Source organism: Mucilaginibacter kameinonensis, from assembly GCF_003675385.1.
Taxonomy (GTDB): Bacteria; Bacteroidota; Bacteroidia; order Sphingobacteriales; family Sphingobacteriaceae; genus Mucilaginibacter; species Mucilaginibacter kameinonensis.
Window position 1 is genome coordinate 692,058 of sequence record NZ_RCWZ01000004.1, and the last position, 57,671, is coordinate 749,728.

General features: G+C 42.2%; 61 protein-coding genes (2 of these 61 cut by a window edge). 37 read left to right on the forward strand and 24 right to left on the reverse strand.

Annotation, left to right across the window (positions count from 1 at the left end):
- From EAH55_RS21055 to EAH55_RS21070, 4 genes are all read left to right on the forward strand, one after another.
- On the forward strand, positions 1–17 hold the 3' end of the coding sequence (locus EAH55_RS21055; protein ID WP_121811410.1) for an NAD(P)H-binding protein. Its footprint begins 781 nt before the window's first position; only the last 17 of its 798 coding nucleotides appear in the window; its start codon lies off the left edge, out of view; its stop codon occupies positions 15–17.
- A 75-nt stretch (positions 18–92) separates the two neighbouring features.
- On the forward strand, positions 93–1,622 hold the full coding sequence (gene guaA / locus EAH55_RS21060; protein WP_114938881.1) for a glutamine-hydrolyzing GMP synthase: 1,530 nt from the start codon (positions 93–95) through the stop codon (positions 1,620–1,622).
- Complete coding sequence (locus tag EAH55_RS21065) at positions 1,579–2,838, forward strand: ABC transporter substrate-binding protein (RefSeq protein ID WP_162996995.1); 1,260 nt, start codon at positions 1,579–1,581, stop codon at positions 2,836–2,838. The genes guaA and EAH55_RS21065 overlap by 44 nt, the downstream gene beginning before the upstream one ends.
- Positions 2,835–4,007 carry an RsmB/NOP family class I SAM-dependent RNA methyltransferase gene (locus tag EAH55_RS21070; RefSeq protein WP_121811412.1) on the forward strand — a complete coding sequence of 391 codons (1,173 nt, stop codon included), beginning with the start codon at positions 2,835–2,837 and terminating at the stop codon, positions 4,005–4,007. Before EAH55_RS21065 ends, EAH55_RS21070 begins: the two co-directional genes overlap by 4 nt.
- Before the next feature lie 169 nt (positions 4,008–4,176).
- Here EAH55_RS21070 and EAH55_RS21075 read toward each other — a convergent pair whose 3' ends face one another.
- The 4 genes from EAH55_RS21075 to EAH55_RS21090 form a co-directional block, all read right to left on the reverse strand.
- Positions 4,177–4,749: a MarC family protein gene (locus EAH55_RS21075; protein ID WP_090528400.1), complete on the reverse strand. Its 573-nt coding sequence runs from the start codon at positions 4,747–4,749 to the stop codon at positions 4,177–4,179.
- Between the two features lie 12 nt (positions 4,750–4,761).
- Positions 4,762–5,925, reverse strand: a complete 1,164-nt coding sequence (locus EAH55_RS21080) for an MFS transporter (protein ID WP_121811413.1) — start codon at positions 5,923–5,925, stop codon at positions 4,762–4,764.
- A gap of 95 nt (positions 5,926–6,020) precedes the next feature.
- Positions 6,021–7,577, reverse strand: coding sequence for an amino acid permease (locus tag EAH55_RS21085; protein ID WP_121811414.1), 1,557 nt, complete (start codon positions 7,575–7,577; stop codon positions 6,021–6,023).
- Positions 7,578–8,066: 489 nt separating this feature from the next.
- On the reverse strand, positions 8,067–8,426 hold the full coding sequence (locus EAH55_RS21090; protein ID WP_112575985.1) for a hypothetical protein: 360 nt from the start codon (positions 8,424–8,426) through the stop codon (positions 8,067–8,069).
- 150 nt (positions 8,427–8,576) lie between these two features.
- On the opposite strand from EAH55_RS21090, the gene EAH55_RS21095 reads away from it, so the two are divergent.
- The gene (locus tag EAH55_RS21095) at positions 8,577–8,915 is read left to right on the forward strand and encodes a single-stranded DNA-binding protein (protein WP_121811415.1); all 339 of its coding nucleotides are present in this window, start codon (positions 8,577–8,579) and stop codon (positions 8,913–8,915) included.
- A gap of 271 nt (positions 8,916–9,186) precedes the next feature.
- Positions 9,187–9,663: a hypothetical protein gene (locus EAH55_RS21100; protein ID WP_121811416.1), complete on the forward strand. Its 477-nt coding sequence runs from the start codon at positions 9,187–9,189 to the stop codon at positions 9,661–9,663.
- A gap of 21 nt (positions 9,664–9,684) precedes the next feature.
- On the opposite strand, the gene EAH55_RS21105 is transcribed toward EAH55_RS21100, so the two are convergent.
- From EAH55_RS21105 to EAH55_RS21125, 5 genes are all read right to left on the reverse strand, one after another.
- Positions 9,685–10,353, reverse strand: a complete 669-nt coding sequence (locus EAH55_RS21105) for a DUF6624 domain-containing protein (protein WP_121811417.1) — start codon at positions 10,351–10,353, stop codon at positions 9,685–9,687.
- Positions 10,346–11,779 carry a PAS domain S-box protein gene (locus EAH55_RS21110; protein ID WP_121811418.1) on the reverse strand — a complete coding sequence of 478 codons (1,434 nt, stop codon included), beginning with the start codon at positions 11,777–11,779 and terminating at the stop codon, positions 10,346–10,348. Before EAH55_RS21110 ends, EAH55_RS21105 begins: the two co-directional genes overlap by 8 nt.
- Before the next feature lie 65 nt (positions 11,780–11,844).
- Entirely contained in the window at positions 11,845–12,549 is a 705-nt protein-coding gene (locus tag EAH55_RS21115; RefSeq protein ID WP_121811419.1) for an SDR family NAD(P)-dependent oxidoreductase, read from the reverse strand.
- A 118-nt stretch (positions 12,550–12,667) separates the two neighbouring features.
- Positions 12,668–14,449: an aromatic amino acid hydroxylase gene (locus EAH55_RS21120; protein WP_121811420.1), complete on the reverse strand. Its 1,782-nt coding sequence runs from the start codon at positions 14,447–14,449 to the stop codon at positions 12,668–12,670.
- A gap of 102 nt (positions 14,450–14,551) precedes the next feature.
- Positions 14,552–15,511 carry a lysylphosphatidylglycerol synthase transmembrane domain-containing protein gene (locus tag EAH55_RS21125; protein WP_121811421.1) on the reverse strand — a complete coding sequence of 320 codons (960 nt, stop codon included), beginning with the start codon at positions 15,509–15,511 and terminating at the stop codon, positions 14,552–14,554.
- Positions 15,512–15,757: 246 nt separating this feature from the next.
- Between EAH55_RS21125 and EAH55_RS21130 the strand changes: the two genes are divergently transcribed.
- The 3 genes from EAH55_RS21130 to EAH55_RS21145 all read left to right on the forward strand — a co-directional run bounded on the left by EAH55_RS21130 (position 15,758) and on the right by EAH55_RS21145 (position 18,611).
- Positions 15,758–16,627, forward strand: a complete 870-nt coding sequence (locus EAH55_RS21130; RefSeq protein ID WP_121811422.1) for a carbon-nitrogen hydrolase — start codon at positions 15,758–15,760, stop codon at positions 16,625–16,627.
- A gap of 133 nt (positions 16,628–16,760) precedes the next feature.
- A complete protein-coding gene (locus tag EAH55_RS21135) occupies positions 16,761–17,816 on the forward strand; it encodes an agmatine deiminase family protein (protein WP_121811423.1) in 1,056 nt (351 codons plus the stop codon).
- A gap of 387 nt (positions 17,817–18,203) precedes the next feature.
- Positions 18,204–18,611 (forward strand): LiaF transmembrane domain-containing protein, encoded by a 408-nt coding sequence (locus EAH55_RS21145; protein ID WP_112575976.1) that lies wholly within the window; start codon positions 18,204–18,206, stop codon positions 18,609–18,611.
- 79 nt (positions 18,612–18,690) lie between these two features.
- Here the strand turns inward: EAH55_RS21145 and EAH55_RS21150 are convergent, their stop codons facing one another.
- Entirely contained in the window at positions 18,691–19,896 is a 1,206-nt protein-coding gene (locus EAH55_RS21150; RefSeq protein WP_121811425.1) for a hypothetical protein, read from the reverse strand.
- Positions 19,897–20,112: 216 nt separating this feature from the next.
- Here EAH55_RS21150 and EAH55_RS21155 point away from each other — a divergent pair, with 216 nt between their 5' ends.
- From EAH55_RS21155 to EAH55_RS21180, 6 genes are all read left to right on the forward strand, one after another.
- Positions 20,113–20,967 carry a LiaF transmembrane domain-containing protein gene (locus tag EAH55_RS21155; RefSeq protein WP_121811426.1) on the forward strand — a complete coding sequence of 285 codons (855 nt, stop codon included), beginning with the start codon at positions 20,113–20,115 and terminating at the stop codon, positions 20,965–20,967.
- Between the two features lie 33 nt (positions 20,968–21,000).
- Positions 21,001–21,336 carry a DUF4288 domain-containing protein gene (locus tag EAH55_RS21160; RefSeq protein WP_121811427.1) on the forward strand — a complete coding sequence of 112 codons (336 nt, stop codon included), beginning with the start codon at positions 21,001–21,003 and terminating at the stop codon, positions 21,334–21,336.
- A 27-nt stretch (positions 21,337–21,363) separates the two neighbouring features.
- Positions 21,364–22,398, forward strand: a complete 1,035-nt coding sequence (locus tag EAH55_RS21165; RefSeq protein ID WP_223818127.1) for a sensor histidine kinase — start codon at positions 21,364–21,366, stop codon at positions 22,396–22,398.
- Positions 22,395–23,141 carry a LytR/AlgR family response regulator transcription factor gene (locus EAH55_RS21170; protein ID WP_112575973.1) on the forward strand — a complete coding sequence of 249 codons (747 nt, stop codon included), beginning with the start codon at positions 22,395–22,397 and terminating at the stop codon, positions 23,139–23,141. The genes EAH55_RS21165 and EAH55_RS21170 overlap by 4 nt, the downstream gene beginning before the upstream one ends.
- A gap of 199 nt (positions 23,142–23,340) precedes the next feature.
- The gene (locus tag EAH55_RS21175) at positions 23,341–24,039 is read left to right on the forward strand and encodes a L,D-transpeptidase family protein (protein WP_121811428.1); all 699 of its coding nucleotides are present in this window, start codon (positions 23,341–23,343) and stop codon (positions 24,037–24,039) included.
- A gap of 41 nt (positions 24,040–24,080) precedes the next feature.
- Complete coding sequence (locus EAH55_RS21180) at positions 24,081–24,362, forward strand: hypothetical protein (protein ID WP_121811429.1); 282 nt, start codon at positions 24,081–24,083, stop codon at positions 24,360–24,362.
- Positions 24,363–24,366: 4 nt separating this feature from the next.
- Here EAH55_RS21180 and EAH55_RS21185 read toward each other — a convergent pair whose 3' ends face one another.
- Together EAH55_RS21185 and EAH55_RS21190 are read right to left on the reverse strand one after the other, a co-directional pair.
- Positions 24,367–25,257, reverse strand: a complete 891-nt coding sequence (locus tag EAH55_RS21185) for a flavin reductase family protein (RefSeq protein ID WP_121811430.1) — start codon at positions 25,255–25,257, stop codon at positions 24,367–24,369.
- A 121-nt stretch (positions 25,258–25,378) separates the two neighbouring features.
- The gene (locus EAH55_RS21190; protein ID WP_121811431.1) at positions 25,379–26,374 is read right to left on the reverse strand and encodes a fumarylacetoacetate hydrolase family protein; all 996 of its coding nucleotides are present in this window, start codon (positions 26,372–26,374) and stop codon (positions 25,379–25,381) included.
- 594 nt (positions 26,375–26,968) lie between these two features.
- Here EAH55_RS21190 and EAH55_RS21195 point away from each other — a divergent pair.
- The 8 genes from EAH55_RS21195 (at position 26,969) to EAH55_RS21225 (ending at position 34,346) form a co-directional block, all read left to right on the forward strand.
- Positions 26,969–28,126: a homogentisate 1,2-dioxygenase gene (locus tag EAH55_RS21195; RefSeq protein ID WP_114938901.1), complete on the forward strand. Its 1,158-nt coding sequence runs from the start codon at positions 26,969–26,971 to the stop codon at positions 28,124–28,126.
- A 113-nt stretch (positions 28,127–28,239) separates the two neighbouring features.
- Positions 28,240–29,364, forward strand: a complete 1,125-nt coding sequence (gene hppD / locus EAH55_RS21200) for a 4-hydroxyphenylpyruvate dioxygenase (RefSeq protein ID WP_121811432.1) — start codon at positions 28,240–28,242, stop codon at positions 29,362–29,364.
- Between the two features lie 103 nt (positions 29,365–29,467).
- Positions 29,468–30,724, forward strand: coding sequence for a gliding motility protein GldB-related protein (locus EAH55_RS21205; RefSeq protein WP_121811433.1), 1,257 nt, complete (start codon positions 29,468–29,470; stop codon positions 30,722–30,724).
- A 99-nt stretch (positions 30,725–30,823) separates the two neighbouring features.
- Positions 30,824–30,955, forward strand: a complete 132-nt coding sequence (locus EAH55_RS31425) for a hypothetical protein (RefSeq protein WP_262707309.1) — start codon at positions 30,824–30,826, stop codon at positions 30,953–30,955.
- Positions 30,952–31,293 carry a YciI family protein gene (locus EAH55_RS21210; protein ID WP_208644901.1) on the forward strand — a complete coding sequence of 114 codons (342 nt, stop codon included), beginning with the start codon at positions 30,952–30,954 and terminating at the stop codon, positions 31,291–31,293. The genes EAH55_RS31425 and EAH55_RS21210 overlap by 4 nt, the downstream gene beginning before the upstream one ends.
- Positions 31,294–31,950, forward strand: a complete 657-nt coding sequence (locus EAH55_RS21215) for a DNA alkylation repair protein (RefSeq protein WP_121811434.1) — start codon at positions 31,294–31,296, stop codon at positions 31,948–31,950.
- Between the two features lie 453 nt (positions 31,951–32,403).
- Entirely contained in the window at positions 32,404–33,885 is a 1,482-nt protein-coding gene (locus EAH55_RS21220; protein WP_121811435.1) for a PAS domain-containing sensor histidine kinase, read from the forward strand.
- A gap of 17 nt (positions 33,886–33,902) precedes the next feature.
- Entirely contained in the window at positions 33,903–34,346 is a 444-nt protein-coding gene (locus tag EAH55_RS21225; protein ID WP_121811436.1) for a response regulator, read from the forward strand.
- Between the two features lie 16 nt (positions 34,347–34,362).
- Here EAH55_RS21225 and EAH55_RS21230 read toward each other — a convergent pair whose 3' ends face one another.
- The 3 genes from EAH55_RS21230 to EAH55_RS21240 all read right to left on the reverse strand — a co-directional run bounded on the left by EAH55_RS21230 (position 34,363) and on the right by EAH55_RS21240 (position 37,204).
- Positions 34,363–34,728, reverse strand: a complete 366-nt coding sequence (locus EAH55_RS21230) for a hypothetical protein (protein ID WP_162996996.1) — start codon at positions 34,726–34,728, stop codon at positions 34,363–34,365.
- A gap of 129 nt (positions 34,729–34,857) precedes the next feature.
- Positions 34,858–35,838 (reverse strand): type I phosphomannose isomerase catalytic subunit, encoded by a 981-nt coding sequence (locus EAH55_RS21235; protein WP_121811438.1) that lies wholly within the window; start codon positions 35,836–35,838, stop codon positions 34,858–34,860.
- A gap of 136 nt (positions 35,839–35,974) precedes the next feature.
- Positions 35,975–37,204: an NADP-dependent isocitrate dehydrogenase gene (locus EAH55_RS21240; RefSeq protein WP_112575970.1), complete on the reverse strand. Its 1,230-nt coding sequence runs from the start codon at positions 37,202–37,204 to the stop codon at positions 35,975–35,977.
- 210 nt (positions 37,205–37,414) lie between these two features.
- Here EAH55_RS21240 and EAH55_RS21245 point away from each other — a divergent pair, with 210 nt between their 5' ends.
- Both EAH55_RS21245 and EAH55_RS21250 read left to right on the forward strand, forming a co-directional pair.
- Positions 37,415–38,125 (forward strand): hypothetical protein, encoded by a 711-nt coding sequence (locus EAH55_RS21245; RefSeq protein ID WP_121811439.1) that lies wholly within the window; start codon positions 37,415–37,417, stop codon positions 38,123–38,125.
- Positions 38,126–38,212: 87 nt separating this feature from the next.
- Positions 38,213–38,635, forward strand: coding sequence for a hypothetical protein (locus EAH55_RS21250; RefSeq protein WP_121811440.1), 423 nt, complete (start codon positions 38,213–38,215; stop codon positions 38,633–38,635).
- A 76-nt stretch (positions 38,636–38,711) separates the two neighbouring features.
- Here the strand turns inward: EAH55_RS21250 and EAH55_RS21255 are convergent, their stop codons facing one another.
- The 3 genes from EAH55_RS21255 to EAH55_RS21265 all read right to left on the reverse strand — a co-directional run bounded on the left by EAH55_RS21255 (position 38,712) and on the right by EAH55_RS21265 (position 42,711).
- The gene (locus tag EAH55_RS21255; RefSeq protein WP_121811441.1) at positions 38,712–40,499 is read right to left on the reverse strand and encodes a DNA polymerase III subunit gamma/tau; all 1,788 of its coding nucleotides are present in this window, start codon (positions 40,497–40,499) and stop codon (positions 38,712–38,714) included.
- Positions 40,500–40,604: 105 nt separating this feature from the next.
- Entirely contained in the window at positions 40,605–42,056 is a 1,452-nt protein-coding gene (locus tag EAH55_RS21260) for a capsule assembly Wzi family protein (RefSeq protein ID WP_121811442.1), read from the reverse strand.
- Between the two features lie 418 nt (positions 42,057–42,474).
- Complete coding sequence (locus EAH55_RS21265) at positions 42,475–42,711, reverse strand: hypothetical protein (RefSeq protein ID WP_162996997.1); 237 nt, start codon at positions 42,709–42,711, stop codon at positions 42,475–42,477.
- 160 nt (positions 42,712–42,871) lie between these two features.
- Here EAH55_RS21265 and rpsF point away from each other — a divergent pair, with 160 nt between their 5' ends.
- The 4 genes from rpsF (at position 42,872) to mtgA (ending at position 44,963) form a co-directional block, all read left to right on the forward strand.
- A complete protein-coding gene (gene rpsF, locus EAH55_RS21270) occupies positions 42,872–43,240 on the forward strand; it encodes a 30S ribosomal protein S6 (protein ID WP_114938915.1) in 369 nt (122 codons plus the stop codon).
- Entirely contained in the window at positions 43,240–43,503 is a 264-nt protein-coding gene (gene rpsR / locus EAH55_RS21275) for a 30S ribosomal protein S18 (RefSeq protein WP_022833472.1), read from the forward strand. Before rpsF ends, rpsR begins: the two co-directional genes overlap by 1 nt.
- A 15-nt stretch (positions 43,504–43,518) precedes the next feature.
- Positions 43,519–43,962, forward strand: coding sequence for a 50S ribosomal protein L9 (rplI, locus tag EAH55_RS21280; protein ID WP_091218124.1), 444 nt, complete (start codon positions 43,519–43,521; stop codon positions 43,960–43,962).
- A 332-nt stretch (positions 43,963–44,294) separates the two neighbouring features.
- Positions 44,295–44,963 carry a monofunctional biosynthetic peptidoglycan transglycosylase gene (gene mtgA, locus EAH55_RS21285; RefSeq protein WP_394339793.1) on the forward strand — a complete coding sequence of 223 codons (669 nt, stop codon included), beginning with the start codon at positions 44,295–44,297 and terminating at the stop codon, positions 44,961–44,963.
- A gap of 316 nt (positions 44,964–45,279) precedes the next feature.
- On the opposite strand, the gene msrA is transcribed toward mtgA, so the two are convergent.
- Entirely contained in the window at positions 45,280–45,771 is a 492-nt protein-coding gene (gene msrA / locus EAH55_RS21290; protein WP_121811444.1) for a peptide-methionine (S)-S-oxide reductase MsrA, read from the reverse strand.
- A 174-nt stretch (positions 45,772–45,945) separates the two neighbouring features.
- Here msrA and EAH55_RS21295 point away from each other — a divergent pair, with 174 nt between their 5' ends.
- Positions 45,946–47,034, forward strand: coding sequence for an alpha/beta hydrolase (locus tag EAH55_RS21295; RefSeq protein ID WP_121811445.1), 1,089 nt, complete (start codon positions 45,946–45,948; stop codon positions 47,032–47,034).
- 11 nt (positions 47,035–47,045) lie between these two features.
- Here the strand turns inward: EAH55_RS21295 and EAH55_RS21300 are convergent, their stop codons facing one another.
- The 5 genes from EAH55_RS21300 to EAH55_RS21320 form a co-directional block, all read right to left on the reverse strand.
- Positions 47,046–47,657 (reverse strand): YdeI/OmpD-associated family protein, encoded by a 612-nt coding sequence (locus EAH55_RS21300; protein ID WP_121811446.1) that lies wholly within the window; start codon positions 47,655–47,657, stop codon positions 47,046–47,048.
- 384 nt (positions 47,658–48,041) lie between these two features.
- Positions 48,042–49,853, reverse strand: coding sequence for a translational GTPase TypA (typA, locus tag EAH55_RS21305; RefSeq protein ID WP_121811447.1), 1,812 nt, complete (start codon positions 49,851–49,853; stop codon positions 48,042–48,044).
- Positions 49,854–49,946: 93 nt separating this feature from the next.
- Positions 49,947–50,330 carry a type II toxin-antitoxin system VapC family toxin gene (locus tag EAH55_RS21310; protein WP_112575960.1) on the reverse strand — a complete coding sequence of 128 codons (384 nt, stop codon included), beginning with the start codon at positions 50,328–50,330 and terminating at the stop codon, positions 49,947–49,949.
- Positions 50,330–50,545 (reverse strand): type II toxin-antitoxin system VapB family antitoxin, encoded by a 216-nt coding sequence (gene vapB, locus EAH55_RS21315; RefSeq protein WP_112575961.1) that lies wholly within the window; start codon positions 50,543–50,545, stop codon positions 50,330–50,332. Before vapB ends, EAH55_RS21310 begins: the two co-directional genes overlap by 1 nt.
- A gap of 40 nt (positions 50,546–50,585) precedes the next feature.
- Positions 50,586–51,401, reverse strand: a complete 816-nt coding sequence (locus EAH55_RS21320) for an alpha/beta hydrolase (protein WP_121811448.1) — start codon at positions 51,399–51,401, stop codon at positions 50,586–50,588.
- A gap of 137 nt (positions 51,402–51,538) precedes the next feature.
- On the opposite strand from EAH55_RS21320, the gene EAH55_RS21325 reads away from it, so the two are divergent.
- The 7 genes from EAH55_RS21325 to EAH55_RS21355 all read left to right on the forward strand — a co-directional run.
- Positions 51,539–52,246 carry an esterase family protein gene (locus EAH55_RS21325; RefSeq protein ID WP_112575963.1) on the forward strand — a complete coding sequence of 236 codons (708 nt, stop codon included), beginning with the start codon at positions 51,539–51,541 and terminating at the stop codon, positions 52,244–52,246.
- 115 nt (positions 52,247–52,361) lie between these two features.
- Positions 52,362–53,567, forward strand: a complete 1,206-nt coding sequence (locus EAH55_RS21330; RefSeq protein WP_121811449.1) for an ATP-grasp domain-containing protein — start codon at positions 52,362–52,364, stop codon at positions 53,565–53,567.
- Between the two features lie 177 nt (positions 53,568–53,744).
- A complete protein-coding gene (locus EAH55_RS21335) occupies positions 53,745–54,842 on the forward strand; it encodes a carboxylate-amine ligase (protein WP_121811450.1) in 1,098 nt (365 codons plus the stop codon).
- Positions 54,843–55,021: 179 nt separating this feature from the next.
- Complete coding sequence (locus EAH55_RS21340; RefSeq protein WP_121811451.1) at positions 55,022–55,855, forward strand: type 1 glutamine amidotransferase; 834 nt, start codon at positions 55,022–55,024, stop codon at positions 55,853–55,855.
- Positions 55,856–55,975: 120 nt separating this feature from the next.
- A complete protein-coding gene (locus tag EAH55_RS21345; RefSeq protein ID WP_121811452.1) occupies positions 55,976–57,169 on the forward strand; it encodes a hypothetical protein in 1,194 nt (397 codons plus the stop codon).
- Positions 57,170–57,228: 59 nt separating this feature from the next.
- Positions 57,229–57,390 (forward strand): FeoB-associated Cys-rich membrane protein, encoded by a 162-nt coding sequence (locus tag EAH55_RS21350; protein ID WP_121811453.1) that lies wholly within the window; start codon positions 57,229–57,231, stop codon positions 57,388–57,390.
- Between the two features lie 65 nt (positions 57,391–57,455).
- A protein-coding gene (locus EAH55_RS21355) for a glycosyltransferase (protein ID WP_121811454.1) crosses the window boundary here: on the forward strand, positions 57,456–57,671 show its 5' end (the start). 3,240 nt of this gene lie beyond the right edge of the window; the window shows 216 of its 3,456 coding nt (coding positions 1–216); it begins with the start codon at positions 57,456–57,458; its stop codon lies beyond the right edge, outside the window.

Below are 57,671 nucleotides of genomic sequence, written 5' to 3' on the forward strand. Positions count from 1 at the left end.
AATGCAGCAGTTTATAATCGATCATTTCAATCTCCCATAAAAAATCCGAAATCCGGAATCCCAATTTTCAAATCAAAATCCTATCTTTGCCCATGCAAGAAAAAATCCTCATTCTTGACTTTGGCTCGCAATTCACCCAACTTATAGCGCGCCGTGTCAGGGAGCTCAATATTTATTGTGAGATCCACCCATTCAATCATTATCCCGAAATTGACAGCACTGTAAAAGGTATCATCCTTTCAGGCAGTCCTTATTCTGTAAGGCAGGAAGACGCTCCTCATTTCGATTTTGAAAAATTCCACACCACACGCCCTATTTTAGGTGTTTGCTATGGTGCTCAATACGTTGCCCATTTCCACGGCGGCGAAGTATTGCCATCAAGCACCCGCGAATACGGTCGTGCCAACCTGGAATACATTAAACAGGATAATCCATTGTTTAAAGACGTTCCCGGCGGTTCACAGGTATGGATGTCGCACGGCGATACCATTGCTACCATTGGCGATAACTTTGAGGTAATTGCAAGTACCGATAGCGTTAAAGTTGCCGCTTACCAGGTTACCGGTACCCAAACTTACGGTATCCAGTTTCACCCGGAAGTTACCCACAGTATTGATGGCAAGCAATTGCTGCAAAACTTTTTGGTTGACATTTGCGGTTGCAAACAGGATTGGACACCAGACTCGTTCATCGAAACCACCGTCGCCGCGCTTCGCGAAAAAATTGGCGATGATAAAGTAGTACTTGGTTTGTCAGGCGGTGTTGATTCATCGGTTGCTGCTGTATTACTGCACCATGCCATCGGTAAAAACCTGCACTGTATATTTGTTGATAACGGCCTTTTGCGTAAGGATGAATTTGAGCAGGTGCTTGAATCATACAAACACATGGGCTTAAACATAAAAGGCATCGATGCCAAACAACGTTTTTATGACGCGCTTGCCGGCTTAACCGATCCTGAAAAGAAACGTAAAGCTATCGGTCGTGTATTCATCGAGGTATTTGATGACGCCGCGCACGAAGTACAAGACGTGAAATGGCTTGGTCAGGGTACCATCTATCCGGATGTTATCGAATCGGTATCGGTTAAAGGCCCTTCGGCTACCATCAAATCGCACCATAACGTAGGTGGCTTGCCCGACTTTATGAAACTTAAAGTTGTTGAGCCGCTTAACACTTTGTTTAAAGATGAAGTAAGGAAAGTAGGCAAGGCATTAGGTATCGATCCTAATATTTTAGGTCGCCACCCATTCCCTGGGCCAGGCCTGGCTATCAGGATTTTGGGCGATATCACCCCTGAAAAAGTGGCGATATTACAGGAAGCCGATGCAATTTATATAAACAATTTACGTGCTGCCGGAGTTTACGATAAAGTTTGGCAAGCCGGCTCTATATTTTTACCGGTTCAATCGGTAGGTGTAATGGGCGATGAACGTACTTACGAAAACGTGATTTGCCTCCGTGCCGTTGAATCGGTTGACGGGATGACCGCCGACTGGTGCCATTTACCGTACGACTTGCTGGCTAAGATCAGCAACGAGATCATCAACAACGTAAAAGGAATTAACCGGGTAGTATATGATATCAGTTCAAAACCACCGGCCACCATTGAGTGGGAATAAGTGGTTACCGTTTTTTTGCATAGCATTGCTGCTGGCCGCGTGTTCACCAAAAACGCGGCCGGTAGCAACTACCGTAAAAAAACCGACTGATAACACCGAAAAAAAGCCCGGCAATACCACCGAGAAACCGGCAGAAAAGGCTTCGGAACAAAAAGTGGCAAACATTGCCATGCTCCTGCCCCTGAATTTGGAGCACTTAAATCCGGCTCAAAAATACAGTCCGCTTCAGATAAGCCAGGCAAATATCGCGGTTGAATATTACCAGGGATTTAAACTCGCCCTTGATTCGCTTACCGCTTATGGCAATAATTACAAGCTGCAGATCTTTGACTCAAGAGATGAGGCTATGCAGGCGCATGACCTGGCCTTAAACGCGTTTATCCGCTCGAGCGACTTGATCGTGGGCCCTGTTTTTCCGGATGGTGTAAAGGCATTTTCCGGCGCGTTATCTTATTCAAAAGGGCCAATCTTGTCGCCGTTGTCGCCCGCCAACCCGGCCACCATCAACAGCAAAAACTTAATCACTGCTATCCCCCCGCTTGAATATCATGCATGGGGCGCTGCTGAATATATCAACAGAACAGTTAAGCCTAAAAAGATCTTCATCCTCCGTTCGGGCTTTAACCAGGAAAATGATTACGCTGTCAACTTTAAAAAAGCTATCGACAGTTTAAGCAAAAAAAAGGTAAAGGTTACCAACGTTTATGTTGTGCGCGGGAAATTAAGCAGCCTGCTTCCGCAGCTTTCCAAAACCGAAAAAAATGTGTTTGTGATCCCCGCTACCGATCAGGCTTTTTTAGGCGTAACCCTCCGCTCGTTAGATACCTTGAACAAACACTATCCCGTTATGGTGTTCGGGCACCCGAGCTGGGAGAAGTTCAGCTTCCTGAAACCGCAACTTTTACAACGTTTGAATACGCATATCACCTCTACCGAAAAAATAAATTACAAAGCAGGGGCCACAACAACATTTTTACGTAACTATAGGCGCGCTTATCACGTTGAACCGACCGAATACGCCATTAAGGGTTTTGATGAAGGACTATACTTTGGCAGGCAGCTTTTTGCCGATAAAGGATTGTCATCAATTGAGGGAACCGATTTTACCGGCTTGCATAACAGCTTTCATTTTATAAAGAAGCCGGGGCAGGGTTGGATCAATACCCACGTAAATATATTAATGTACACTAACTTTGAGCTAAAACAGGTAGAATGAAGGCTATAAATCAGCTTAAAACGTTTCAGCGAATTTTGGGTGAATACCCTGCCGATACGCCACTAAGTAAATTTTTACCCGGCTTTTACCGGCAAAACAAACAAATGGGCTCAACCGACAGGCGGGTTGCCAACCGGTTGGTGTATAACTACTTTCGCCTGGGCAGGGCATTGCCCGATGTGCCCGAAGACGAGCGCCTTTTAGTCGCCGAGTTTTTATGCAATACCCAAACTAACTCCTACCTGCAAAACTTTAAGCCCGAATGGGCCGCTTGTATAGGTTTTAGTGACGATGATAAACTGGCCCTCGTAAAAACCTCCTACCCTGATTTTAAACTGGAAGATGTTTTCCCCTGGAGCAGCCAGCTTTCGGAAGGCATTGATAAAGAAGCTTTCCTGAAATCGTTTTTTTACCAGCCCGATCTGTTTATCCGTGTCCGTAACGGTTATGATCATTTGGTGAAAGCTGAGTTAACCAAAGCTCAGGTTGTATTTAAGGATGAAGGTAACGGCTGCTATTCGCTGCCCAATGGCACACGCCTTGAAACCATATTTGCCAAGCAACACTGGTTTGAGGTGCAGGATTATTCATCGCAGCAAACAGGCAACTATTTTAAGCCGCAACGCTGGGATAGCTGGTGGGATGCCTGCGCGGCATCGGGCGGCAAATCCTTATTGCTGCATGAAGACGAACCTAATATCAAACTGGTTGTATCCGATATCCGCGAGTCCATCCTGGCTAATCTTGATGAGCGCTTTCAGCTTGCCGGATTAACCAAATATCAAAAAAAGGCCCTCGATCTTACACAGAATATCGATTCGGTGATGCATGATTACGCTTTCGACGGGATCATCCTCGATGCCCCCTGCAGCGGCTCAGGCACCTGGGGACGTACTCCCGAGATGATAGCCCAGTTTGATAATCATAAAATAGAGTTTTTCCAGAAGCTTCAAAAAAGCATCGCCCAAAACGTAGTAAAATATCTTAAACCCGGTAAGCCCCTTATCTATATCACATGCTCTGCCTTTAAAGGAGAGAATGAAGATGTAGTTGATTACCTGGTAAACGAGCTTGGATTAAAGTTGGAAGAAAAAGCGGTGTTAAAAGGATACGAGCGCAAAGCGGATACCATGTTTGTAGCAAGGTTGAGCCCTTCTCCGATAGTATAAACCACCATGTCATTGCGAGCGAAGCGTGGCAATCTCGTCGCCAATGCATGTTCGCCCTGTAGAGCTACGAGATTGCTTCGTCGTTCCTCCTCGCAATGACATGGTTTTTATTTCAACAAACGCTATCGCTCGGCTCCCGCCGAGCGACAGCGTTTGGATGTACCTTTAACTACAAATGCGTATTACTCCTGAACAGCTTAATCGCTATCGCCAATAGAATAATACCGAATGCCTTGCGTAACACGCTCAATCCTATAGGCCCAAGCAACCTTTCCAGCCATTTTACATTTTTAAGCACCAGGTAAACTACAAGGGTATTCAGCACTATACCTACAAGGATGTTTTGTGTTTGATACTGCGATTTAAGGGAAAGCAGCGTGGTCATGGTTCCTGCGCCGGCTATAAGCGGGAAAGCCAGCGGTACGATAGACGCCGCCTGCGGCAATTCTTCTTTAAAAAAGTCGACACCTAATATCATTTCCATGGCAATGATGAAGATCACCAGTGAGCCAGCGATGGCAAATGACGAAATATCCAGACCTATTACCGCCAGCAGTTCATCTCCTATAAAAAGAAAGGTCACCATAAGCACCAGCACGGCTATACTGGCCTTTTCCGATTCGATGTGACCAACACGTTGCCTCAGCTGAATAATTACCGGTATAGCACCCAAAATATCAATAATAGCAAACAGGATCATCGTAACCGAAATGATCTCCTTAAAAATAAACGGGTGCGGCATGGTGTCTTGAATTTATTCTTTTTTCTTTAACCGGATACTTAGCAGCAAAGCAGCCAAAATATAGCATGAAGATAAGAAGAAAATAGCATGTACCGATAGCAAAGCTGCAAAGCCGGCAGTAACCGGCCCGAGGGTTTGACCAATAGAAGCGTACGATTGGTTGATCCCCAATATTTTGCCTTGTTCTTTATGATCAATATGATCTGCAATTATAGCGTTGAGCATAGGGTTTCGCAAGCCATTGAAAAGGCCATAAATACAAATACCGATGACAAAAGGAATAAAATGATTGGTGAGCCCCGTTACAAACATTGCAGCGAGACAAAGCAGCGTAGAGAGCATCAGAATTGTTGATTTGGACGAGAACCATTTGGTAAACAACGGCACGCAGAGCTGCATGATAATGCCACTTACACCAAACCCCGCATATAAAATACCAATCTGGGTAGGATTGATTTGCAATACATCAACAGTAAAAGTTTGAAAACCGATGATCATGGTAAACTGCGCCATGGTAAGCATAAAACCCGTAAACACCGCCGTACCAATAAGCGGGCGCTTAAGTGTTGTTGCCAGAGCCGTGAACGAGAATTTAGTTTTTTCCGAATCTCGCTTCGTTTTGTCGGGCGGATTAGTTTCCTTTAAAAAGAACAAGCTGCAGAGTGTGCCGATAAGTGATATGCCCGCCGCGAAATAGAAAGGCACCTGCATACCATACCTGTTCAGCAAACCGCCTATGGCCGGCCCTATCACAAAACCAAACCCAAATGCCGAACTTAGTATCCCGAACCTTTTAGCCCGGTTATCCGGCCCGGCCGTGTCCGATACCATAGCTTGCGCTACAGATACGTTGCCACCGGTAAGTCCGTCCAGGATGCGGGCCGCAAAAAGTATGGCCATACTCCGTGCTTCGGCAAAAAGGATGAAGGAGATACAGGTACCCGCCAGGCTGATCACCAGTAAAGGCTTCCTCCCCCATTTATCGGAAAGGGAGCCCAAAACCGGCGTGGCAAAAAACTGGGCTACCGAAAACGAAGCGGTGAGGATCCCCAACGTTTCGCCGGTAACGCCGAAAGTTTTACCGTATGAGTAAAGTATCGGTACAATGATGCCAAACCCCAGGGAGTTGATAACACAAATAAATACTAATACCCACAGGTTTTTATCGCCCTTCATGAAGCGGTTTTATTGGTTTACAATGTAAAATGGAATGTAACAAAAAAGGTTCTGAAAATTCAGAACCTTTTTTGTTTATGATAACATTGTTATAGTTACTCAACAAATTTAGGATTGATAGGGTTATTGGCACCCTCAACCTTGCCGTGGCGTACGTGTGAACGTTTGATGCTATAGCCGAAGTAAATTACAAAGCCAATCAGTAACCAAACAATAAGCCTTGCCCAGTTTTCCCAGCCCTCGCTTGCAATCATACACAAACAAATGATGGCACCCAGCGGGCAAACTATCATGTAAGCAGGGGTTTTGAACGGACGCACAATATCAGGATCAGTTTTCCTTAAAATTAAGATTCCAATGCATACCAGTACAAATGCGAACAATGTACCTATGCTCACCATATCGCCAACATATTTATCAGGGATAAAACCGGCAAATAATGATACGAACACAAAGAATAACCATTGTGATTTATACGGTGTGCGGAACTTAGGGTGCAACTTTGAAAACACTGAAGGAATTAACCCATCTGTACTCATGGTGTAAAACACGCGGGTTTGGCCCATCAGCATCACCAGGATCACTGAAGAGAAACCTGCAAGTATAGATACAGTAACAAATGAAGCCAACCAGCCATAACCAGGCATAGCTGTCTTAATAGCATAACTTACAGAAGCCTCTTTACCCTGGATAAGGAAATCCTTATATGAAACCAAGCCGGTTAACACGTGTGAAAACAAGATATAAAGCACAGTACAAAACACCAATGATATCAAGATACCCTTTGGCATATCTCTCTGTGGGTTTTTAGCTTCCTGCGCAGCGGTTGAAACCGCATCAAAACCGATAAAGGCAAAAAACACAACACTTGCACCACGTAAAACACCGAGCCATCCGTGATTAAATGTATCAGCATAATCAACTACGCCGGCGCTAACTTTGATCTTACCGGCATCGGCAGGAATAGTATAAGGCGTGTGGAAAGCCGGATTAATAAAATGCCAGCCTAAACCTATAATTAACAACACGATCGCAACCTTTACAATCACAATAATGTTGTTTACTACTGCCGATTCGGCTGTGCCACGGATTAATAACAGGGTTAGCAGGAACAGGACCAGGATAGCCGGCAGGTTAATAATACCTCTTGTACCAAATTCGGCGGCATACATACCTGTGGAAGTATTTGAAACCTCCATAAACGAGTGTGACCACGCGTATGGTATATGCACGTTAAAGAAAGTTGTTAAAAACTCATTAAAATACTGCGACCAGCCAATAGCAACCGTAGCGGCGCCAAGGGCATATTCAAGCACTAAGTCCCAACCAATGATCCAGGCAATAAACTCGCCCATGGTAGCATAAGAGTAGGTATAAGCAGATCCTGCAATAGGGATCATACTTGCAAATTCGGCATAGCATAAACCAGCCAGCGCGCAACCTGCGGCTGCTATAAGGAAGGAAATGGTAACCGCAGGTCCGGCGTGTTCACCTGCCGCAGCTGCCGTACGAACAAAAATACCGGCACCTATAATTGCGCCGATACCGAGTGCTATAAGTGAGCCAACGCCTAAGGTTCTCTTAAGCGATTTCTCTGTTTCTGCCGAAGCAGCCATTAGTTGAGCAATCGGTTTCTTAATAAATAATTTCATTTTAAATTAGTAAGATCAGTCAAAAATTAAAAATTTACATTTCCCCAAACGTACTTAAATTTATTGATAACATAAAGAGCCGAATGAAACAACAGTTAAGTATTAATTATCAAAATATTAAACTGTTAAATGCTATTAAATCTATAGAGATTGAGACTATGCATTGATATTTTACCGCTCAGATAGTTGTTTAAACCGGTAACTTAAAGGATAATTACGATTTTCTATTCTCCAAAAACAGATTTGTGGGAGTAATCTTAGATTTTACCGGGCTTACATCCGCGCTTAAATCGGTTTGAGCGATTCAGCAGGTATTTTAGGATTTAAAAATTATTGATTTTTGTCTGAACCCGGATTCTTGGGATTAATGGATTTCCGGGATTCCTGCCGCCCAAACATAGCAGAAGTACTGCAACTGCTAACTATAAACTGCCCACTTAAACTGCTACTGCAAACTGCCACTGCTACTAAAAAAACTGCTAACTGAAATTATTCCCCTTCCCTTTTCACCAGCAACACCTCATCATTATCTAACAGCAGGTAACCGTATTCATAATTAAAAAAATACGTTGATCCGGTTTTGGTTTGGTAGATGCTGGTGATATGGTCAAAATCAAAACCTTTTGCGGTAAGTTTTTTACGGGTTGTTTTGGTTTTGCCTGTTGGGTTCAGTTCTTCCAGTATGCGGCGGTTACGGCGCAGGATATTATTGATATTACGCACCAGGTTATAACTGTTACTATTGAGTTGATTGTTATAATTATTGCGGCACAGATCGTTACAAAACTTTTTGTCGGCACGGCCTTGTAACGGCGTACCGCAATCTAAGCATACTCTTTCCTGGTTCATAGTATAAAGGTAACGATTAATTTATCCGTTTGCAAACGCTTACAAACGGATACTATCGACTATAAACGGTTATTATCCGGCTAATTTTTCCTGTCCTCCCCACCTTTGTATCGTTAACTCAAACAACATTAAACAGTAAATATTAAAACGATGAACTCATTAAGAAACAGTGTACGCCTGGTAGGTAACTTAGGTATGGACCCGGAAGTAAAAGTATTTGACAGCAATAAAAAAATGGTGCGCCTTTCCATCGCCACCAACGAGAGCTATAAGAACGATAAAGGCGAAAAGATAACCGACACCCAATGGCATAACCTCGTTTTCTGGGGACCACAAGCCAGCCTTGCCGAAGACCTGCTTAAAAAAGGCGATGAATTGGCTATTGAAGGTAAACTTACCAACCGCAACTATACCGACAAAGATGGCATTAAACGCTACGTGTCAGAAATAGTAGTGAACGAATTTTTAAAGGTGGGCGCCAAAGGCTGAAGAGCGAAGGGCGAGGTGCCTAAGACTACGGGACATTGGCGGGTAAAACCTGTGAACGCAGTTGGTTTGGTATCTCCAAAAGATGAATAACAACAAATAATAGTTAATTAAAACACTGATGATATAAAATACTGATGATAAATCAATGTAACAGATTGCCGTTTATATTAAATTTTCGAGTCGGTCACTTTTGATTTATCATCACAAATTTTTCAATTACGAATACAATAGAAAAAGTATCTTCGCAATAGTTCTTAAAACACCTGAATACATGTTAAAGCTATATAGAAAAGATGCCGAAATCATAAACTACTGGGAGACCTGGGATAAAGATGATAAAACGGGGTTGATTCATTGGGGAATTGTCGGCGAAGTAGGGCAAAGCGAAGAAATTAAGTCAGGCTTACTATCTAACTTTCACAAAAAAATTCAAACTATCATAAATAAAAAAATAGAAGAAGGCTACAGGCAAATCGATATAGATGATCACTATACTCTTTTAGTCGAATATCTGGTTGAAGGTATGGGAACGGCGGAAGATATTGACAAAAGGACGAGACTTCAAAATAAAATGGATGAGGTTTTAGGATGGACTGGCCTTGGACATTGCGATGGCGGCAGTATCGGTAGTGACACTATGGAAGTTTGTTGCTTAGTGGTAGATTTTAATTTAGCTAAAACGGTAATTGAAAGATCTTTGCAAAACACCGAATTTGCAAACTACACACGGATTTATAACGAAAACTAATAACGGAGGGAATCAGAGTAGCTATTTAACTTCCTGCTCATGAACTATCTTCTCTATCTCCGGCAGTTGCCTTTTATATTCCTCAGCATCCCAGTTTTTAGCGTAATCTTTCATTGGCTGCATGCCCATGACTTTGCGTCGCTCATCCAGATGGTCAACGTCGGCAACAGGATAAATATATGTTTTGCCGGTTTGTTTGTCGGTAAATCCCTGGCTCCCGTAAACTTGCTTTTTGCCGGTCCGCATGTTGATCCTGTCTTCAAGGATAGCCAGGTTGCTTGACAGGATCTCACCGTTTTTCTCTGCTGTCCGGATCATCGGCAGATAGTTTTGCTGTGTTTGCAAATCGGCATGTTGAATTACCAGGAACAGGGCCTGGCTGCCTGTAATGCCCACCTTTTGCGGACCTAACCAACCATATTTTGTTAATATCGTGTTTACCCTGATCAAATTTTGGCTATCCGTATTACGCATAATCTTTTGCAGGCTATCAACAATATTGACTTGCGCATTATCCCTTTTTGCCTGCAGATATTTTATTCTCACCGATTGATCTGATTGGAAAATGGTATCCAAAATAGTCATTAAAGGCTTGTTTAATTTACTGCTGTCAATAGTGAATGAGGTAACCTGGGCATATGAGATATTGCTCAACAATAGAAAAACACTTATGATAAAAAGCCTATGCATCAGCCCCAAAAGCTTTGATAAAGGCCGTTCTTTCCACAATAGAATGGATAACCCCATCAAGTTGTTGTGATGTTGTATCAATGTGTTCGATGATCTCTTTATTGAGCGGATTTTGCAGGTCATCGTTATCAAATAAATTAACCAAACCTAAAATAGTGGCTACCGGCTTACGTAATTCGTGTGAGCTGATATTGGCGATAGTTTGCAGCCGGTTATTCTGTTCACGGATATTGTCTTCCGTTTTTTTGCTTTCTATTAACACCCTGAGGATGTTAACTGTACGCTCTATGATGCTTTGCTCATCATTGCTTGGCTCACGTGTTTCATGATAATAGATGCCAAACACGGCCAAAACTTTTGATCCTTTTGAGCTCATTACCGGGGTAGACCAGCAGGCTTTTAAACCGTAAGGCCTTACCATATGTGCATAATTATCCCAAAGCGGGTTGTTTTCTATGTCGCTTACAATTACCTGTTCCCGATGGTACACCGCCCTGCCACATGAGCCGATATCCGGGCCCACAGGCAGCCCTTCGAGCAAATCGCAATAAGCCTGTGACAAGCGCGGAGCTGCCAGTACATGCATTTTTTCCTGTTGCTCATCAACTTCCAGTACCGAGCATACCATATCCGGAAAAATCCGCTCAATACCCCGCAATAATTCACGCGTAGTTTGCCCAAGTGTATATTGCGCAGTAGCATTTAACTCCAGCACTGCTTTTTCAAGCTCCAAAACCCATTCCTGCATCTTGATCTCCGTGATATCGCGGATAAAAATGGCTAACTGGTTTTTATAAGGATAAACGTTGATGCGTAACCAGCCATTGGATTTGGTATTGAGATATTGCACTTGTATAGATCGTCTCTCGGTTAACGATAACTGGAACTCGTTAGCAACGCGTTCACTCAAGCCCAGGTTTTCTATCTGCATAAAATTAGCCTCTTTCACCTCTTCAACACTTAAGTTGGTCATGGCGTGAAAGGCTGGATTAAACGCAGTAATGTTCCAGAACGAGTCTAATACGGCAAAACCTTCGTTAAGGCCCTGAATGGTATGCTGAACTATATCATTTTCCGGCTGCCCCACCATACCGGCAAGGGTATTACCGCTTGAATAAATGAGGTTATCATCCTCATTTAATATTACCGACCAGATAATGCTGAAATAACACCCGTCTTTGGCCTTTACCCGGCTTTGATAACCTACCAGCTTTTTATGAAGCAGGAGGCTGGCCTGAGATTCGGCCTGGCGTTCCTTATCGGCAGGGTGACAAATAGATGCGATATTTAAACCTGCTAAATCCTGATCGGTATAGTTAAATGTATTTCGAAACGCGTAATTGGTATGAAGGATCACACCATTCATATCCATGACAAAAAAAATGTCTTTCGAATGAGTAAAAAGTGATGTAAACCTGGTGTCCATTAGCTAAAAGCATAACATATTTATAATAACTAAGTTATAAAAATGTTTGCAATATTATTCAATATTCATGGAGTAGTTGCTGCTACAGGTATTATTTTTCCGTTAAAAAATTTACTACCGGTTAATGCGAAGTCGGCAATATATTTTCCCATTTCAAAAGCCATCACCGGCGATTCATACCCTGGAAAGGCCTGTTCCAGCATCTCGGTTTGTGCCGATCCTAAAGCCAAACAGTTTACTTTAACCCCCTGTTCTGTTAGCTCCTGCGCCAAACATTCTGTTAGTGTATGTAAAGCTGATTTACTTGCTGAGTAAGCCGCAAGGCCCGGAAATTTAGCACTCCCCTGGAAACCACCCATACTGCCGATATTAAGGATATGTGCGCCTGCAGGCATTAAAGGCAACAGTGACTGAATCGCCCTTACATGACCAATAAAGTTGCTTTGCAGCATCTCTACAAAGTCCGACTCAAGCAATTGGGCAAATGGCTTATTGATAAGCACCCCGGCGTTGTTGATCAAAATATCAACCCGGTTATCAAAATGTGATGCTATGAAATGCTGCAAGCCTTCGTAATCGTCATGCACAATATCAAATTTCAGGGCAAACAACTGGCAATCGGGATTTAAGCCATGAGCTATTTCCAGCAAACGTTCCAGTTTATCCTGTGAGCGGGCCAAAGCAATTACTTTATGGCTGCCCGATAGTATCAGTTCAATTACGGCTTCAAAGCCCACGCCACTACTGGCGCCGGTTATTATAATGTTCATATGCCCCCTACCCCCTAAAGGGGGAATAATTGTTTGTTATTAATTTTATTTCCAAACGTCATTGCTTCGTACCTCGCAATGACGTTTGATTTAATACCCCTAAGATGGTAAATCAACGCTAAACTACCAATTTTTGCTCAACCGGGTGCTTGATCAGGTAAAAACCATCGCTGATGAGTTTGCCGTATTCAGGCTCGCTACTTCCTTTTTGCTCCAGAAAATGTTTGATCTCGGTGGCTAATACGGGCTCTGCTTTTTCATGATCCAGTATTTCAAGGATCTCGAGGGCGCAAAGCCAGTCGTCATGATGGTCTTTTTGCAATTGCTGCCAAACGTTGCCTAAAAATCCGTAGTCGCCATGGTTAATGCGGCAATCACGCACCTGCTGGTAAAGCCGGTGCAGTTCTTTGGTCTTATGGTCGTGCACAGCATGGTGGGTTTCTGTTTTTGATTTATAAACAATGGTTTCGTAAGCCTCCCTATCGGCCGCGCCGCAAAATACTGAAACAATTTCTTCACCAACAGCCATATCATAAACACCCCATGCCGGATCAAACAATATCGTTCCCTTATTATCAGTAACGGTTACATCGTTAAAAGTGACCAAGCAAATTCTACCATCCACAGAAAGCACATTTTTCACAACGCCACTTACCGTTATGCCACTTTCAAAAAGTAATTCTGTTCTGTTACCATTTACTATGCCGGCTGCTTTTAAATCTTCTTCCGAAAAATTCTCTAAAGCAAGGTCAGGGCTATTCTTCAGTTTACCAACCGGCGAACTGAAACCATCTTTATGATAGTCTTTTCCTTGGCCTTTTAACTGTTTGTTATTAAATGCCAAAGCAGTAGGGCCGGTTGTTTTGATAAAATAAGGTTTCCCACCGGCACTTGTTTTAAAATCGGTAATGGTACCGGAAACCTGCAAGCCCGAGCTGTAAACCGCGGTACAGGTATTTTTGCTCTCTACAGCTTTATTTAAACCGTAAGCCCCACCCTTTCTGAATGACATGGTATCGGCAAACTCTTCCAGTACATTGATCAGGTTCTGAAAATCGGGGGTTACAAAAAGCTGAGGTTGTGGCTTAGTAATATCATATGAATACTTAACAGCATCAATAGTATACCACAACTTTTCAACATTCTTATTCATACAGGTGGAGCTTTCACCGATGGATGAAAGCAAGCCTGCCCCATAGATCTTTGGCTGCTCCAGTGTTCCGATCAGGCCGTACTCTACCGTCCACCAATGTAAACGGCTCAATAAGGCCATTTCCGAAGGCTCGCCTATGTTTTCCTGGCAATAGGTTACAAGCGCTTCGGCCTTGATGATCTCCTGTTCATCGGCATCGGGCATTTCTTTTAATATCGATAAAGCCCTGATAGCTTCGTACAACTCGAAGTCCTGTGCCGAAAACATGGCTTTCGCCCCTATCGATCCAAAATAACTCAGATATTCGTGATAGTCCTTATCGGCAATAATAGGCGCATGTCCTGCCGATTCATGGATAATGTCAGGTGCAGGTGTATATTCGATATGTTTTAACTGACGAATATCTGCCGCGATAACCAACACCCTGTAAGCCTGGTACTCCATAAATGCAGCCGGCGGAATAAAACCATCAACAGTAACCGCTCCCCAGCCAATTTTGCCGAGGGCATCATTCATCTCCTGTAAATTGGGGATATGCTCAATGGTCAATCCCGCTTTCTGCAGGCCGGGTATGTACGGATAGTAAGCTACATCTTTCAGATAGCTATAATTCTGACGCATAACGTAACGCCACACCGCATGGTCAATAGGTGTATAATGCTCGTAGTGCTGGTCGACTATAAATTGTTTTAAATGACCGGGCAATGCCGCAACCTGCGGATTATTAAAATCATTAAAATGGCTCATTGCTAAACTTGACGATTTATAATATAACGCCAAGTTTAGCAGATGCTTGCCATGAAAACAAGTTTCAGTTTATTATTACGAAATTAAATTTTAAACAGAATATTATTCTTCTATTGGGTGATTTTCCATTTTTGGTTCTTCGCCTTTTTTAAGATTGCCATCCAAACGCTTAGGAACAAGCACGTAATACACGCCTAATAAAGCCACAATAATAGAGATGAGATAAAACCCGAAACTCAGGTAAACAGCCATGTCTTCGGCTAAATTAAACTGACGGGCTAAGGTAAGGAACAACGCGTCGCGGATACCACCACCGCCTAAACTAAACGGAATAATTGCCGCTAAGGATGAGAAAAGAAACGACAGTAAATACGGAGCAAATTTACCGTTGAAATCCTGCGCAAGCAGTAAACAAACAATGGTAAGCAATTGCATGCTTTGTACACCTATGGCTTTTAAATGCGCCTGCACAAAGTTGTGGGTATATTCTTTAAAAAACTTACGGGCTACAAAGTAATAGATCACCGAACCAACCGACACTATGCCAAGCGGCCAACCCAGGTGATAAGGAAAACTCGGTATTAATATAACCAAACCCACTACAATGGCACCAATGGCCCAAAAGCCACTAAGCCTGTCAAACAGGATAGCCCAGAATACTTTTTTTGTAGGCAAATGATAGCGTTTGTGCAGCAGGTAAATTTTGTAGCCATCGCCGCCGATACCGCCGGGCAATAGCACGTTATAGCACAAGCCAAGAAAATACAGGCGAAGGTTAAAACGCCAGTCTAACCGTAAACCAATGGATTTAAAATAACTTAATAACCGCCATGATGAAAAAAACATCGAACCGACATAACAGGCTATAGCAGCGGCTAACCAGGCACGGTTAGCATGAATTAAACGAAATTTTATTTTGGCAAAAGGCACTTTACTGAAAACCCAATAAAGCAAACCGCCGGTTACTACTATGATAAGAATTACTTTTATAACGCCCCAAAGCTTACCTTTCCAGGTTTTATGTTCGGCACCTTCGTCAATGATGTCTTCTGTTTGTGTCATTCGGCTGCAAAGCTATGTTATTTTTTTATTTGGATGTACAGGATAGTCAATTAACAATTTTTCTTCATTTTGTTTTCAGAAACATTAAAAGCAGTAAATCAGCTTATTATTTAAGGCATGCTGTAATTTAAAACCGCAATGGCAATCTCATACCATTGTAATTCTACTTTCAACTCAGTGTAATCATAATATTAAAAGGCTGAAATCCTTGTTACAAAGTGTTACTTTTGCGCAAATTTTTTGAAGATGAGTAAAGTAAAAGTTGGTTTAGTACAAATGAGCTGTACTGCTGATAAACAGCAGAACCTGGAAAAGGCGATTGTTAAAGTAAGGGAAGCTGCTGCTAAAGGCGCGCAAATAGTTTGTTTACAGGAACTTTTCACCTCGCTTTATTTTTGCGATGTAGAAGATTATGACAATTTTAAGCTGGCCGAGGCTATTCCTGGCCCATCAACAGACGAGCTTTCAAAAGTTGCTGCCGAGCTTAATGTAGTAATCATTGCTTCATTATTTGAAAAACGTGCTCAGGGCGTTTATCACAACACTACCGCGGTGCTTGATGCCGACGGAAGCTATTTAGGCAAATATCGCAAAATGCATATCCCTGATGATCCGGGCTTTTACGAAAAATTTTACTTCACCCCTGGTGATCTGGGTTACAAAGTATTCAATACTAAATTTGCCCGTGTAGGCGTATTGATTTGCTGGGACCAATGGTATCCTGAAGCAGCGCGTATCACCGCTTTAATGGGTGCCGATATATTATTTTACCCAACCGCTATCGGCTGGGCTACCACACAAGACGAAGCCACAAATACAGAACAATACAATGCATGGCAAACCATCCAGCGTTCGCACGCGGTAGCTAACGGCATACACGTAGTAAGCGTAAACCGTGTAGGCGAAGAAGCCGGCGTAAAATTCTGGGGCGGTTCATTCTTTGCAAATCCATTTGGTGCAATCATCCACCAAACATCACACAATGATGAGGAAGTAGTAGTACAGGAACTTGATCTGGATAAATCTGATTACTACAGAAGCCACTGGCCGTTTTTACGTGACAGAAGGATCGATTCGTATCATCCGATCACCAAGCGCTTGCTTGACGAGGATTAGCCTTTTCTACATGTCATTGCGAGGAGGTACGACGAAGCAATCGCATGCTATACAGGGCCGCTCTGTATAACATGCGATTGCCGCGCTACGCTCGCAATGACATACAGTTTCTTACATTTGCATTAACCAAATTATGAGCCAACAAATATCAACTATACTCACCCCCGCTTCGCAAGGCTTCTCTTTCCCCGCCGAGTGGGCTAAACATACAGCCACCTGGCTTAGCTGGCCTCATAAAGAGGCTTCGTGGCCGGGCAAAATCGATACCATTTACGCGCCTTACATTGAGTTTATCAAAGTAGTTACCCAAGGCGAACTGGTACGTATCAACGTAGCAAACGAAGACATGAAAGCCTCGGTGATTTTCCAGTTGCAAAACGCCGGCGTTGACCTTAATAAAATAGAGATCTTTGAATTCCCGACTAATGATGCCTGGTGCCGCGACCACGGACCGGCTTTTTTGATCAACCCTACTACAAGGCAAAAAGCTATTGTTGACTGGGGCTATAACGCCTGGGGCGGCAAATACCCCCCTTTTGACCTGGATGATGTGATCCCAACCAAAATAGGCAACCACTTTGGCTTACCGGTATTTAACCCGGGCATTGTGATGGAAGGCGGCTCTGTCGACTTTAATGGCAAAGGCACTATTTTAACTACCACTGCCTGCCTGCTTAACAAAAACCGCAACCCGCAGCTTAACCAGCAGCAGATTGAAAGCTACCTGCAAAACTACTACGGGGCAGAACAGATCCTTTGGTTAGGTGATGGTATTATAGGCGATGATACCGACGGTCATATTGACGATATCACCCGCTTTGTAAACGAGGATACCGTAGTTACCGTTGTTGAGGAAGATAAAAACGATGAGAACTATCACATCCTTCAGGAAAACCTTGAAACGCTGAAAACCATGCGCCTGCTTAACGGCAAACAACTAAACATTGTTGAGTTACCGATGCCCGACGCTGTAGTTTATGAAGATACCCGTTTACCGGCCTCATATGCTAATTTTTATATAGCCAACTCGGCGGTGATAGTGCCTACTTACCGTTCAAAAAACGATGATAAAGCACTTGAGATATTAACCCAATGCTTCCCCGACCGTAAGGTTGTAGGCATTGACAGCACCGACATTATCTGGGGCCTTGGCAGTTTCCATTGCCTGAGCCAGCAGGAACCGGAATAAGCCCATTCAGCCCTCCGCTAAAGGGAGGGCTTTTTGATTAAAAACATTGTCATTTCGACAGAGCAGCGATGGGATTGTGCATCGGGGCGAAAGAGAAATCTTATACGTAATGCATAACTGTCACCCACGCCTTAGCCTTAGAGTAGGGCGTATAAGATTTCTCCTCACGCCATCACACTTCCCTCCACCTGTTCGTTCGAAATGACAATGCGATTTTATCAATACGAATCCCATTCTTCGTTTCTTGCTTCTTGACTTCTTGCCGCTCCGCTTCTTTTTCACCGCCTTTATCCCCTGCTTCACCGACATCTCCCCTTACATCGCCAAGTATTGATTGACCCGCCTGCCGCACTGCTGTAGATTTGGGTAACATTAAAACTTAAAGCGATGAACAACGATATAATAAACACCGAAAACAAAAGAAATGGCAAAATCATGTTAGGAATAATATTACTGGCAGCCGGTGGTTTATTTCTGATAGATCAGCTTAACGCCTTCCTTATTCCCGATTGGCTTTTTAGCTGGCCAATGTGGTTCATAGCCTGGGGCGCTTACATGGGTGCCAAACACGACTTCAAGAAACCATCATGGATCTTTATGATACTGTTAGGCGTAATATTCCTGGTAAACGATAACGTTAACGATGCCGACCGCATAACCTGGCCAATTGCATTGATGCTGCTTGGCACCTGGATAGCCATCAGGCCGGCTAAACAAACCGACAGGGATTTCTGGGAAAAGAACGAAAAAGCCAAACAACACTTTGATTTTGAACAACCCAAAACCGAAGCTTAACTCAATCATCCATCATATATAAATCAAAGCCGGGGCATTTTTAAAAAGCCCGGGCTTTTTGTTTTATCTTATTTAGCAATTACAGACTAACATAATACCACGGCATTTTAAACAGGCCTGGTTTTAAATTTACATAAACTGTATCGCCAACCTTAACCTGGTAGTAAAGTGATTTGGAAACTTCTGTTTCCTCACTTTCTTTCTGTCCCCATTTGCTTAAAGTTAAATCGTACGATGTGTGTTTGCCTGTCGATATCCTTTGACTAAGCACCTGCACTTTATATTCTTTTGGGTTACTATAATCAAAATTGCAATTGATTATAACGGGGGCTGTAAAACCATATAATAATACAAATACCGTTGCGCTGAGCCAGGTTGTTTTGTTTGAACGTGCTTTTTCTTTCGAGCTCATTATTATCCCAAAAAAAGCAGCTCCCAATACAACTATCACTGTAAACGCCGGCAAAAGTATATCTGTTAAATGCATCAATTTAAAATCAGCCAGCACCCTCACCAAAAGCGCAAGTGGTGGAAATATCAACGCCATACTTAAAGATGGGTACACGGCCTGTTTCTTATCCTCAGCATTGTTAAGTGTAACTACATCGCGCTTTAAATAAAAAACAACCATTACCACAAGAGGCCATATTGTGGCAATTAAAACAGCATAATCGTAAGGTGCAGGATGTATAAATAGCCAAAAACACAAAGCAATGCCTCCATAATTAAAGTATGAGCAAAACCGCTTTAATTTTTTCAATTCGGCCAATCGCTCTTCACTACTATAGCCGTAGCTCTCGTCATTTTGTATCTCCTCTATACCTTTTTGTTCCTGTTCGGCATCAAGGTCTTTACAATTTGCTGTTAACCATTGCAATATTTCACCATATTCGGCGAAATAGCTGTAGTCACTTAAAACTATCGCTTTATTTGATTTATCAACAGGGCGTATCGTTATCCTTTTACCCTGAACAGTATCATAACCCTTAATATCATTAATTAACAACTCCCTGCTACTGAAATAGCCCGTCCGTTTTATGCTGTTGTTGGAGATAATTATTTTGCTTGCCTTAAATTCGAGATAAAGATAAAGTCCTAACGTTACCAGCCCAATCCCTATTAATACAAGCCACCAGCTTTTATCGGCGATAGAAGTATAAGCGAGATAAGCGCCACCTATTATCATGGCTACTATGGTGATATATAAGAATATTTTCCATCCGGTGCTGAAGCTGTATTCTTTTTCAAACGTAGTGCCCCTTGAAGGGCTAAATTCCTGTTCCATTTTTATATGATAAGTTTAGTGTGGTTATTTATGGATAAAAAACCGTCACAACATACAAATTTTTATTTTTGCCGAATGTTAAAAAATCAAACACAACTTTTTCACCGCCAAAACATCCCTCTTTACCGATTTCTTTAAATACGTCGCCAGTTTTTGATTGACTCAACTATAATGTTACCTTAGTTTTGGATATGATTTCAATTTGCAGATAATACAATGAACAACGATATAGAACATCCAAAAGATCCCAACAAAGGCAAGTCTGTTGCCGGGATCATTTTACTTGCTGTAGGCGGCATATTGCTGCTTCAGCAATTCCGATTTTTTTTCATACCCGATCATCTTTCCCTATGGCCATTGTGGCTTATTTTCTGGGGCGTATATGTAGGTGCCAAGCATAATTATAAAAAGGCTTCATGGGTAATGCTGGTAGCTTTAGGTGTCATATTCCTGATAACCCAAAACATCAACAACTCCGATCGTATAGTAGGCCCTTTGGCTGTAATTGGCTTTGGCATGTGGTTAATATTAAGGCGCAACAAACATTTTGATCCAAACCAGTGGAAAAACGATTTCAAAGGCGAAAAATGGACAAACTGGGATAAAAAAGAGCCCTTTCAATTTGAAAAGACCGAACCTGTTGACTACACTGTAAAAGACGAAGGCGATCCGGTACCTCCCGTTGATCCGTACGCTCAGAAACAGCAGCAGTATAACACCAAATACTCTGGTGATGATTATATAGATACTGTATCTATTTTTGGCGGGGTTAACAAAACTATTCTTTCCAAACAATTCCGCGGAGGCGATATCGTGAACATATTTGGCGGTGCCGAACTTGATTTTACCCAGGCAGATATCAACGGCAGAATCATCATCGACATTACCCAAATCTTTGGCGGCACTAAAATAATTGTGCCATCAAACTGGCAGGTAGTATCTGACCTTGCGGCTGTTTTTGCCAGTGTTGATGATAAACGCATCAGGAGCACCGCAAGCGTAGGCAGCGAAAAGGTGCTGGTACTTAAAGGTGTATCCATTTTTGCGGGAGTAGATATCCGCAGTTATTAATTAAGGCAGCTAATTACGAAAAGCATAAATAACATGAACTGGTACGTAGCAAAATTAGTTTTCAGGGTGATAAGCGGGGATGGCGATCATCAGGCGCAGTTTGATGAGCAATTAAGGCTGATCAGTGCTGACAGTGAACTGGTGGCTTATGAAAAAGCAAACCGCATAGGTCACGCCAACCAGGATAGCTTTAAGAACATTGAAAAGCAAACCGTTAAATGGCAATTTATAGATGTAGCCGAACTTAACCAGCTTGGCGAACTTACCGATGGCACCGAGTTGTACTACAACATACATGAAACGCCCGACGCTGATTTGTACATTGCTTGGGCGCATCATAAATCGGCCTTATTGGGCGTCAGAAACTAAACCTTAAACCACAGAAAGCAACCCGTTTTGGAAGTCCCATCAATACAATCATCAAAACTATACGCGGCATTTGTAATATGCGGTGTAGCGTGGGCTGCATTGCAAACTTACATCATCCATAGTTTTGGTTTTTTATGGTTCACTGCCGCTACCGATGGCCTGCTTAGCGCAATATTCCTTTCATGTGCCTGCTGGCTTATCAATAATAACTTACGCTACTACCAACCAGGTAAAGGCAGCTACATTAACCTGTTTATTTGGTGCGTAGCGCTTGCAGGGATCTGTACAGCCGGCTGCCGTTACATTTTGCCGTTAATTAACAGCGACACGATCTACACCGGTTTCCTGGCCCAGTCGTTGACCATCCGCTTTTTTACCGACTTTTTGGCGATAGGCTGGATGGCGATGATCAGTTTGTTGTGGTTTTCACAATTGGATCAGAAAGAAACCCTAAAGCGTAAAACCGAGGCCGAGCAACTGGCCCGCGAAGCCGAATTATATAATTTGAGGCAGCAGTTACAGCCACACTTTTTGTTTAACAGCTTAAACTCTATTAACGCGCTTATCGGCTTTAAGCCTGATGAGGCCCGCAGGATGATCCACCAGTTATCTGACTTTTTACGCGGAACACTCAAGAAAGACGATCAGTTACAGGTTAGCTTAACTGAAGAGCTTGCGCACCTCAACTTATACCTCGATATAGAAAAAGTACGCTTTGGTCACCGTTTACAAACTGAAATAAGCTGCGACCCAAAATGCGGAACCGCCATATTACCATCCATGTTGTTACAGCCTTTGGTTGAAAATGCCATTAAATTTGGCCTTTATGATACCATAGGCGAAGTCACCGTGAGCATTCGCGGCGAAATTGAGGATGGCTATCTGAATTTAATGGTACAGAACCCCTACGATCCACAAACATCAAAACCAAAAAAAGGTACAGGTTTTGGTTTGCGGGGAGTGCAACGGCGATTATATTTGCTGTATGCCCGCAATGATTTAATGGAAACCCATGCGAGCGATGATCTGTACACTACCATTATAAAAATACCGCAACTATGAAGCGAGCTTTAATTATTGATGATGAACCTTTAGCCCGCATGGTTGTAAGGGAATACCTGCTTGATTTTAAAGACATTGAACTGATACAGGAATGTAACGATGGCTTTGAAGGTCTTAAAGCTATTCAGCAACACCAGCCCGATTTGGTTTTTTTAGATATCCAGATGCCTAAAATTACCGGCTTTGAAATGCTTGAACTGGTTGAGCAGCCCCCTGCCGTAATATTTGCCACCGCCTTTGATGAATACGCCATAAAAGCTTTTGAAGCACACGCGGTTGATTATTTGTTAAAACCTTTCAGTAAAGAACGCTTTAATAAAGCTGTTGAAAAGTTCCTGGCTACTGCTGCTCCAAAACCGGCAGCTAAGCAAACGGAAGAACTGTTGGAAACCGCAGCCACCCAGTCGCCGGCACAGCATGAGCGTATTGTGGTAAAAACCGGCACCAAGGTGAAAATTATCCCTGTTGCCGATGTTGAATACCTGCAAGCTGATGATGATTATGTAAGCGTGATCACCAAAGAAGGTTCATACCTCAAAAACAAAACCATGAGCTTTTTTGAGCAAACGCTTGACCCTAATCATTTTGTCCGCGTACACCGTTCATACATGGTAGCAATCCCGCAAATCACCCGTATCGATCCATACGAAAAAGACGCGCACCTCGCCATCTTGAAATCCGGCGCCAAGATCCCGGTAAGTAAAACAGGATATGTGAAATTGAAGCAGGTGTTGGGGATATAAATAGTATCCCCAACGTCATTGCGAGGCACGAAGCAATCGCATGCTATACAGAGCGGCTCTGTACCGTTCGCGATTGCTTCGTTCCTCGCAATGACGTGTTAAGAATAGCAGGTTTCAACTACAACATAAAAATCTCCGGCCCCACATAATTTCCTCCCGGCAACTCCGTTAACTACAATTATAGTTAATAACCTGACCAATGCCTAAACTGATCACATTGCTGCTATTAATACTATTATTAGCGCTTCACAAAACCGAAATTCCAGATAGTAAACGTGCCAGCGATGTACGTATTAAAGTTTGGCCCAAGCTTCAGAAAGAGCTTAAAGACAAAGGTCTTGCTCCCTATGGTTCAGTATATCTCCGTATTATCAAAGACATTAGCGTGCTTGAAGTATGGGTAAAATCGGCCAATAAATACCAGCTATTTAAAACTTACGATGTATGCACCTACTCCGGTGGACTGGGTACAAAAACCCGCGACGGTGACGGCAAAAGTCCGGAGGGATTATACACAATTGAACCTAAACAGCTTAATCCGGCAAGTAATTATTATTTGGCTATTAATGTTGGATACCCTAACGTGGTTGATAAAGCCAAGGGCTATACCGGAAGTGCCATTATGGTACATGGACATTGTGCTTCGATTGGCTGTTACGCTATGACTGATGCCCGCATAGAAGAAATTTATACCCTGGTTTACGAAGCGTTTACAGCCGGTCAAAAACAAATCCGGGTTGATATTTTTCCTTTCCGGATGGATGATGCTAATCTAAAGCGCTACGCAGCTTACAAACAAGATGCCTTTTGGCGCTCATTGAAACCAGCGTACGAACTATTTGAAAAAAGACAGCTACCGGTTGATTATCACCTTAAGGGGAAGGATTATGCTTATTGATGATTGATTAAGCTATATTTAACGTCCCGCTTAATCAGCCAATGAAAAAATCACTTATTGACGTTGGAGTATTCCTGCTAAACCTTGCAATGCTAATTGGGTTGCAAATTGTATCTCAATTTGTGGTATTCTTTTTATACGGCGAAGGGGTTTCGGCCGATAAACAATACGATAGATGGGCTATAATATTTGCGGCTATCCAAATTCTGGTCATTATTGTGTTATACCTAAATAAAACGCTTTACCGCAGAATAATTCCTGTAATTTTAAGCATCGCGACGGTAATTATTGCTTGCTTATATATGGTTGTTAATAATAGTTGATCGTTTATTCCATCAACAACACCATCAAAGCTTCCTCTACCCTTTCCAATTCCAAAAGCTGTTTGGCTTTCAAATGCAGTTGCAATTCGCGGGTTTGGCTATCGCCGATGGTGGCGTCGAGTACTTCTTTTATCTCCGGGGTAAGCGCGAAGGCTTCAATAGCCTCGTCGGTAGGTATGGTTTCCAGGTTGCCTAATTGCCCAAGATTGTTACCGGTTAATATTCTTGAATTACGGATGGCATAGGGCAAGGCATCAACACCAATGCCTATCCTGATGTTTGGTTTGGCTACTTTAAACAGGTTGTCTTTAGTAACGCGACAATACCAGTCGCCGCCAAGACGGGCCACCAGGTCCATTTTGGCCTGGTCTATCTTTCCGTCCTCGCCTAAAACAGCGTCACTAACGTGGATCAGTTTAATTTCGGCGAGTACAAGGTTACCGGCGCCATGGCTTTGTCCTAATTCAATCACCTCGTTAACTACACATTCCAGTTGCACATATGATTCGGCCACCCGTGGTGGTTTTACCAATTGTGATGGCACCGGTGTTAAACCCGATTTGATAAACTCGTTAACCCCCAGCGGATATTCTACACTTGAAAGCGAGGTTTGCTGTACCATATCATAGTTAACAATATTGATGACACATTCGGGTACTTCCTTTACATTTTCGAGCGTGTGTTTAGTAGTATTGTCCCTCACCCGACGCGATGGCGAAAAAATACATATCGGCGGATTGGTACTGAAAAAATTAAAAAAACTGAAAGGGCTCAGGTTTACATTACCTGCTTCATCAACAGTAGAGGCCAGGCATATCGGTCGTGGCGCTATTACATAATGCAGGTAGCTTTGAAGCTGAACAGGCGAAAGATCGGCTATATTAATGGTGGGCATTACTATGTATCATTATATCATATGTCATTGCGAGGAGGTACGACGAAGCAATCGCACGGAGGCATAGCCGCTCTGTATAGCATGCGGTTGCCGCGCTTCGCAATGACATAATTTTTATTTCTTACTTCTTCAATTTCAATATCGAAAAATCACTATCGGCCTTTTCAATAATATTGCCCAACATGCCTAAGCCGGTGATCTCCATTTCAACCAGGTCGCCGGGTTGCAACCATTGTGGTTCGTAGTCGGCATTATTAAGTACGCCGGTGCCATTTAGTTCAAGGAAGCAACCTGTACCAACTGTGCCCGAACCTATAACATCGCCAGGCAAAACATCGCAGCCATAGGCAGCGCGCTCAATGATTTCGGCGAAGGTCCAGTCCATATCGGCCATATTACCTGCTGATACTTGCTTGCCATTCACCACACATTTCATCTCCAGGTTATAAGCGTTACCCGTATGCCCAGGTTTTGCAGGCACTTTGTATTGCTCCAGTTCATCTGGCGTTACCAACCACGGACCAATAACCGTCGAAAAATCTTTACCCTTTGCCGGGCCAAGGTTCAGCAGCATTTCTTCCATTTGCAGGGTACGGGCGCTCATATCATTCATGATCATATAGCCCGCAATAAAGCTATCTGCCTCGGCAGCCCTAATGTTACGGCCTTTCTTATTCAATACTATAGCTACTTCCAGTTCAAAGTCCAGCTTTTGAAAATGATCGGGCATACACTCAATTTCGCCGGGGCCTTGTATGGCATTATGGTTGGTGAAATAAAAAATAGGATACTGATCAAACTCCGGTATCATATCCAATTTACGGTTGCGCCTTGCTGAGGCTACGTGCTGCCTGAAAGCGTAACCATCCCTGCACGATGTTGGATGAGGTACAGGCGCCATCAGCTCAAAAAACAATTCTTCCTTAGCCTCTATCTTTCCCGAACGAATATCTTCATTAACCCGCGCGGCATGCTCCATCAGTTCGGGCCCTCCCCATAAAAATTCATTCATATTGTCGGGGATCAGCTTATCGCAGGAGTTTAAATTATAGATGTGGCCATTAACAAAAACACCAAGATGTTCGCGGTCTTCAGTTTTATAGGATACTAATTTCATAGAGTAGCTTAATTGGTATAATCAAAGCTAATGATTTTGGTTGATGGTTTATGAGGTGAATGGTTGATTAAGTTGATTGGAGAGTGGTGAGTAGTTGATTAGGTGATTAGTTTCTTACGCGGATATATATTCCGCCGCCGCTCGGCTCCTGCCGAGTGGCCGTTATCCCCAAGCCTCTGGCCTGTATACATCACGCCGGCGGCCAGAGGCCGTGAAATAGTTGCCACTCGGCAGGAGCCGAGCGGCGGCGTTAAAAAATAATAGCAACCACTCACCTAATCAACCCAATCAACCACTCACCATCTTCCAACCAAAACTTGCATCCTAAAAATAATCCTGCTAACTTAGTATCATGTTACGGGTACAAATGCATTTTCTGTTTTCATTGGGGTTAACCTCCATGAGCGATGCCTCATCGTTCAGAGATGCTATGCTCGCTAAGATCGTGCTGGCGCAATACTAATTCCTCCCCCTGTTTTCTTCATTTTTTTTAACCATTATTTATTAAATGGTTATGGCTATGCGTTACAGACTTTTAAGCCGAACACAAATCAGCATTTTATACGTTTTATTGTTAACCAATTAAACCACTCCATGCCTGTATATCATAGTTTAGGATCAATTCCGCCTAAGCGGCATACGCAATTTCGTAAGCCCGACGGTAGTTTATATGCCGAAGAACTGGTGTCAACCGAGGGCTTTTCGAGCCTTTATTCATTAGTATACCATGCTTACCCGCCCACCATTGTAAAAACCCTGGGCGAGCCCTACAGCGTGGAGCCTAAAATAGCGCGCGAAAAGCACCTGAAGCATACCAGCCTGATAGGTTTTAATGTACAGCCCGAAGATGATTACCTGCAAAGCCGCAAGCCGGTACTGGTAAACAGCGATCTGCATATTTCGCTGGCAGCACCGCGCCAAAGCATGACCGACTATTTTTACAAAAACAGCCAGGCCGATGAGGTAGTATTTATTCATGAGGGTACCGGCACCTTAAAAACCGGTTTTGGCAATATCAAGTTTCAGTATGGCGATTACCTGGTGATTCCGCGCGGTACTATTTACCAAATGGAGTTTGACGGTACAGCAAACAGGCTTTTCATTGTAGAAAGTTTCAGCCCTATTCGTCCGCCAAAACGTTACCGAAACCAGTACGGGCAGTTGATGGAACATTCACCTTATTGTGAACGTGATATCAAGCGACCTGCCGATCTGAAAACTTATGATGAGCATGGCGATTTTAAAATTCTGATTAAAAAGCAAGGCCTCATTTATCCTTATATCTATGGCACCCATCCGTTTGATTTTGTAGGCTGGGATGGCTTTCATTATCCATGGGCCTTATCCATTCATGATTTTGAGCCGATAACCGGGAGGTTGCACCAACCACCGCCGGTACATCAAACCTTTGAGGGTAACAACTTTGTGATTTGTTCTTTTGTGCCCCGCAAGTTTGACTATCACCCGCTATCTATCCCTGCACCGTACAACCACAGCAATGTGGATAGCGACGAGGTGTTGTATTATGTTGATGGCGATTTCATGAGCCGCAAAAGCGTGGTAAAAGGACAGATCACCTTGCACCCGGGCGGTATCCCGCACGGGCCGCATCCTGGCTCTGTCGAAAAATCGATAGGTAAGGAATCAACAGACGAACTGGCTGTAATGATAGATCCGTTCAGGCCACTAATGTTAACCGAGGATGCTATCAGGATAGAGGATGAAAATTATTATAAAAGCTGGCAATATTAACCGCTATATCATTACGAGCGAAGCGTGGCAACCGCACGGAAGCATATTCGCCCTGTATAGCATGCGATTGCTTCGTCGTTCCTCCTCGTAATGACATATTTAATTTAATTAAAATGACTACTCAAACTTTAGATAAACAACAAACTACAACCGATTTCCTGCCCCTTAACGGCACGGATTACGTTGAATTTTATGTGGGTAACGCCAAGCAGGCAGCCCATTATTATAAAAGCGCTTTCGGCTTTCAAAACCTGGCTTATGCAGGACCTGAAACCGGCGTACGCGACCGCGCATCATACGTTTTACAACAAGGCAAAATCAGGATTGTGCTTACTACTCCCCTGCACTCCAACCATCCAATTGCCGAGCATATCAAAAAACATGGCGACGGCGTAAAGGTACTGGCCCTTTGGGTTGATGACGCCTATGATGCCTTTGAGCAAACCATCAAACGTGGCGCTGAAGCCTATCAGCAACCGCAAACTTTAACTGACGAGCATGGCGAGGTACGTACCAGCGGTATCAAACTTTATGGCGAAACCGTGCACATGTTTGTAGAACGTAAAAACTACAATGGCTTGTTTTTGCCCGGCTATCAGAAACTGGAAAATGCCTTTAACCCAACCGATACAGGTTTACTATATGTTGACCATTGCGTAGGCAACGTAGGCTGGCATAAAATGAATGAGTGGGTTAATTTTTATGAAGAAGTTTTAGGCTTCAGGAATATCCTCACCTTTGATGATAAAATGATCTCAACCGAGTATTCAGCTTTAATGAGTAAGGTGATGAGCAACGGGAATGGCTATGTAAAATTCCCGATCAATGAGCCGGCCGAAGGCAAAAAGAAATCGCAGATTGAAGAATACCTGGAGTTTTACGAAGACGAAGGCGTACAACACCTCGCTCTTGCTACCCATGATATTGTAGCTACGGTTACCGAACTGCAAAGCCGTGGCGTTGAATTTTTAAAGGTACCATCTACCTATTATGATGATCTGATTGATCGTGTAGGCCACATCGACGAAGACCTTGAACCTTTAAAGCACTTAGGTATTTTGGTTGACCGTGATGACGAAGGCTACCTGCTGCAGATCTTCACCAAGCCGGTTGAAGACAGGCCGACACTCTTCTTCGAGATCATTCAGCGCAAGGGTGCCAAATCATTCGGTGCGGGTAATTTTAAAGCTTTGTTTGAAGCTATTGAACGCGAACAGGAAGCAAGGGGGAACCTTTGATTTCGGAATTTCTATTTCGGATTTCGGATTTTTTAAATAGTGATTTATGATTAGAAGCCGGGCGTTGCCCGGCTTTTTTGTTGCAATTTGTTATTTTTAGCCCATGTATAAATACCTGACCTTTTTCTTTATGCTGCTATGCTCTGCAGTATTTGGACAAAAAAGCCTGAGCAGCAAAGGCGATAGCCTGTACGAGGCAAAAAACTTTATCCATGCCGGAAATTGCTACCTGCAATCGGCCAAACAAGCCGAATTTAAAGCTTCGGCCACCAATGATTATTATAATGCAGCATGTTGCTATGCACTATCGGGCAAAGCCGATAGCGCTATGATCATTTTACAACTGGCTGTAAATAGTGGTTACAAAAACGCGGCGCACCTGATAACAGATTCAGACCTGAATTCACTGCATCAAATGCCTCAATGGCGGCCGCTGGTTAGCTCGGTAGAAAAGAAACCCAAAGGATTTACCGATGATCCTTTAAAAGCCAAACTGGTAACCAGCGATATTAAAAACTTCTGGACAGCTTATGACCGGGCTCAAAAAGATACAGCCAACCGTCTTAAAATTTACAGGAAATACTACGTTGACCCCGGATCGCCGGGCTTGCAGGATTACTTTGCCATTAAAGTTGTGCACATGAATTACTTTGTAAAGGGGCACGATAAAAAGTCAAAGTTTTATGCTGCTATCCGCAAAAACACTTATACAGTTGATGAACAAAAACCGCAGATGACGGCGTCGTTTGTAAAATTGAAAGAGCTTTATCCGCAAGCCAAATTCCCCGATGTTTATTTTGTTATCGGCGCCTTTTCATCTGGCGGCACATCAACAGATAACGGGCTGCTTATCGGGCTTGACCAGGCTGTACGCACACCTGATATTCCTGTTAGTGAACTTAATCTCTGGGAAAACAACAATTTTGGCAAACTTGACTACATCCCCAACCTTGTAGCGCACGAACTTATCCACTTTAACCAGGACGGTATGTTAGGCGGTGATACCACTTTACTCAGGGCAGTTTTGGTTGAAGGTATGGCGGATTTTTTAGGCGAACTGATATCAGGCCACACGGCCAATGAGCGCCTACATGTATGGGCAAAAGGTCGCGAAAAGCAAATATGGACCGATTTTGAAAAAGAAATGTACTTACAACGAGGCTACAACTGGATAGCCAACTCGAACCAGGAAACGGCTGATAAACCCGCCGATCTGGGTTATTGGGTTGGTTACCAGATTTGCAAAGGTTACTATGATAACAGCACGGATAAAAAGCAGGCCATTTATGATATGCTGAATATCAAAGACTATAAAGCCTTTTATGAAAAAAGCGGAACCGGTAAAAAGTTTGGCAATTAGCATAACTATATGTTCATAAATAGATTTTAAGCCGGGCCAATACCCGGCTTTTTATTTGGTTGGCATTAGGTTATATTTGATATAACCAATAATCATGTTATGAAAAAAGCTTTACTCATTATTACCGCTGCTGTATTAAGCCTTAACTGCTTAGCCCAAAGCGGCCCTGCGGCCAAACCCGTTTATGATGCCGCCCTGGCTAAAAAACTGGGGCCGATGATTACGGCATGAAAAAATACGTAATGGCTTTCCTAAAAGAAGGGCCTACCCGGCTAAAAGATTCGGCGGCTAACATGCAGTTGCAAATGGCGCATCTTAAAAATATTGGCAGGCTTGCTGCCGAAGGTAAATTGGTTGTTGCAGGTCCGTTTTTGGATGACCAGCCTTTACGCGGCATTTTCATTTTTAATGTAGAGACTGTAGAAGAAGCTAAAAAACTTACCGAAACAGACCCGGCTATTAAGGCAGGGTCTTTAGTGTTGGAACTGCACCCTTTTTATTGCAGCGCGGCGCTGATGCAGGTTGTGCCTATTCACAATACCCTCCAAAAGAAAAGCATGACTAATTAAATGGATGCCGTAGCATTTGTACTTGAACAGCTTAAAGAAAAGGCCGATGCCACCTACTTAAAAGGCATGGCCCGCTTTGGTATCGACAGTTCGCGGGCTCTGGGTGTAAAGCTGCCCGAGATCCGTAAGCTTGCCAAAATCATTAAAAAAGATCATGAGTTGGCCCTGGCGCTTTGGGATACTCAAATACATGAGGCCAGGATGCTGGCATCAATGATTGCTGAGCCCAAACAGGTAACGCCCGAACTTATGGATAAATGGGCTGGCGACTTTTATTCCTGGGATATTTGCGACCAGGTTTGCGGTAATCTTTTCGACAGGACTCCATTTGCTATTGATAAAGCTGTTGAATATAGCAGCCACCAGGAGGAGTTTGTAAAACGCACGGGCTTTGTGCTGATGGCCGAATACGCCATACACAATAAAACCGCACCCGATGAGGTTTTCCTGAACCTGTTCCCTATTATGGAAAGGGAAGCCTGGGATAACCGCAACTTTGTTAAAAAGGCTATTAACTGGGCCTTACGCCAAATAGGCAAACGGAATAATATATTAAAAGTTAATGCTATTAACACTGCAAGAAATATTTATAACCAATCCTCCAAATCGGCCAAGTGGATAGCTAAAAGTGCAATAGATGAACTAATAAGCAAATAAGTTTGATAATATTTTTCTACATAATTAAAAACGCCCAAGTTGCCTGTAAAATAGGACATTATAATACCCAATAATAGTTCACCCATATTCACTAACTTAGTGCCCGCTATTTTTACAATCAAATTACGTCAAAGTATTTTATAGGGAATATCTTCAACTTTTAGTGTATTTAAACAAAGTTTAGGTTCTTTGATGGCTCTTTTACAAAATAATACTTCAATTAGGAGTACATATAGCCAAATATTCTAAAAACCGTAATTACCAGTAAAAGAATACATTATAAAGTATCAAAAATATTATATTTGAGGCTGAGCAAATGTGGAATAATGATTGAGAAGAATATAACAACAAAACAACTGGTAGTTGTAAGTTAAAAAACTTCAAATCATGGCACATATTTTAATAATAAGCACGTGTCAAAAAACAAATTGAATTAGTGAACGGATTGTTGATATGAGTTTTTCGGAAAAGGGTAAACTTTCTGGCGATGATATTCATCTTACCCCTTTGATCAATGATCTGGATACGGGTATTTGGAAATATAATTTCAATACCAGGGAGGTAAAATGGTCGACTGGCTTTTATACTGTATTAGGCTATCAGTTCAATGAAATTGAATGTTCTGTCAATACTTTTTTTGAGCACCTGCTTTACCATGGCGATAAGCCTGCTTTTACCAACGCTATCAACAACAGGATAACCGACGATACCCCTCCCCTTCAGTTACGTTTTTTAACCAAAAAAAATGGCTACCAATGGTTTGAAACTACCATCAGGAAGCAGGATGACGAAAACGGCAGTATCGTTTACGGTTCGCTTATAAATATCAACCGCTACAAGCATAACGACTTATTATCGGCCCATAATCAGGCTACTCATGACGACGCCTTTAAAACAGCACGCTTGGGCATTTGGGAAATTGACACGCAAAACATTAATACCATTGTATTGTCAAAACAGGTTTATGAGTTGTTTGATCTCCAGAACCACTTAAACCTGAGTGTTGAAGAATTTATCAGCTTTTTTGAGCCTCCGTACCGCCCGGTTTTACAAAACGCTATTAATAATACTATCAACCACAGTCGGCCTTTTGATATCGATCTGCTTTTACGATCGGCCAAAAACAATATGCTTTGGCTGAAAGTGAAAGCTGTACCGGTAATTAACCATTTTGGCAAATGCACCGCTATTAAAGGGATTGTTCAGGATATCGACAATGAAAAAAGAAAGCTGCTTAAGCTGGAGCAATCCATAAATCTGCTTACCGACCAGAATCGCCGTTTGCAAAACTTCGCGTACATCGTATCGCATAATCTCCGTTCGCATACCGGGAACCTTCAGTTTATGGTGAACCTGTTTGAGCAGGCAGACGCCCGGGAAGAGCGGGAGGAGATCTTTTCGCACATCAAAGCTATAAGTGAAAGTTTGGATGGAACCATTGAGCATATTAATGAAATAGTTAAAATCCAGACCGAAATCACCAAGGAGCGGAAGGTAGTTGAATTGGAGCCGATGTTCAGGACTATTTGCTCGGCTTTAAAAAATAACATCGAAGCTATAAACGCCCGTGTTGAATGGGACTTTTCCCAATGCCGTGAAATCAGTTATATCCCGGCTTATATGGAAAGCATTTTGCAAAACCTGCTTACCAACTCGTTAAAATATAGCAGCCCGGAAAGGCAACCCATCATAAAATGTTACACGCTGGCCGAAGGAAACCACATATATCTTATTTTTGAAGATAACGGCCTGGGTATCGATCTTGAACGGTATGGCGACAAGCTCTTCGGAATGTATAAAACATTTCATAACAACAGTGACGCCAAGGGAATTGGCTTGTTTATAACCCGCAACCAGGTTGAAGCGTTAGGCGGTAACATTAAAGTTGACAGCACCGTAAATGTTGGCACAAAATTTACTATCAGGTTGGTATAATTTACAAATACGGAGAGATGATTGAAGAGCGAAATCCTACAAACACCTGGATTGTAGACGATGATAGCATTTATGTTTACGGCCTGAAAAAACTGATAAGTATAAAGGGGATAAATACCAATTTAAGTCACTTTATTAACGGACAAGAGGGCATTAACGCGCTAAAAAAAGCAAACGAAAATCAACAATTGCCGGATATCATATTACTGGACATCAATATGCCCGTAATGGATGGATGGGAGTTTATGAATGAATTTGCGAAATTAAAGCCACAATTAGGGAAAAACATTACTGTATATATCGTGACCCCCTCCCTTGATCTCAACGATATCCACCGGGCTAAAAGTATTCCGGAAGTTGCCGATTATATTTTTAAGCCTGTAAAGATCAGCCAGCTTACAGAAATTTTTTCTCAAACCCAGTATCAGGCAAACGAAAGAATAAGACAATACGGAACATGATGTTCCGTATTGCTTTTTATTGTTTTACCAAAACCGATGTGGATATAAAGTTTTGAGAGGTATCTTTAAAGGTAAGCTGAACTTTTCCGCCCACATTACTCAATTGCCCATATGAGGCGTTGTTGCCCGAAACGGTAAATTTTATCCTGTTACTGCCACTCATCACCCACTGGCCTGCGGCGGCATCACCTTTTGCCCCTATTATAGTAACGCTATTCGGTGTTCTTGAAACATAACAATCTTCCGCTCCTACGTAGCCCCCCGCCCAGGTTCCATCGTCTTTAAGCGTAGTTTGGTTATCGCTCAAACATGGCGAAGCTGTGCTTGTATACGTTTCGGAAGCACCCGTGCTGGTGTCAAAATCGGCTTTAGATATAAGCACATATTTACCAGCATATGCGCTTTTGGGATTACTGTTTTCCTTTTTGCAGCTATTACCGGCAAACAATACTGTTAGGATAAGGCTAAAAAAGGTTATTCTTTTTTATACATGCAGGTGTATACGTGTTAATTATTCAATGTAGCTTTCCAGAATTTTAAAGCCACCGGTTGTTTCCAATTCAATTTTATCAATGCTTTTTGGCAACAGGATACACTCGCCCATTTTAACGGCATATGCCTCGTTATTATATTTTACAGTATAACCGCCTGCAACACAAACATGGATAACAAATGAATCCAGGGCCGAATAGTCTTTAGATGTACTTTCATCAAAGTCAAGCACATTGGTTGTGAAGTAAGGGCAGGTAACCAGCTTTACTGTTTCATCCTTTTTAGGCTCGTATTGAGTTTTGTACTCATCGTAATGTTTGCAATCAATAGCGGCAAGGGCTTCTTCGGTATGTAATTCACGTTTCTGGCCTTTATCATCAACACGGTCAAAATCGTAAATACGATAGGTAATATCTGATGTTTGTTGAATTTCTGCAATCAGTAATCCTTTACCAATGGTATGTACCCTACCGGCAGGTAAAAAGAAAACATCATCGGCAACGGCCTCTTCCCTGTTCAGGATATCCATAATATGACCGCTGTTTAAAGCATCAATATATTTTTGCTCGGTCATTTCCTGGTTAAAGCCGGTAATCAACGTCGAACCAGGATCGGCTTCGATGATATACCACATTTCGGTTTTGCCAAATGAGTTATGACGCTCTTTTGCCAGTTTATCATCAGGGTGCACCTGTACAGAAAGGTCATCATTGGCATCAATAAATTTCACCAATAAAGGGAAGATATTGCCAAAATGATCGTAAACCTTTTTACCAACCAGTTCGTCTTTATATTGCTCCAGCAAATCGGCCAATGACTCGCCTTCAAGCGCGCCAGATGCTACTACCGAAACATCAGATTTTACGCCTGATATTTCCCAGGTTTCGCCACAGTTTGGCAAGCTGCCAAAATCTTTATGCAAATAGGTTTTGATCTTTTGACCGCCCCATATTTTATCCTTATATATGGTTTTGAATTTTAACGGATATAATGCCGACATAGTGTTGTGTATTTTGACTGCTAAGTTAGGAGTTAAATAGATAATTGAAAATGCTAAATTGATTTACTTAACATATTGTATAACAAAAAAGCCCATGCTAAATGCACGGGCTTTCCTATATGAAACTTGCCGGTAATTATTTACCTAAGCGTTTTTTCAGGTTTTCGTCAATTGCAGCCAAAAACTCTTCGGTGTACAGGTAATCGGTACCGTGCTCCACTTTTGGTTTAATGGTGATGGCCAAATCTTTGGTCATTTTGCCGCTTTCAACAGTTTCGATACAAACTTCTTCCAAAGCTTTGCAGAAATCAATCAGTTCCTGATTTTTATCCAGGATACCGCGGAATTCCAAACCTCTTGTCCAAGCGAAAATTGACGCGATTGGGTTAGTTGAAGTTGGTTTACCAGCCTGGTGATCGCGATAGTGACGGGTTACTGTACCGTGAGCGGCTTCAGCTTCCATTACAGTACCATCCGGGGTAACCAGGGTTGAAGTCATTAAACCTAATGAACCAAAGCCTTGAGCTACGGTGTCAGACTGTACGTCGCCATCATAGTTTTTACAAGCCCAAACAAAGTTACCGTTCCATTTCAGGGCCGAGGCAACCATGTCGTCAATTAAGCGGTGCTCATAAGTAATGCCGGCTGCATCAAACTTTTGTTTGTAATCACTTTGATAGATCTCTTCAAAAATATCTTTGAAGCGACCATCATATTTTTTAAGGATCGTATTTTTAGTTGAAAGGTATAAAGGCCAACCTTTCATTAAAGCCTGGTTAAAGCAAGCATGGGCGAAACCTCTGATAGATTCATCGGTATTGTACATGGTTAACGCAACACCATCACCTTTAAAGTTAAATACCTCATATGACTGCTCTGGGCCGCCATCTTCAGGAGTAAATTTAACGGTAAGTTTGCCTTTGCCTTTAGTTAAGAAATCGGTAGCGCGGTATTGATCGCCAAAAGCATGACGGCCAATGCAGATAGGAGCTGTCCAGTTAGGTACTAAACGAGGTACGTTTGACATAACGATTGGCTCACGGAAAACAGTACCATCTAAAATGTTACGGATAGTTCCGTTAGGTGATTTCCACATTTGTTTTAATCCAAATTCAGCAACCCTTGCTTCGTCGGGAGTAATAGTAGCACATTTGATACCAACACCATATTGTTTAATAGCGTTAGCTGCATCAATAGTAACCTGGTCGTCGGTTTGGTCGCGGTACTCAATACCTAAATCGTAGTATTTGATATCAAGATCAAGATACGGTGTAATCAATTTGTCTTTGATGAATTTCCAGATAATGCGGGTCATTTCATCTCCATCCAGTTCAACTACCGGATTTTCTACTTTTATTTTTGACATGCCTGATGTGGTTTTTGTTTTACAAACGGCCAAATATATAAAATAGACTTTATGAATTTTATCAAATAATGCAATGAAAAATCACACATTTCGTTATTATGACAATTATTAACACGGGTATTGTTGTTTTTATAAACTTTGGTGCTATTTTTACTAAAACAAAATGCTTACCATAAAACAAACTCCTTTTAGCCGGAGTTAACGTTTATTATGATAAAACTGATACTAAAAACCTCCTTTATAATCCTGTTGTGTTCTGTTTCGTTTTTAGCCAAAGCCCAGATAGGGTTTGACTACGCACAATATGATGTTGGCTTTGCCGCAGGTATTAACCAGGCCAGTTCGGCCGACGTGCAAACCTTAAAAACAACACCTTCCATAAATCTTAACTTTACTTACAATCAAAGCCCATATATTAATTATGTATTTAATGTAGAGGTAGGCAGGTTAAAAGGAGGCTCTCCAAACACCACAACACAAAGGCAGTTTGAAAATCATTTTAGTGCCTACTCATTCAGAATACAGGTACAGGCAGGCGAATTAATTGATTATTCGCAAAGCGCCATAGCCAATGCCTTTAAAAACCTTTACCTGTCATCAGGTTTGGGCTACATTAATAACAATGTTGTATACAGAACGGATGACGCTCTTCTATTAGCAAACAACCAGGTTTTGCCTTTTGAACCTAAAACAAATGAAATATTTATACCCCTTAGATTAGGTTACGAGTTTAAATTCTTTAACAGCTACAACCAACCTTCTGTTAAAATTGACCTGGGCTATCAATACAACTTTATTATGGGCGATAACCTTGACGGATACGTTGCCGGCGCTCATAATGATGCTTACTCGCAGGTTACCTTAGGCTTTAAATTTGCTATTGGCGGCGTTACTTCGTACCGTAAACAGATCCATTATTAAGCTTTAGGTAAAAATCTTTTTTTTAATCAGTTTGTTTTTTTGGCAGGGTTTTTACTGTGTATATTTATACTATAAAAACACAGACCTATGGACAACGATCAAATTGACGACGCAGGTTTTAACGACGATCTGCTTGATCGCGACGAAACACTAAAAGATGAGCTGGGTGAAACCATTGATGAGGAAAACCTGAACTACAATCCGGACGATAACAGCTACGAATACGATGTTAAAAGTGATGATCCGGATTATGACCACCCCGATCCGTATCATACCACGGCAAAAAATGGCGAGGATTTTAACTCTACTTACGATGAGGCAAACCCCTATGATGTTGATGGCGAATTTGACGAAGATCGCTCGCTTGAAACTGATGTAGATGAATTAGGAATGCATATCGATCACGGCGAAAGTGTGGAAGTTGATCCCGTTGATGCCGCCCTTTCTCATACTCCTGAAGATGACCGGGACGACCTTGATGAGGAAGGATACCCAAAAAACGACAGATAATCAATTACCGGGATATTTTTATTGATACTGAGTTGTTGGTTTAATATAACCTGCGGCTCAGTATCCAAACCTTTCCTTAATCAAAATCAAGATTAAACCTGCTCTTCAATTCCAATAACTGCGGATTGCGGGTTGCCATATGTTGAAATTTTTCTGGAGCAGTGTAAGGTTTACGTACCATTTTTAATTCATCAACACGGGCATTTACATCAATAGTAAAATTTTTAAGTGTGCTGCGCAGATAATTCAGCATAAGAGGTTTTTCATCCCTAAACGTGGTTTCCTGCACCATGTTACCTACTATTACCTCAAAAACATATGGTTTTAGCATACGTGGCGCGTTTGATGTAAAAATAGTTACCAGGTTTTTTTTGCCCTCTTTTTTGGCAAACGCGGCAAAATCACTCCAGCATTGCAAAAAGGCATCCATAGTAAAATCCTCATTGTCATCACCCTTTAAATAAGGGTCTTCCTCTTCAAGTAGTTGCTCCTGCGTTTTCACCTCGCCTGTTAATGAAGGCGTGAGCGTACTGCGCAACGGCATTATTATCTTAGGCTTTTCGGCCGGAGGTGTTTCTTTTGCCGTTACAGGTGGTGCAGCTACTTCTTTAGGAGCAGTTTTATAAACTGGTACAGCTTCGCTCACTACCGACACTGCCGGGCTTGACGGAGCATTATTTACAGGTGTTACTGCTGAGGTATCAGGTTTTTTTTTTAATCCCCCGTCGGCTGCGGGCGTTACTGTGAGTGGTGTGGTTGCCAGGTTAAATACCGATGGCAGGTGGCACATCTTGAGCAACGCCAGCTCAACCTGTAGTCGCTGATTTTTACTTAGCTTGTAACTGATATCGCACTGGTTGGCAATATTCATAGCCGAAAGCAAAAACGACACCGATGACTGTTGCGATTGCTGCAGGTATTTCGTTTTTATACCATCACTTACTTCAAGCAGCTTTAACGTTGATTGGTCTTTCCCAACCAGCAGGTTCCTGAAATGCTCGGAAAGACCGGCTATAAAATGGGCTCCATCAAAGCCTCGTGAAAGGATCTCGTCAAAAAAGAGCAATACTTTGGCGGTATCCTCCCTAAGCAGGCTTTCGGTTATATTAAAGTAGTAATCGTAATCAAGTATGTTCAGGTTATCAATAACCGAACGATAAGTTACTTTGGCACCCGAAAAGCTAACGATTTGGTCAAACATCGACAATGCGTCGCGCAAACCGCCATCTGCTTTCTGAGCTATGATGTGCAAACCATCTGGTTCGTAACTGATATTTTCCTTACCGGCAATTGAAGCCAGGTGATTAGCCATATCCTCAACCCTGATGCGGTTAAAATCAAAGATCTGGCATCGGGAAAGAATGGTTGGGAGGATCTTGTGTTTTTCGGTAGTGGCTAATATGAATATAGCATAATGAGGCGGCTCTTCCAGTGTTTTCAGGAACGCGTTAAAAGCGGCCTGCGATAGCATGTGCACCTCATCGATGATATAAACCTTGTAACGTGCAGCCTGTGGTGGGATCCGTACTTGTTCTATCAGGCTCCGGATATCATCAACAGAGTTATTTGATGCGGCATCAAGCTCATGTACGTTAAAGGAGTTTCCATTTTCAAAGGCCTTACATGACGGGCATTCGCCGCAGGCTTCGCCATTAGGCTGCAAATTGGTGCAGTTAATGGTTTTTGCGAGGATTCGCGCACAGGTAGTTTTACCCACACCACGCGGCCCACAGAACAAAAATGCCTGTGCCAGCTGGTTATTTTTTATAGCGTTTTTGAGCGTGTTGGTTATATGTTGCTGACCAACAACGGTTTCAAAAGTAGCCGGGCGATACTTACGGGCCGAAACAATGAAATTATCCACAAGTGCTAAGGTAGTGAGAAATTAGATTGGGTGAAAGAGCGCGTTTGCTAATTTTTTACACATTGCAACCTAACCATCTCAAATAAATATCTGTCCCGGCTTTAATTACATAAATGACTTTGACACTTTCAGGATAACACCAAATGAATTATAAAGCAGCCCTCCATGATCATAAGCCAGATCATAACCAACAGTATAGCCATTTTTTAATGACCGCGAACTCCCCAAATAAAGCGATAGTTCATTAACCGCCTTAAATACGCCCGGATAACCTGGTTTAACTAAATGACCGCTTATTAATCTAAATGGCTCACTACCGGTTTGAAAAGTACCAAGGTTATGCGAATAGGAAATCTTAGCAGTATAATTCCATTTGAAAGCATAAAATTGTCCCGCAACATGATATGCATATAGTCTATTGTTTATAAAAAACTGCCTGGGGTCTCGACCCAGATTGGCCCGTCCGTCAAGTGATGTAGTGATAAATGGCGAACCTAAAGCAAGTGTTTTGTAAGACCAGCCTTCTACATACTCATAATTATTATAATAATCCTCGGCGCCGGATTGTGTCATTTTTGACCCTAAAGTACCCGCTTGGTCGGCGGTGTATAAAAACTCAAACAACAGTTTTTTCCAGGCAAAATTTCCGGTAATGGATTGATTATTAGTTAAACTAATGCCATTTAAGCCATCCTTTACGTTAGCAAGAGACGACAAAGCCCCTTTATCATAAAAGCTTTGGCGATAAAACTTCAGGGTAAACGCATCAAATCTGTATTCACCACCTAAATCTAATGATCCGAGATGATTACCTACTTTTGATGAATAAAATACTTTACCGGTTAACACATACCAGTAAGTTTCCGAACCCGAAAGATCAAATTGCTTCCCAAAAATTTTCTTTTCATCGCCCCATAATACCTCATGGTTATATCCAGCTTCAAATTTAAACCGCCATGAAGGTTTTCCTATTCTGGCATAAAGATAGTTTTCAAGGTAATAGCTCTTCACATTTAAGGCCCTATAGTATTTTGATGAAATTATACCGCCATATCCGTTTGCAAAGGAACCTTTAACGGCAAATAATTTATCAAAAAAGGGGATACTATAATAATGAGGAATACTGATGCTTATTTTAGGAATCCCCAAAGCATTACCCGATATAGAAAAAGCTCCTGATGACAGATTAGAGTCAACAAGCCCCACAATATCTTTTGACCGGCCTGCTTTTAATTCAAAAATACTTGCATGGGCTTTAATTGCCCCTTCAATGAGCGAAAAGCGGCTATCTTTTCCTGCATTGCCCCGGCCTTCAAATGAAAATCCCCAGCCAAACGTTTTTGTTGTATCATAATCCTTCCTGATTTTTCCAATCAAGCTACCGGAACCTCCTGACAGCGGAACACTTCCAAACTGATTTGCCCTTAACCAAAACGGGACCACGTTATTGGTGGTGGCAATACCCTGGGCTTCCAAACTAATGTGCACATTCTGATCTTGTGCTCTCGCAAAAAAAACAAACGCAAGTAGTGGCAATAAAACAAATAGCTTTTTCATAGATAGATAGTTTCGGCAAACGATTAATTTCAAATAACGAAAAATGAACTTTTATTAACAATAATGTTATTTCATTGTTAAAATCACATCATTAACAGCAATAAAAACACATAACTATCACAATATATCTAATTCAATTCAATAATCTAAATTAAACCAATAATTAAATTTAACTATTTGTTTAAATACATGAAAGTCAGATCGAAAAAATTTAAATCCTTACGAAATAAAAAGCATACCAAAGCCAGGTATGTACCAAGCCTTTTTGTTTCAGATTTTAGCAGATAAAGGACAGTTTAGGAAATAACTATCCCCTTGCCTGTAAACGGCAATATGTGGAGTAATAAATACTAAATACGCTTTAAAGCTTATACGCCGTGCAATAAGCAGTTAAGCTCTTCATTGTCAAAAAAACTATTTAAAAATCGTCATCAGGTAAATGATCGTCATCTTCCGGGTCTGGCTCGCCCATATCATCATCAACCTGTATTTCATGCAGATCTTCTTTATCGTCAAGTATGTCGTCAAAATCTTCATCTTCCTGGTCATCCCAATCACCTTCAAGAGGCTCATCACCTCCGCCGTACATCAGAATTTCATCAAAAGAAAGCGTTTGTGAATTTTCTACACCGGTTAAGTCTGTTAACAACTGCATAGCTATACGTTTTTTAGGATAGAACGGCACATTACCTTATAAGTTTTAAAAAAGCGCGTAAATAGTTATTAACCAATATCAACACTCATTTGAAAATTAAAAAACTATTTGTACATTTGCAGCCCCGTTATAGCGGGTAAATAATTAAAAATCAAGTATAATGCAACAGTACGAAATCGTGATCGTTCTAACCCCGTTGCTTTCAGAAGAGATTGCTAAAGAGGCAAATGCCAAATACAGCAAGATCCTTACTGATGGCGGAGCCGAAATTGTCCAGGAGGATAATTGGGGTTTGAGAAAATTAGCGTACCCTATCCAAAAGAAAACTACAGGGTACTATCACTTAACTGAATTTAAGGCTCCGGGTGAATTAATTAACAAATTGGAGGTAGAGTTAAGGCGCGATGAGCGTGTATTGCGTTTCCTGACCATTGCTTTGGACAAACATGCCATTGCTTACAATGACAAAAAACGCAGCGGTGCTTTTAACAAAAAACCAGCAGCTAAAGCAGAGGAGGCAGCAAACTAATGGCTAACGAACAAATTAAATACGTTACCGCTCCAAAAGTGGAGGATAACCGTAAAAAATACTGCCGTTTCAAAAAGAACGGTATCAAGTATATCGATTACAAAGACGCAAACTTTTTATTAAAGTTCATTAACGACCAGGGTAAAGTATTACCACGTCGTTTAACCGGTACTTCATTAAAATTTCAGCGTAAAGTGGCTCAGGCTGTTAAACGTGCCCGTCACATCGGTTTATTACCTTACGTTACAGATTCATTAAAATAATAGGAGATTTAAGAAATGGAAGTTATTTTAAAACAAGATGTAAAAAACCTGGGTGATAAAGACGATATCGTAAATGTGAAACCAGGTTATGGCCGTAACTACCTTTTACCTAAAGGTTACGCCATATTAGCTACTGAAAGTGCACGTAAAGTTTTAGCTGAAAACCTTAAACAAGCTCAATTTAAGCAAGAAAAAATCCGTAAGGATGCTGACGCTATTGCAGCCCGTTTAGAAGGTGTTAAACTTAACATTGGTGCTAAAGCCGGCGAAACTGGCAAAATCTTCGGTGCTATCAACACTATCCAAATTGCTGATGCATTGAAAAAAGAAGGTTTTGACGTTGACCGTCGTCGTATCACTTTTGATCAGGAGCCAAAATTTGTTGGTGAATACGTAGCCAACATCAACCTGCACAAAGAAGTTAAAGTTCAGGTTCCGTTTGAAGTAGTAGCGGAATAATTATATTTCGGAATTCGGATTTGAGATTTCGGATTTTGAAAAACTTAAAACAGGTGTTTTGTTAATTCAAAACACCTGTTTTTTTATGATTGAAATTAATTAAAAACAAATCCGGAATCGAAAATTCGAAATTCGAAATCAAGAATATTTATTTCGGATTTCTGGAAAAAATTTAGAATTTTAAAGGGTGCTTTGCCAAACCAAAGTACCCTCTCTTTTTATAAGGAAATATTACAACAGTGTTAAAGTTCTTCAGCAAAAACAATCAGAAATCGAAGTCGAACGCGCGAAATTCAAAATCGGATTCTAAATATTACGGCATACCTAAACTTATCTTCAGGATCTTTAAACTGGCTTTCCTCCTCTTTTTCGGGCTGAGTTTATTAGGTGTGATATTTTACCGCTTTGTTAATCCGCCTTTTACCTGGCTCATGATTGAACGCGGCTTTCAGCGCAAATCTGCCGGAAAGGAATGGAAGATTGATAAAAAATGGAAGGACTTTGACGATATCTCCGACAATATGAAGCGGGCCGCAGTTGCCGCCGAAGATCAAACTTTCCTGGAACACCACGGCTTCGACTTTAATGCTATTGAAAAAGCGATTGAAAAAAACTCGCACAGCAAAAAGCTGATTGGCGGCAGCACTATATCACAGCAAGTAGCCAAAAACGTTTTCCTATGGGAAGGCCGTTCCATACTTCGCAAAGGCATTGAAGCTTATTTTACCGTATTGATAGAAACCTTCTGGAGTAAAAAACGCATTATGGAGGTTTATCTGAACGAAATTGAAATGGGTGACGGCATTTATGGTGTTGAAGCTGCTTCGCAGGCCTATTTCCATAAATCAGCGTCGGACTTAACCCGCCAGGAGGCTGCTGCCATAGCGGTAATTTTCCCGAGCCCACTAAAATGGTCGGCCACCAACCCTACCAAATACTTAAAGCACAGGCAGTATCTCATCATGAAAAACATGAAAAGGTTAGGGCCGCTGGATTTTTAGATTTCCATAATTCAGGACAAAACAAAACGTCATTGCGAGATACGAAGCAATCTCGAACTATACAGGGCGAACCTGCTTATTGGGGATTGCTTCGTACCTCGCAATGACGTTTTTACATTCCTGGTCGAAGTTTAGCGATAGCGTAACTTCGTCCCAAAATGTTTTAAGCTTTCAGCTTAACCGAATTGCTTTGGCTATGTATCTAATGAAGCATCCTATTGAAGCAGGATGCTTCATTAGTTTTAGGTCGAAGTTACGCTATCGCTAAACTTCGACCAGTATTAGTATCAGAATTTATTCAGCTTCTTATTTATAATCAACTCAACTTCCAATCAGGCCTTTCAAAGTGACAGGTATAGCCATATGGATTTTTTTGAAGATAATCCTGGTGCTCCGCTTCGGCGTTCCAAAAATCAGTTGCAGGTACTACTTCCGTAACAATTTTTCCCGGCCAAATACCAGATGCTTCCATTTCGGCTATTAGCGCGTTTGCTACTTCCCTCTGGCTTTCATTCAGGTAAAAAATAGCCGAACGATAAGAAGTACCGATATCATTTCCCTGCCTGTTCCGGGTAGTGGGGTCATGGATCTGAAAGAAATATTCCAGGAGCTTACGATAAGGCAGTTTATCGGGATCAAATTCAACTGCAATGCCTTCAGCATGTGTTCCATGATTTCGATAAGTCGCGTTAAGCACATCACCACCAGTGTATCCCACTACCGTGGAAACAACACCAGGATAATGTCTGATCAATTCTTCTACTCCCCAAAAGCAGCCGCCTGCTAAAATGGCTTTTTCTGTATCCATAATACTTTATATTTATAAGATAAAGGTAGGCTACAAATAGGTAAATGACAAACGATAGATAAAGGATATCCTCCCACGGTGTTCTGTAACTTATAATTGGCACTCCCCTTTATTTTACTAAAGCTGTAACCTTTTGTAAATTAAGGCTATCTTAATTACATAACCGAAACTGCCATGTTAAAACAAAACCTAAAACTCAGCATAATTCTACTTTTGCTTTTGTTTGCCAAAAACACTGTAACCGCCCAGGTTAAAAGTGACACCCCTACCCCTTTTACTGATAAAGATATGGTGCAATTGGATTACCACTCAACAGTTATTGGTGATGATTATACTATCTACATACACTTCCCTCCGGGTTACGATACCACCAAAACCAAATACCCCGTGTTGTACATGACCGATGGCGACTGGAACATGACTGTTGCCATGAATTGTTTTAACATGCTCAGGCAGGATTACGAAACCACCGAAGCACTTATTGTAGGCATTGGCTATGGCAACCGCCCCAATCAGCGCAGCCGCGACCTGAACCCGGCAACCGGCGGCCCAAAATTCATTTCATTTATCGAACATGAGGTAATACCGTTTGTACAAAGTAAGTACCGTGTAAACGACAATAAAGCCTTATACGGCTATTCTTTTGGTGGCATGTTTACTACGATGGTTCTATTTGATCATCCCAGCCTGTTTAACATGATCTTTATTGGAGCGCCGGGAAATAGTGGCAGTGAACTGATCCCTTCGGCCAAAAAATATTTTGCCAATAACCATGATCTTAACAGCCGGGTATTTTTAGGTGTAGGTTCTTTTGAGCAGTTAACAAGCAAAAACATCCAGGAATTTAAAAGCTACATGGAAAACCAGCATTGCCAGGGGCTCGATATCGCCACTGCCATTACACCAAACGCAGGGCATGGTGCGGCCCTGGCACAAGTAATGCAAAACGCAATAAAATTTGCCTATTGCAAACTGCATAAAGAAATTAGTATTCCGGTAAAAGACCTGCAGCAATATACCGGCAATTACGTTATAGCCGGGGATACTACCAAAGGCAAATTCAAACTATACACTAACGATAACAAACTTTATTTCGCAAATAACGGGCAACTCCCTATAGCCTTTGTACCATTTGCTAAAGATTCATTTTTCATGTACGAAAACGAAAGGGATGAGATTTTCTTTCATAAAGAAGCCGGTAAGTTGTATATGCTTTATAGTCCGCTTCATGAAAAACCAACAAGACTGGATAAAGTGAAATAAGCTTACTACTCTTACTTATATTTCCAATGCCTTGATTTGCCCTCTGTAAGCCACTCGGCGGCGGTTTCCATGCGCTTAAGGCGGGTGGCTTCGGTCTTGGCTTCAGTGATCCATTCTATGTATTCCTTTTTTTGCGAATAGCTAAACTGGTTCAAATTAAGCCAGGCTTGCGGATGGGCTTCTAAAAATTTCACGAAGTAATCCGGGACTACCAATTCATCGCGTTGGGCGGGCGTTTTCTTCTGAGAGGCTGGTCTTACCTTATTATCTTCATTGAGCATTATGGCCTGATGGATAAATTCGATCAGCACTTCTTTGGGAGGCAGGTCATCAATACTGGTCAGCCGGCCAAAGCTGCCCGCTGCCTGATCGGCCAGGCTCAATATCTTTTGCGGATCGTACAATAACGATGCTTTCCAAAAGCCAAACGAGCAATGCTGTTTAAAAGCGGCCATATTGCAGACCACACCTTTGTAATCAAAAAATGGCATACTCCATTTCATGGTTTCAACTATTGCAGGTGAGGCCTCGTGTACTACAGCCCTCAGATAATTTAAAATTGGTTTTGCAAAATCGGGCGATTTTTCGATATAGGCATCAATTCGGTTATCGTAATGTTCCATAAAATTAAAGGTAGCAAATTCAATAAAGATTTATGTAAGCAACAAATATCATTAGACTGAGAGACCGCCAGGCCGCTCCAGAGGTGCAGAAGATTTGTAGGAATAACCTATCTAACTTTTAGTTTGCCAGAGGTACACAACCCCGGTGTTCCGTACCTCTGGCACGGTTGCTTTTAAATACGCTATTGCTACAAACCTTTACCCCCTCCGGGGGATTTTTCTTAACGGAGGCTTTATCTTCAGCGTTCTACACTCCGGAGGAGTGACGCGTCTATAGCAAATACAAAAGCCGCTTTCGGCTCCATAGGTGCCCTGTATCTGCCAATAAACAAAAAAGCCCCTCCGAATAATCAGAGGGGCTTCCAAAAAACATATTATAATCAATTATTGATTAACAAACCTTTTAGCGTTTACTTTACGCTCGTTTTCGGTTAAGTAGATTTTACGTAAACGCATGCTTTGCGGCGTAACTTCGATGTACTCATCGGCCTGGATATACTCCATTGATTCTTCTAATGAGAATTTGATAGCCGGCGCGATACGAACGTTATCATCGCTACCTGATGCACGCATGTTGGTTAACTGTTTACCTTTAACAACGTTGATCACCAAATCGTTATCGCGGATGTGCTCACCAAGGATCTGACCTTCGTAAATATCAACACCCGGATCAACGAAGAAACGGCCACGATCCTGCAGTTTGTCAATCGCGTAAGCGGTTGTGTTACCTTTTTCCATTGAGATCAATACACCGTTTGAGCGGCCTGGGATTGGGCCTTTCCATGGTTCATAAGCTTTAAAGCGGTGTGCCATGATAGCCTCACCCGCAGTAGCGGTAAGCACGTTGTTACGTAAACCGATGATACCACGTGAAGGGATTTCAAACTCTAAGTGTTGCAAGTCGCCTTTTGGCTCCATAATTAACAAATCACCTTTACGTTGTGTTACCAATTCAATTACTTTACCTGCAACATCACCAGGAACGTCAACTATCAGGGTTTCAACCGGCTCGCATTTTACACCATCAATGTGTTTAACGATAACCTGTGGCTGACCTACCTGTAACTCGTAACCTTCACGACGCATAGTTTCGATCAATACCGACAAGTGAAGGATACCACGGCCATACACGAGGTATGAATCAGGCGATTCGGTTTCAACAACCTTAAGCGCCAGGTTTTTCTCCATCTCTTTGTACAGACGGTCACGTACGTGACGTGAGGTAACAAATTTACCTTCTTTACCAAAGAAAGGTGAGTTATTGATGGTGAACAACATGTTCATTGTTGGCTCATCAATTTTGATAACCTCTAATTGCTCTGGGTTTTCAAAATCAGCAATAGTATCACCGATATCAAAACCATCGATACCAACTACAGCGCAGATATCACCAGATTTTACTTCGGTAGCTTTTACTTTACCCAAACCTTCGAATGTGTAAAGTTCTTTGATCCTTGATTTTTGGATAGTGCCATCGCGTTTTACCAAAGATACCGGCTGGTTTTCTTTGATAGTACCACGGGCAACACGACCGATAGCGATACGACCTACGAAAGATGAATAATCTAACGAAGTGATCTGCATTTGCAGCGTACCTTCAGCAATTGGAGCAGGTGGAATGTTCTCCAAAATAGCGTCCATCAACGGGAAGATATCTTCCGTTGGTTTTTTATAATCTGTGCTCATCCAGCCTTGTTTTGATGAACCGTAGATAACCGGGAAGTCCAGTTGTTCTTCGGTAGCTTCAAGGTTGAAGAATAATTCAAATATTTGTTCGTAAACTTCTTCAGGGCGACAGTTCTCTTTATCAACTTTATTTACAACCACAATTGGCTTAAGGCCTAAAGCCAAAGCTTTTTGAGTTACGAAACGAGTTTGAGGCATTGCACCTTCAAAAGCGTCACAAAGTAATAATACACCATCGGCCATTTTCAATACACGCTCAACCTCGCCACCAAAATCGGCGTGACCAGGGGTATCAATAATGTTGATCTTAACATCTTTATACCTTACAGATACGTTTTTTGAAACGATGGTGATACCACGCTCACGTTCAAGGTCGTTGTTGTCGAGGATCAGCTCTCCGGTTTGCTCATTGTCCCTGAAAATGGCACAGCTGTGCAGAATTTTATCAACCAAAGTAGTTTTACCGTGGTCAACGTGCGCAATGATTGCGATATTTCTTATTTTTTGCATGAAAATGCTCCCTAAAATTTGGCGCAAAGGTACGCTTAATATATGAGATTATAAAGCGTTTACAAGTTATAGTTGATAATTAATTCATTAGGTTTACCAAACAACGCTCGCCGGATAGGCTTTAAAGTGCTGATCGGCCGAAATGATAGTAAGATTTTCAGAGATAGCCTGGGAGATAATGAGACGATCAAAAGGATCTCCGTGATGATGGGGCATAGACGTTAATTTACTTAAATGATAAGGCGTTATATCAAGAATCTCAAATTGCTTCCCTATCAGATAGCTATAAAAATTTTCATAGCCAATTTCGATATCAAGCTTTTTTAAAGCAACCTTAATAGCCATCTCCCATAGCGATGCCATGCTTATATAGCATTGATTAGCGGGATCTTCAATTAGTTGTTTGGCTGTTTTAGATAATCTATCATCAGAAGCCTGGAACCAAAGGATTGCTTGTGTATCTATAAGCAATTGCATTACATATAATCTTTGAAATCCTCAAGCGGCTCCTCAAAATCTTCCGACATCCAAATTTTCCCTTTCAAACTTCCATATCCTCTTACAGACTGATCATCATTTAATGATTCAGCGTTGGTAAACTTTTTCAAAAGCTTATCTACGTCTTTCTCTATCTGAGTTTGCAGGTCAGGTGGTAATTGATCAAGCTTTTTTATAAGTGCAGCACTAACCATGTTCTTAAACTTAATAAAGCTAATTTACAAAAACTATACCTTATCTCCCAAAAGCCCAAACCAAAAACTTGGCCATTGCTTTACCCCAGGTAGCGGTGTCATGGGTACCTCCTATTATTTCAACATATTGAATTTCGTCCGGGCGTTTAAAGCCTTTGACTTCCATTTCTTTGATCAGGTCGATAGTATCATCAATGGCGTCAATAATTCCGTTTTTATTGCGGTCGCTGGTTTCATCTTTGGTGCCGGTTTGCAGCCAGGCGTTGATAGCCGGTTTGGTTTTAGTTTCCCGTATCGCCTGGTGCATCAGCCTGTCTGCATCAGTATAGCCTTTGGCAAGGTCTTTTCCCCTCCACCAAAATGAACCAGAAAAAACACCCGTTTTATTAAACAATGCAGGGTTGTTCCAAACAATATCAAAAGCTGATAAACCGCCAAGCGAAAAACCTGCGAATGCAGTGGTATCAAATTCATTAAAGCCAGTTAGCTGTTGCAACTGCGGCAGTAATTCTTCTTTTATAAATTGTGTATACACATCGGCTTTAGCACCGCGGCCTTTAAAATCGGGCTTGCCGGCAATGCCATATTCGTCAAGGCGGTTATCACCAGCATGAATTGCAACAACCAAAACTGGTTTAAGGCGATTGGTATTATATAATGTTTCGAGCGTGTTTCTTAACCCCAGGTTTTCAAGCTCATGACCATCGTTGAGCAACAGCAGGTTCAGCGGTTCGGCAATATCACTGTCTTCGGGTTTCAGGATGGTTAAAGTTACTTCCCGCTCAAGCAGCGCAGAGGTTATATTTATTTCTTGTTCGGTTATCGTCATTTCAGTATCAAGCCAGCCCGGGTACATCTCTTTCTAAATTAAAATTAAGGGCACAAAAGTAAGCTATACTTTTTACTTTTTGGGGCTAAGGATTAATATTATCAGGCTGTTGCCTTTTTCAAACAAACCTCCTAACTTACAATCATTATAAAAACTACACTGCTTTGACCGAAAAATTTCACCGCTGGCACTCCCCCAACACCAACACCGACCTTGAAATGCTGGTATTCGGCGACCGCGGTTACCCCGTTATCGTTTTCCCTACCACCAAAGGTCGTTACTATCAAAATAAAGATTTCGGCCTTATTGAGAGCGTAAAATGGTTTGTTGACAATGGTCTGGTGAAGATTTATTGCCCCGATACCATTGATGACCGCAGTTGGTACAACAAAGGCATCCATCCGGCCGACAGGGCCAAAACCTATGCCGGGTATGATCGTATGCTGACGAACGAGCTTATTCCCTGGGCCATGCACGAAACGGGAGTTGGCAAAGTAGCCGTTGCCGGCTGTAGCTTTGGCGGATACCACGCGGCTAACTTCGCTTTTAAGCACCCCGAAAAAGTCAGGCATTTATTTACCATGGGCGGGGCATTTGATATTAAAATGTTTACCGATGGTTATTACGATGACAACATTTTTTACAATAACCCGGTCGACTTTTTACCGGGCAACAATCGCCACGACCTCTGGCAAATGAACATTATTCTCGGCACGTCCGAGTACGATATATGTAAAGGGTATAATATCCAGCTTTCAAACATATTAAAACAAAAAAACATTAAACATTGGTTGGATATCCGCCCGTTTGCCAATCATGACTGGCCTATCTGGCGCGAAATGTTCCCGCACTATTTATCAACGATTAAATAAAGAACCAAGAGATCAAGATTCAAGAAACAAGAAAAGACAATTTAAGAAGCAGGAAACAGGAGGCAAGATATAACACACTGAAACCCCAAAAACAAACAAATAAATACCTACTACCATGAAAAAAATTGGCATCTTATTCGGACAAGAGGATTCATTTCCGCAAGCATTTGTGGATCGTGTAAACCAGAAGGCAGAAAAAGGCATTAGTGCCGAGTTTGTAAGACTTGATAAGGTTATGCAGGCCGAACCGCTTGACTATGCTGTTATTGTAGACCGTATTTCGCAGGATGTTCCCTATTATCGCGCAGCCTTAAAAAATGCAGCTATTTGCGGTACTGCCGTAATTAACAACCCTTTTTGGTGGAGCGCCGACGAGAAGTTTTTCAACAATGCCCTTGCTGTAAAAATTGGAGTGCCAGTACCTAAAACCGTGATCCTGCCATCAAAAGAACTTCCGGACGATACCACCAATAAATCGTTCCGTAACCTGGCCTACCCACTTGACTGGAATGGCATTTTCAACTACGTAGGTTTCCCGGCCTATATGAAACCTTTTGATGGCGGCGGTTGGAAAGAAGTTTATAAGATTGAGAATGAGAAAGATTTTTTTAGCAAGTATGATAAAACCAAACAACATGTTATGATGCTGCAGGAAGAAGTTGTTTTTGACGATTACTTCCGCTGCTATTGCATTGGCGGCAAACATGTACGCATCATGCAGTATGAGCCGCGCAACCCACATCATTTGCGCTACGAGCACGGCAAAGCGCCTGCCGCCAAAAAACTGCTGGATACCGTTAAAGACTATGTAATAAAACTAAATCAATTTTTAGGCTACGATTTTAACACTGTTGAGTTTGCTGTTCGCGATGGTGTTCCTTATGCTATTGATTTCTGCAACCCTGCACCCGATGCCGAAGTAACCAGCGTTGGCCAGGAAAACTTTGACTGGGTGGTTGAAACCGCCGCCGACTACGCCATCGAACGCGCAAAAAAACAAAAAGATGGCTTGGACAACCTTACCTGGGGCGAGTTTGTAAAAACATCGGCAGCAAAAACACCGCTGGTAGCGGCTCCACCTAAAGCCGCGGCCAAAGCCGATGTTACTGTAGCTAAAGTTGAGCATGCTATCGAAGACGAAGGCAAGGCGAAGAAAGCCAAAACTACTAAAGCACCTGCTGCAAAAGCAGCTGCGGCAAAAGAGCCCGTGGTAACAAAAGAACCTGCAAAAAAAGCAACGGTCGTGAAAGAACCTATTGCTAAAGCAGTCGCTGTAAAAGACAAAGCGGCGCCTAAGCCTAAAAAGGCAGCTAAGAAATAGAAATTCCAAGATTCCCCTCTCGAGAGGGGGCGCGGAGACAGCGAGCGGTGGCAGGGGTGTGTTTATACGATTAGTTTATCAAAGCAGAAACACACCCCTCCACCCCTCTCAAGAGGGGAATCGCACTTCCCCCTCTTTTTATATTTTGAAGAAGAAGAGTACTAACCACAACCAATTATGAACGAATTTACCTTAGGCGTTGAAGAAGAATTTATGGTGATTGATCCCGTATCGCGGGAACTTAAATCACATGAGCAAAGAATTGTGGATGCCGCCCAAAAGATCCACGAAGACCAAGTAAAGGCCGAAATGCACCAGGCCGTGGTTGAGGTAGGCACACATATTTGCCGCAATACCGAAGAAGCACGTAAAGAAGTAGGTAAACTTCGCACCACAGTAGCCCAACTGGCCGGCGACATCGGCCTGCGTATTGGCGCTGCAGGAACGCACCCCTTCTCGCACTGGCAGCATCAGCTCATTACCGATCATCCGAGGTATTTTGAAATTGTAGACGAAATGCAGGAAGCTGCCCGTTCTAACCTCATTTTTGGTTTGCATGTGCATGTTGGTATCCAGTCGCGGGATATGGCTATTCATATAGCCAACCAGGTACGCTATTTTTTACCGCATGTGTACGCACTTTCAACCAATTCGCCGTTTTGGGAAGGGCGAAACACCGGCTTTAAATCGTTCCGCACCAAGGTTTTTGATAAGTTTCCGCGTACCGGCATCCCCGATTATTTCAGTAGCATTGAAGAGTATGACCGTTATATTAAACTATTGGTAAAAACCAATTGCATTGATAACGCCAAGAAGATCTGGTGGGATATCCGCGTACACCCATTCTTTGAAACCATCGAGTTCCGCATTTGCGATTGCCCCATGCTGGTTGATGAAACTATCGCTTTCACCGCACTGTTTCAGGCATTATGTGCTAAACTGTATAAACTCAGGGCACAAAACATGAAGTTCATCAACTATTCGCGCGCACTCATTAACGAAAATAAGTGGCGTGCGGCCCGTTACGGTATCGACGGTAAAATGATTGATTTTGGTAAGGAAACGGAGGTAAATACCCGTTCCTTGATATTAGAATTGCTTGACTTTGTTGATGATGTGGTTGATGACCTTGGCTCGCGCAATGACCTTCAATATGTGCACAACATACTGGAACACGGCACCGGCGCCGACAGACAACTGGCCATTTACCAGCAAAATAATAACTTTGCCGACGTGGTTGATTACATTACATCGCAAACATTGAAGGGTTTGTAAGCCCATCCTTATTAAAAATGTCATTTCGATAGCGCAAAGGCAGGACTGTGCGACGGGGCGAAAGAGAAATCTTATACGCCATACAATACATAATGCTCCGAGCAAAACTTATGACAATTGTTTTTTAATTGCTAAATGCGGAATCCTAAATCAAGGATAATAATAGATAGATACAACAGATGACTGAGAAACCGGAAATAAAAGTAGCCATACTTGATTTGTATGATGGGATAGCGAACGAGGGTATGCGCGGCTTCCAGGATATTTTGAAGCGATACAAAGCCGAACACGATCTGAATTTAACATACCAGATTTTTGATGTACGCCGCAAATGTGAAATGGCCGATCTCAATTTTGATATTTATATATCAAGTGGTGGCCCGGGTAACCCTCTGGAAACCGAGGGCACCGAGTGGGAAAAGAAATATTTCAACCTGGTTAACAAACTGGAAGATCATAACCTATCCAACAACAGCAATAAAAAACATGTGTTATTCGTGTGCCACTCGTTTCAGTTGATGTGCCGTTATTACAAACTGGGCGATATTAATATGCGCCGCTCTCCTTCATTTGGGGTGCTGCCGGTAAATAAAACTGATCTCGGCTTAAACGAACCTTTATTTGAAGGTTTGGGAGAACCTTTTTATGCCGTTGATTCGCGCAGCTGGCAGGTAATCAACCCTGATGAAAAACGCTTTAATGAATTAGGCATGCAATTGGTAGCGATAGAAAAAGAACGCCCGCATATTGATTTGCAAAGGGCCATGATGGCTATAAGGTATAGCGACTACTTCTTCGCTACGCAATTCCATCCCGAGGCCGATGCCGGAGGAATGAAAGGCATGCTGCTTCGCGAAGAAAAGAAACAAGAAGTGATCAGCGAGCATGGCGAGGTAAAGTATAAAGAGATGCTGGAACGCCTCGACGATCCGGATAAAATAACACATACCCAGCACACGCTTATCCCTAACTTTTTGGATATAGCGGTGGGAAGTGCGTTGGGCGTGGTATAATTATAACATTATATCATTGCGAGCGAAGCGTGGCAATCGCAGGCTATACAAAGCAGCCATGCTTCCGTGCGATTACTTCGTCGTTCCTCCTCGTAATGACATGAACAATATGAAAAGGTAATGAATCCATCAGCCAGAAAAACATTTAACGAAACGTTCAGCGACGAAAAGTACAGCCAGTTTCTGAATCGTCTTAATGAGGGGTTACGCGAACCGGTTCCATTCCGCGTTGCGGAAACGCCTGTGTTTTTAACCGCTGATTTTCGTGACAAACTCATAGCCGCGGGCGATGGGATTATTGATACCATCCTCCGGCCCGACTTTAAGGAAATTACGGAAAGGGCCATCCCTGATTTTTGGCGGGTAGCCAATGAAGGTGATCATCCACATTTTATCGCGTTGGATTTTGGGATCTGTAAAGATGAGCAAGGCAATATCGTACCCAAACTAATAGAATTACAAGGCTTCCCTTCGCTTTATGGTTTCCAGGTACTATTGGGCGATACCTACCGCGAGGTTTATGATATCCCCGGCGATGAAACCATCTTTTTCGGCGGATTAGGCAAGGAAGACTATCTCAATCTGCTCAAAAAAACAATCATAGGCCCTTATGAACCTGATGAAGTTGTGCTGATGGATGTTAACGCTCCGGAACAAAAAACAGCGGTTGATTTTTACCTCACCCAAAAATACATTGGCACACCAGTTGTGTCACTATCCGATCTGATCCAGGATGGTAAAAAGCTTTATTACTTGGCCGGCGACGAAAGGAAACAGATCAAACGTATTTATAACCGTCTGATATTTGATGAAATAGCCGGCGACCCGGATGTTTTTACCAAAGTAGCCGATATCAGGCAGCCGCTTGAGGTTGAATGGATCACCCATCCCAACTGGTTTTACCGTATCAGCAAGTTCACCATGCCATTTTTAAACGGCGATTACGTCCCCCAAACGCAGTTTTTACATCAATTACAACAAATCCCTGCCGATTTGGAAAACTATGTACTTAAACCGTTGTTCTCATTTGCGGGCCAGGGGGTAATTATTGATATTAGTAAGGACGACATAGCGGCCATATCCGATCCGGAGAACTGGATCTTGCAGCAAAAGGTAAATTACGAACCCGTTGTACAATCGCCCGAAGGAGGCGTAAAAGCCGAGATCAGGCTACTTTACCTTTGGCCAAATGGCGATGAAAAGCCAACGCTGGCCGTTAACCTTGCAAGGTTAAGCAGAGGAAAAATGATAGGCGTACGTTATAACAAAGATTACAACTGGGTTGGCGGCACAATTGCCTTTATGCCCCGTTAAACTTTACACTAATTACCCTGTCTGTACGTATATATTAAATAATGTTTAATTTTGTCTTTATGAATATGCAAATCATCATTATCGCGATACTTTTTGCAGGCGCTGTTTTCTATATAGGCCGTATGATGTACAGGGCGCTCACCACCAAAAAAAGTTGTGGTGGCAATTGCAAATGTGGTGTTGATTTTTCAGGTATTGAGCCTGGAAAAGCCGCCAAATAATGCTAAATTCCCATTCATACAATCTTCATAAGTAACCTATACTTTTAAAAAAGTTATTTTCCTGAATGTCGTCAAGCAAGCAAGTTTTTCAAGCTGATAATCCCGGTAGGTGGAACCGTTTTAAATGGTTAAGCCGCGTACTACTGGCTGTGTTGGTTATTGGCATCATAGCCGTAATTGTAACTATACGTTCAACATACTATCCCGAACTTCCTAACCTTAATCCTGCTCCAAAAAAAATGACTAAGGAGGAGCTTGAGCAGTTAAAAAGATCAACCAAG

Bases quoted from the DNA above. Each gene is read 5' to 3' on its own strand.
- guaA (WP_114938881.1), top strand. From the start codon at position 93: ATGCAAGAAAAAATCCTCATTCTTGACTTTGGCTCGCAATTCACCCAA.
- EAH55_RS21065 (WP_162996995.1), top strand. From the start codon at position 1,579: ATGATATCAGTTCAAAACCACCGGCCACCATTGAGTGGGAATAAGTGG.
- EAH55_RS21070 (WP_121811412.1), top strand. From the start codon at position 2,835: ATGAAGGCTATAAATCAGCTTAAAACGTTTCAGCGAATTTTGGGTGAA.
- EAH55_RS21075 (WP_090528400.1), bottom strand. From the start codon at position 4,749: ATGCCGCACCCGTTTATTTTTAAGGAGATCATTTCGGTTACGATGATC.
- EAH55_RS21080 (WP_121811413.1), bottom strand. From the start codon at position 5,925: ATGAAGGGCGATAAAAACCTGTGGGTATTAGTATTTATTTGTGTTATC.
- EAH55_RS21085 (WP_121811414.1), bottom strand. From the start codon at position 7,577: ATGAAATTATTTATTAAGAAACCGATTGCTCAACTAATGGCTGCTTCG.
- EAH55_RS21090 (WP_112575985.1), bottom strand. From the start codon at position 8,426: ATGAACCAGGAAAGAGTATGCTTAGATTGCGGTACGCCGTTACAAGGC.
- EAH55_RS21095 (WP_121811415.1), top strand. From the start codon at position 8,577: ATGAACTCATTAAGAAACAGTGTACGCCTGGTAGGTAACTTAGGTATG.
- EAH55_RS21100 (WP_121811416.1), top strand. From the start codon at position 9,187: ATGTTAAAGCTATATAGAAAAGATGCCGAAATCATAAACTACTGGGAG.
- EAH55_RS21105 (WP_121811417.1), bottom strand. From the start codon at position 10,353: ATGCATAGGCTTTTTATCATAAGTGTTTTTCTATTGTTGAGCAATATC.
- EAH55_RS21110 (WP_121811418.1), bottom strand. From the start codon at position 11,779: ATGGACACCAGGTTTACATCACTTTTTACTCATTCGAAAGACATTTTT.
- EAH55_RS21115 (WP_121811419.1), bottom strand. From the start codon at position 12,549: ATGAACATTATAATAACCGGCGCCAGTAGTGGCGTGGGCTTTGAAGCC.
- EAH55_RS21120 (WP_121811420.1), bottom strand. From the start codon at position 14,449: ATGAGCCATTTTAATGATTTTAATAATCCGCAGGTTGCGGCATTGCCC.
- EAH55_RS21125 (WP_121811421.1), bottom strand. From the start codon at position 15,511: ATGACACAAACAGAAGACATCATTGACGAAGGTGCCGAACATAAAACC.
- EAH55_RS21130 (WP_121811422.1), top strand. From the start codon at position 15,758: ATGAGTAAAGTAAAAGTTGGTTTAGTACAAATGAGCTGTACTGCTGAT.
- EAH55_RS21135 (WP_121811423.1), top strand. From the start codon at position 16,761: ATGAGCCAACAAATATCAACTATACTCACCCCCGCTTCGCAAGGCTTC.
- EAH55_RS21145 (WP_112575976.1), top strand. From the start codon at position 18,204: ATGAACAACGATATAATAAACACCGAAAACAAAAGAAATGGCAAAATC.
- EAH55_RS21150 (WP_121811425.1), bottom strand. From the start codon at position 19,896: ATGGAACAGGAATTTAGCCCTTCAAGGGGCACTACGTTTGAAAAAGAA.
- EAH55_RS21155 (WP_121811426.1), top strand. From the start codon at position 20,113: ATGAACAACGATATAGAACATCCAAAAGATCCCAACAAAGGCAAGTCT.
- EAH55_RS21160 (WP_121811427.1), top strand. From the start codon at position 21,001: ATGAACTGGTACGTAGCAAAATTAGTTTTCAGGGTGATAAGCGGGGAT.
- EAH55_RS21170 (WP_112575973.1), top strand. From the start codon at position 22,395: ATGAAGCGAGCTTTAATTATTGATGATGAACCTTTAGCCCGCATGGTT.
- EAH55_RS21175 (WP_121811428.1), top strand. From the start codon at position 23,341: ATGCCTAAACTGATCACATTGCTGCTATTAATACTATTATTAGCGCTT.
- EAH55_RS21180 (WP_121811429.1), top strand. From the start codon at position 24,081: ATGAAAAAATCACTTATTGACGTTGGAGTATTCCTGCTAAACCTTGCA.
- EAH55_RS21185 (WP_121811430.1), bottom strand. From the start codon at position 25,257: ATGCCCACCATTAATATAGCCGATCTTTCGCCTGTTCAGCTTCAAAGC.
- EAH55_RS21190 (WP_121811431.1), bottom strand. From the start codon at position 26,374: ATGAAATTAGTATCCTATAAAACTGAAGACCGCGAACATCTTGGTGTT.
- EAH55_RS21195 (WP_114938901.1), top strand. From the start codon at position 26,969: ATGCCTGTATATCATAGTTTAGGATCAATTCCGCCTAAGCGGCATACG.
- hppD (WP_121811432.1), top strand. From the start codon at position 28,240: ATGACTACTCAAACTTTAGATAAACAACAAACTACAACCGATTTCCTG.
- EAH55_RS21205 (WP_121811433.1), top strand. From the start codon at position 29,468: ATGTATAAATACCTGACCTTTTTCTTTATGCTGCTATGCTCTGCAGTA.
- EAH55_RS31425 (WP_262707309.1), top strand. From the start codon at position 30,824: ATGAAAAAAGCTTTACTCATTATTACCGCTGCTGTATTAAGCCTTAAC.
- EAH55_RS21210 (WP_208644901.1), top strand. From the start codon at position 30,952: ATGAAAAAATACGTAATGGCTTTCCTAAAAGAAGGGCCTACCCGGCTA.
- EAH55_RS21215 (WP_121811434.1), top strand. From the start codon at position 31,294: ATGGATGCCGTAGCATTTGTACTTGAACAGCTTAAAGAAAAGGCCGAT.
- EAH55_RS21220 (WP_121811435.1), top strand. From the start codon at position 32,404: ATGAGTTTTTCGGAAAAGGGTAAACTTTCTGGCGATGATATTCATCTT.
- EAH55_RS21225 (WP_121811436.1), top strand. From the start codon at position 33,903: ATGATTGAAGAGCGAAATCCTACAAACACCTGGATTGTAGACGATGAT.
- EAH55_RS21235 (WP_121811438.1), bottom strand. From the start codon at position 35,838: ATGTCGGCATTATATCCGTTAAAATTCAAAACCATATATAAGGATAAA.
- EAH55_RS21240 (WP_112575970.1), bottom strand. From the start codon at position 37,204: ATGTCAAAAATAAAAGTAGAAAATCCGGTAGTTGAACTGGATGGAGAT.
- EAH55_RS21245 (WP_121811439.1), top strand. From the start codon at position 37,415: ATGATAAAACTGATACTAAAAACCTCCTTTATAATCCTGTTGTGTTCT.
- EAH55_RS21250 (WP_121811440.1), top strand. From the start codon at position 38,213: ATGGACAACGATCAAATTGACGACGCAGGTTTTAACGACGATCTGCTT.
- EAH55_RS21260 (WP_121811442.1), bottom strand. From the start codon at position 42,056: ATGAAAAAGCTATTTGTTTTATTGCCACTACTTGCGTTTGTTTTTTTT.
- EAH55_RS21265 (WP_162996997.1), bottom strand. From the start codon at position 42,711: ATGCAGTTGTTAACAGACTTAACCGGTGTAGAAAATTCACAAACGCTT.
- rpsF (WP_114938915.1), top strand. From the start codon at position 42,872: ATGCAACAGTACGAAATCGTGATCGTTCTAACCCCGTTGCTTTCAGAA.
- rpsR (WP_022833472.1), top strand. From the start codon at position 43,240: ATGGCTAACGAACAAATTAAATACGTTACCGCTCCAAAAGTGGAGGAT.
- rplI (WP_091218124.1), top strand. From the start codon at position 43,519: ATGGAAGTTATTTTAAAACAAGATGTAAAAAACCTGGGTGATAAAGAC.
- msrA (WP_121811444.1), bottom strand. From the start codon at position 45,771: ATGGATACAGAAAAAGCCATTTTAGCAGGCGGCTGCTTTTGGGGAGTA.
- EAH55_RS21295 (WP_121811445.1), top strand. From the start codon at position 45,946: ATGTTAAAACAAAACCTAAAACTCAGCATAATTCTACTTTTGCTTTTG.
- EAH55_RS21300 (WP_121811446.1), bottom strand. From the start codon at position 47,657: ATGGAACATTACGATAACCGAATTGATGCCTATATCGAAAAATCGCCC.
- typA (WP_121811447.1), bottom strand. From the start codon at position 49,853: ATGCAAAAAATAAGAAATATCGCAATCATTGCGCACGTTGACCACGGT.
- EAH55_RS21310 (WP_112575960.1), bottom strand. From the start codon at position 50,330: ATGCAATTGCTTATAGATACACAAGCAATCCTTTGGTTCCAGGCTTCT.
- vapB (WP_112575961.1), bottom strand. From the start codon at position 50,545: ATGGTTAGTGCTGCACTTATAAAAAAGCTTGATCAATTACCACCTGAC.
- EAH55_RS21320 (WP_121811448.1), bottom strand. From the start codon at position 51,401: ATGTACCCGGGCTGGCTTGATACTGAAATGACGATAACCGAACAAGAA.
- EAH55_RS21330 (WP_121811449.1), top strand. From the start codon at position 52,362: ATGAAAAAAATTGGCATCTTATTCGGACAAGAGGATTCATTTCCGCAA.
- EAH55_RS21335 (WP_121811450.1), top strand. From the start codon at position 53,745: ATGAACGAATTTACCTTAGGCGTTGAAGAAGAATTTATGGTGATTGAT.
- EAH55_RS21340 (WP_121811451.1), top strand. From the start codon at position 55,022: ATGACTGAGAAACCGGAAATAAAAGTAGCCATACTTGATTTGTATGAT.
- EAH55_RS21345 (WP_121811452.1), top strand. From the start codon at position 55,976: ATGAATCCATCAGCCAGAAAAACATTTAACGAAACGTTCAGCGACGAA.
- EAH55_RS21350 (WP_121811453.1), top strand. From the start codon at position 57,229: ATGAATATGCAAATCATCATTATCGCGATACTTTTTGCAGGCGCTGTT.